Annotated in this window: 46 protein-coding genes (1 of these 46 running past the window's edge); 13 read left to right on the forward strand and 33 right to left on the reverse strand. The window is 66.4% G+C overall.

Annotated features, from left to right (window positions below):
* The first annotated feature begins 133 nt into the window (after window positions 1–133).
* Window positions 134–907 carry an OmpA family protein gene (locus GSQ95_RS07190; RefSeq protein WP_158889511.1) on the forward strand — a complete coding sequence of 258 codons (774 nt, stop codon included), beginning with the start codon at window positions 134–136 and terminating at the stop codon, window positions 905–907.
* 59 nt (window positions 908–966) lie between these two features.
* On the opposite strand, the gene GSQ95_RS07195 is transcribed toward GSQ95_RS07190, so the two are convergent.
* The 5 genes from GSQ95_RS07195 to msbA all read right to left on the reverse strand — a co-directional run bounded on the left by GSQ95_RS07195 (window position 967) and on the right by msbA (window position 8,155).
* Window positions 967–2,469 carry a helicase HerA-like domain-containing protein gene (locus tag GSQ95_RS07195; protein ID WP_256664494.1) on the reverse strand — a complete coding sequence of 501 codons (1,503 nt, stop codon included), beginning with the start codon at window positions 2,467–2,469 and terminating at the stop codon, window positions 967–969.
* A gap of 50 nt (window positions 2,470–2,519) precedes the next feature.
* Window positions 2,520–3,947 (reverse strand): bifunctional D-glycero-beta-D-manno-heptose-7-phosphate kinase/D-glycero-beta-D-manno-heptose 1-phosphate adenylyltransferase HldE, encoded by a 1,428-nt coding sequence (gene hldE, locus GSQ95_RS07200; RefSeq protein WP_158889509.1) that lies wholly within the window; start codon window positions 3,945–3,947, stop codon window positions 2,520–2,522.
* Between the two features lie 90 nt (window positions 3,948–4,037).
* Complete coding sequence (locus GSQ95_RS07205) at window positions 4,038–5,453, reverse strand: PIG-L deacetylase family protein (protein ID WP_158889507.1); 1,416 nt, start codon at window positions 5,451–5,453, stop codon at window positions 4,038–4,040.
* Window position 5,454: 1 nt separating this feature from the next.
* Window positions 5,455–6,351, reverse strand: a complete 897-nt coding sequence (locus tag GSQ95_RS07210) for a GNAT family N-acetyltransferase (protein WP_158889505.1) — start codon at window positions 6,349–6,351, stop codon at window positions 5,455–5,457.
* Window positions 6,341–8,155, reverse strand: coding sequence for a lipid A export permease/ATP-binding protein MsbA (gene msbA, locus GSQ95_RS07215; protein ID WP_158889504.1), 1,815 nt, complete (start codon window positions 8,153–8,155; stop codon window positions 6,341–6,343). The genes GSQ95_RS07210 and msbA overlap by 11 nt, the downstream gene beginning before the upstream one ends.
* A gap of 104 nt (window positions 8,156–8,259) precedes the next feature.
* Between msbA and GSQ95_RS07220 the strand changes: the two genes are divergently transcribed.
* Complete coding sequence (locus GSQ95_RS07220; RefSeq protein ID WP_158889502.1) at window positions 8,260–8,856, forward strand: serine acetyltransferase; 597 nt, start codon at window positions 8,260–8,262, stop codon at window positions 8,854–8,856.
* On the opposite strand, the gene GSQ95_RS07225 is transcribed toward GSQ95_RS07220, so the two are convergent.
* Complete coding sequence (locus GSQ95_RS07225) at window positions 8,831–9,670, reverse strand: glycosyl transferase (protein ID WP_158889500.1); 840 nt, start codon at window positions 9,668–9,670, stop codon at window positions 8,831–8,833. The two genes, GSQ95_RS07220 and GSQ95_RS07225, sit on opposite strands and share 26 nt — an antisense overlap.
* A 22-nt stretch (window positions 9,671–9,692) precedes the next feature.
* The gene (locus GSQ95_RS07230; protein WP_158889498.1) at window positions 9,693–10,742 is read right to left on the reverse strand and encodes a hypothetical protein; all 1,050 of its coding nucleotides are present in this window, start codon (window positions 10,740–10,742) and stop codon (window positions 9,693–9,695) included.
* A 117-nt stretch (window positions 10,743–10,859) separates the two neighbouring features.
* Here GSQ95_RS07230 and GSQ95_RS07235 point away from each other — a divergent pair, with 117 nt between their 5' ends.
* Window positions 10,860–11,501 (forward strand): lipopolysaccharide kinase InaA family protein, encoded by a 642-nt coding sequence (locus tag GSQ95_RS07235; protein WP_158889496.1) that lies wholly within the window; start codon window positions 10,860–10,862, stop codon window positions 11,499–11,501.
* 7 nt (window positions 11,502–11,508) lie between these two features.
* On the opposite strand, the gene GSQ95_RS07240 is transcribed toward GSQ95_RS07235, so the two are convergent.
* The 13 genes from GSQ95_RS07240 to glnE form a co-directional block, all read right to left on the reverse strand.
* Window positions 11,509–12,687: an O-antigen ligase gene (locus GSQ95_RS07240; RefSeq protein WP_178118348.1), complete on the reverse strand. Its 1,179-nt coding sequence runs from the start codon at window positions 12,685–12,687 to the stop codon at window positions 11,509–11,511.
* Window positions 12,681–13,412 (reverse strand): glycosyltransferase family 2 protein, encoded by a 732-nt coding sequence (locus GSQ95_RS07245; protein ID WP_178118350.1) that lies wholly within the window; start codon window positions 13,410–13,412, stop codon window positions 12,681–12,683. Before GSQ95_RS07245 ends, GSQ95_RS07240 begins: the two co-directional genes overlap by 7 nt.
* Before the next feature lie 80 nt (window positions 13,413–13,492).
* Complete coding sequence (locus tag GSQ95_RS07250; protein ID WP_158889492.1) at window positions 13,493–14,452, reverse strand: glycosyltransferase; 960 nt, start codon at window positions 14,450–14,452, stop codon at window positions 13,493–13,495.
* Window positions 14,449–15,582 carry a glycosyltransferase gene (locus tag GSQ95_RS07255; protein ID WP_133862982.1) on the reverse strand — a complete coding sequence of 378 codons (1,134 nt, stop codon included), beginning with the start codon at window positions 15,580–15,582 and terminating at the stop codon, window positions 14,449–14,451. Before GSQ95_RS07255 ends, GSQ95_RS07250 begins: the two co-directional genes overlap by 4 nt.
* Window positions 15,579–17,321, reverse strand: coding sequence for a carbamoyltransferase (locus tag GSQ95_RS07260; protein ID WP_158889490.1), 1,743 nt, complete (start codon window positions 17,319–17,321; stop codon window positions 15,579–15,581). The genes GSQ95_RS07255 and GSQ95_RS07260 overlap by 4 nt, the downstream gene beginning before the upstream one ends.
* A gap of 186 nt (window positions 17,322–17,507) precedes the next feature.
* Window positions 17,508–18,929, reverse strand: coding sequence for a lipopolysaccharide kinase InaA family protein (locus tag GSQ95_RS07265; RefSeq protein WP_158889488.1), 1,422 nt, complete (start codon window positions 18,927–18,929; stop codon window positions 17,508–17,510).
* A complete protein-coding gene (locus GSQ95_RS07270) occupies window positions 18,926–19,681 on the reverse strand; it encodes a lipopolysaccharide kinase InaA family protein (RefSeq protein ID WP_158889486.1) in 756 nt (251 codons plus the stop codon). Before GSQ95_RS07270 ends, GSQ95_RS07265 begins: the two co-directional genes overlap by 4 nt.
* The gene (locus GSQ95_RS07275) at window positions 19,678–20,409 is read right to left on the reverse strand and encodes a lipopolysaccharide kinase InaA family protein (protein ID WP_158889484.1); all 732 of its coding nucleotides are present in this window, start codon (window positions 20,407–20,409) and stop codon (window positions 19,678–19,680) included. The genes GSQ95_RS07270 and GSQ95_RS07275 overlap by 4 nt, the downstream gene beginning before the upstream one ends.
* Window positions 20,409–21,215 (reverse strand): lipopolysaccharide core heptose(I) kinase RfaP, encoded by an 807-nt coding sequence (gene rfaP / locus GSQ95_RS07280; protein WP_158889482.1) that lies wholly within the window; start codon window positions 21,213–21,215, stop codon window positions 20,409–20,411. Before rfaP ends, GSQ95_RS07275 begins: the two co-directional genes overlap by 1 nt.
* The gene (locus tag GSQ95_RS07285) at window positions 21,212–22,330 is read right to left on the reverse strand and encodes a glycosyltransferase family 4 protein (protein ID WP_158889480.1); all 1,119 of its coding nucleotides are present in this window, start codon (window positions 22,328–22,330) and stop codon (window positions 21,212–21,214) included. Before GSQ95_RS07285 ends, rfaP begins: the two co-directional genes overlap by 4 nt.
* Window positions 22,327–23,334, reverse strand: coding sequence for a lipopolysaccharide heptosyltransferase I (waaC, locus tag GSQ95_RS07290; RefSeq protein ID WP_158889478.1), 1,008 nt, complete (start codon window positions 23,332–23,334; stop codon window positions 22,327–22,329). The genes GSQ95_RS07285 and waaC overlap by 4 nt, the downstream gene beginning before the upstream one ends.
* On the reverse strand, window positions 23,335–24,369 hold the full coding sequence (waaF, locus tag GSQ95_RS07295; RefSeq protein WP_158889476.1) for a lipopolysaccharide heptosyltransferase II: 1,035 nt from the start codon (window positions 24,367–24,369) through the stop codon (window positions 23,335–23,337).
* Window positions 24,370–24,482: 113 nt separating this feature from the next.
* A complete protein-coding gene (gene glnE / locus GSQ95_RS07300) occupies window positions 24,483–27,443 on the reverse strand; it encodes a bifunctional [glutamate--ammonia ligase]-adenylyl-L-tyrosine phosphorylase/[glutamate--ammonia-ligase] adenylyltransferase (protein WP_158889474.1) in 2,961 nt (986 codons plus the stop codon).
* Window positions 27,444–27,772: 329 nt separating this feature from the next.
* Here glnE and aceE point away from each other — a divergent pair, with 329 nt between their 5' ends.
* From aceE to msrA, 4 genes are all read left to right on the forward strand, one after another.
* A complete protein-coding gene (gene aceE, locus GSQ95_RS07305; protein WP_158889472.1) occupies window positions 27,773–30,415 on the forward strand; it encodes a pyruvate dehydrogenase (acetyl-transferring), homodimeric type in 2,643 nt (880 codons plus the stop codon).
* Between the two features lie 28 nt (window positions 30,416–30,443).
* Window positions 30,444–32,432 (forward strand): dihydrolipoyllysine-residue acetyltransferase, encoded by a 1,989-nt coding sequence (gene aceF, locus GSQ95_RS07310; RefSeq protein ID WP_158889470.1) that lies wholly within the window; start codon window positions 30,444–30,446, stop codon window positions 32,430–32,432.
* A 281-nt stretch (window positions 32,433–32,713) separates the two neighbouring features.
* A complete protein-coding gene (locus tag GSQ95_RS07315) occupies window positions 32,714–35,320 on the forward strand; it encodes a bifunctional diguanylate cyclase/phosphodiesterase (RefSeq protein ID WP_158889468.1) in 2,607 nt (868 codons plus the stop codon).
* 81 nt (window positions 35,321–35,401) lie between these two features.
* Complete coding sequence (gene msrA / locus GSQ95_RS07320; protein ID WP_158889466.1) at window positions 35,402–36,061, forward strand: peptide-methionine (S)-S-oxide reductase MsrA; 660 nt, start codon at window positions 35,402–35,404, stop codon at window positions 36,059–36,061.
* A 124-nt stretch (window positions 36,062–36,185) separates the two neighbouring features.
* On the opposite strand, the gene GSQ95_RS07325 is transcribed toward msrA, so the two are convergent.
* Entirely contained in the window at window positions 36,186–37,022 is an 837-nt protein-coding gene (locus GSQ95_RS07325; RefSeq protein ID WP_158889464.1) for a 23S rRNA (adenine(2030)-N(6))-methyltransferase RlmJ, read from the reverse strand.
* Between the two features lie 129 nt (window positions 37,023–37,151).
* Here GSQ95_RS07325 and GSQ95_RS07330 point away from each other — a divergent pair, with 129 nt between their 5' ends.
* The 3 genes from GSQ95_RS07330 (at window position 37,152) to selO (ending at window position 43,825) form a co-directional block, all read left to right on the forward strand.
* The gene (locus GSQ95_RS07330) at window positions 37,152–38,891 is read left to right on the forward strand and encodes a potassium/proton antiporter (protein WP_158889462.1); all 1,740 of its coding nucleotides are present in this window, start codon (window positions 37,152–37,154) and stop codon (window positions 38,889–38,891) included.
* A 98-nt stretch (window positions 38,892–38,989) separates the two neighbouring features.
* Window positions 38,990–42,334: a mechanosensitive channel MscK gene (gene mscK, locus GSQ95_RS07335; protein ID WP_158889460.1), complete on the forward strand. Its 3,345-nt coding sequence runs from the start codon at window positions 38,990–38,992 to the stop codon at window positions 42,332–42,334.
* Between the two features lie 30 nt (window positions 42,335–42,364).
* The gene (gene selO / locus GSQ95_RS07340) at window positions 42,365–43,825 is read left to right on the forward strand and encodes a protein adenylyltransferase SelO (RefSeq protein ID WP_158889458.1); all 1,461 of its coding nucleotides are present in this window, start codon (window positions 42,365–42,367) and stop codon (window positions 43,823–43,825) included.
* 156 nt (window positions 43,826–43,981) lie between these two features.
* Here selO and pncB read toward each other — a convergent pair whose 3' ends face one another.
* The 10 genes from pncB to GSQ95_RS07390 all read right to left on the reverse strand — a co-directional run bounded on the left by pncB (window position 43,982) and on the right by GSQ95_RS07390 (window position 52,909).
* Window positions 43,982–45,184 carry a nicotinate phosphoribosyltransferase gene (gene pncB, locus GSQ95_RS07345; protein WP_158889456.1) on the reverse strand — a complete coding sequence of 401 codons (1,203 nt, stop codon included), beginning with the start codon at window positions 45,182–45,184 and terminating at the stop codon, window positions 43,982–43,984.
* A gap of 83 nt (window positions 45,185–45,267) precedes the next feature.
* Window positions 45,268–45,459, reverse strand: a complete 192-nt coding sequence (locus tag GSQ95_RS07350; RefSeq protein WP_178118347.1) for a hypothetical protein — start codon at window positions 45,457–45,459, stop codon at window positions 45,268–45,270.
* Between the two features lie 23 nt (window positions 45,460–45,482).
* Entirely contained in the window at window positions 45,483–46,181 is a 699-nt protein-coding gene (locus GSQ95_RS07355; protein WP_158889454.1) for a lipopolysaccharide kinase InaA family protein, read from the reverse strand.
* Window positions 46,182–46,208: 27 nt separating this feature from the next.
* Window positions 46,209–46,895: a class I SAM-dependent methyltransferase gene (locus GSQ95_RS07360; protein ID WP_158889452.1), complete on the reverse strand. Its 687-nt coding sequence runs from the start codon at window positions 46,893–46,895 to the stop codon at window positions 46,209–46,211.
* 91 nt (window positions 46,896–46,986) lie between these two features.
* A complete protein-coding gene (locus GSQ95_RS07365; RefSeq protein WP_158889450.1) occupies window positions 46,987–48,276 on the reverse strand; it encodes a HAMP domain-containing sensor histidine kinase in 1,290 nt (429 codons plus the stop codon).
* Between the two features lie 2 nt (window positions 48,277–48,278).
* Complete coding sequence (locus GSQ95_RS07370; RefSeq protein WP_158889448.1) at window positions 48,279–48,953, reverse strand: response regulator transcription factor; 675 nt, start codon at window positions 48,951–48,953, stop codon at window positions 48,279–48,281.
* A 175-nt stretch (window positions 48,954–49,128) separates the two neighbouring features.
* Window positions 49,129–50,769 carry a chaperonin GroEL gene (groL, locus tag GSQ95_RS07375; RefSeq protein ID WP_158889446.1) on the reverse strand — a complete coding sequence of 547 codons (1,641 nt, stop codon included), beginning with the start codon at window positions 50,767–50,769 and terminating at the stop codon, window positions 49,129–49,131.
* A 39-nt stretch (window positions 50,770–50,808) separates the two neighbouring features.
* Entirely contained in the window at window positions 50,809–51,102 is a 294-nt protein-coding gene (locus GSQ95_RS07380) for a co-chaperone GroES (RefSeq protein ID WP_007161933.1), read from the reverse strand.
* A 189-nt stretch (window positions 51,103–51,291) separates the two neighbouring features.
* The gene (locus GSQ95_RS07385; protein WP_158889444.1) at window positions 51,292–51,750 is read right to left on the reverse strand and encodes an FxsA family protein; all 459 of its coding nucleotides are present in this window, start codon (window positions 51,748–51,750) and stop codon (window positions 51,292–51,294) included.
* A gap of 151 nt (window positions 51,751–51,901) precedes the next feature.
* Window positions 51,902–52,909 carry a DUF481 domain-containing protein gene (locus GSQ95_RS07390; RefSeq protein ID WP_158889442.1) on the reverse strand — a complete coding sequence of 336 codons (1,008 nt, stop codon included), beginning with the start codon at window positions 52,907–52,909 and terminating at the stop codon, window positions 51,902–51,904.
* Window positions 52,910–53,149: 240 nt separating this feature from the next.
* On the opposite strand from GSQ95_RS07390, the gene GSQ95_RS07395 reads away from it, so the two are divergent.
* Both GSQ95_RS07395 and GSQ95_RS07400 read left to right on the forward strand, forming a co-directional pair.
* On the forward strand, window positions 53,150–53,488 hold the full coding sequence (locus GSQ95_RS07395) for an MGMT family protein (RefSeq protein ID WP_158889440.1): 339 nt from the start codon (window positions 53,150–53,152) through the stop codon (window positions 53,486–53,488).
* A 28-nt stretch (window positions 53,489–53,516) separates the two neighbouring features.
* Window positions 53,517–55,232, forward strand: a complete 1,716-nt coding sequence (locus GSQ95_RS07400; protein ID WP_158889438.1) for an AmpG family muropeptide MFS transporter — start codon at window positions 53,517–53,519, stop codon at window positions 55,230–55,232.
* Window positions 55,233–55,239: 7 nt separating this feature from the next.
* On the opposite strand, the gene GSQ95_RS07405 is transcribed toward GSQ95_RS07400, so the two are convergent.
* Both GSQ95_RS07405 and GSQ95_RS07410 read right to left on the reverse strand, forming a co-directional pair.
* Window positions 55,240–56,076, reverse strand: coding sequence for a mechanosensitive ion channel family protein (locus GSQ95_RS07405; protein WP_372240035.1), 837 nt, complete (start codon window positions 56,074–56,076; stop codon window positions 55,240–55,242).
* Between the two features lie 104 nt (window positions 56,077–56,180).
* Window positions 56,181–56,660 carry a YajQ family cyclic di-GMP-binding protein gene (locus GSQ95_RS07410; protein WP_133863011.1) on the reverse strand — a complete coding sequence of 160 codons (480 nt, stop codon included), beginning with the start codon at window positions 56,658–56,660 and terminating at the stop codon, window positions 56,181–56,183.
* Window positions 56,661–56,784: 124 nt separating this feature from the next.
* On the opposite strand from GSQ95_RS07410, the gene GSQ95_RS07415 reads away from it, so the two are divergent.
* A protein-coding gene (locus GSQ95_RS07415) for a putative 2-dehydropantoate 2-reductase (protein ID WP_158889434.1) crosses the window boundary here: on the forward strand, window positions 56,785–57,671 show its 5' portion. 28 nt of this gene lie beyond the right edge of the window; only the first 887 of its 915 coding nucleotides appear in the window; it begins with the start codon at window positions 56,785–56,787; its stop codon lies off the right edge, out of view.

Below are 57,671 nucleotides of genomic sequence, written 5' to 3' on the forward strand. Positions count from 1 at the left end.
TGCCCAGAACAGCATCCAGCAGATCCGTGAGGAAGGTCAGATCAACCTGCAGCTCCAGCAGAACCTGCAGAAGAAGGTCCAGCAGTAAGCGACCGCCCCTTTCCTCCCTTCACGAATTCAAAGGACGACCATCATGCGTAAACACATTCTGATTCCTGCCGTGTCGCTGCTCAGCCTGGCCCTGGCCGCCTGTTCCACGCCGCCCAACCCGAATCTGGAACAGGCCAAGTCCGACTACTCGGCGCTGGAATCCCAGCCCCAGGCCGCCCAACTGGCCGCCCTGGAAACCAAGGACGCCGGTGCCTGGCTGCAGAAGACCGAGAAGGCCTACAAGGACGGTGAAAACGAGAAGACCGTCGACCAGCTGGCCTACCTGACCAACCAGCGCATCCAGACGGCCATGCAGACCATCAAGCTGCGCATGACCGAAGCCCAGATGCAGAATGTCGACGGCGAGCGCACCCAGGCCCGCCTGGATGCCCGTACCGCCCAGCTCAAGCAGCTGCAGGACGCCCTGCAGGCCAAGCAGACCGAGCGCGGCACCGTGGTGACCTTCGGCAACGTGCTGTTCGACTTCAACAAGGCCGAACTCAAGCCCCAGGGCTACGCCAATGCTCAGAAGCTGGCCGATTACCTGAAGCAGAATCCCGAGCGCAAGGTGATCGTCGAGGGTTACACCGACAGCGTCGGCAGCGACTCCTACAACCAGCAGCTGTCCGAGCGTCGCGCCCAGGCCATCCAGACCGCCCTGGTCAGCGCCGGCGTCGAGCCGAGCCGCATCCAGACCCGTGGCTATGGCAAGGCCTTCCCGGTGGCCAGCAACAGCAACGCCTCCGACCGCGCCCTGAATCGTCGCGTGGAAGTGACCATCTCCAACGACGCCAACCCCGTCGCCCCGCGCATGTAATGCCTGCGTGAAGCTCAAGGACCCCGCCCAGGCGGGGTCTTTTTTTGCCTGGGGTCCGGCTAGCGGCGCTTGCCACCCAGCAGGGAGCCAAGCAGCCCCCGGACCAGCTGCCGTCCGAGCTGATTGGCCGCCTGGCGCGCCGCGCTCCTGAGCGCATTGCCCGCGAGTTCGCCCACCAGATCGCCGAGGGCACCGCCCTGCCCGGCCTTGGTCTGTGCCGCTGCCGGCGCCTCCGCCGGTACCCGCTCGGCCTGACGCTCGCGCAGGATCTCGTAGGCCGATTCGCGATCCACGGCCCGGTCATAGCGACCCGCCTGGGGCGACTGGTGGATCAGCGTCTGGCGCTCGGCTTCGCTCAGCGGGCCGACCCGGGATTGCGGCGGGGCGATGGCCACGCGCTGGACCATCGCCGGCGTGCCCTTGTCTTCCAGGCTGCCCACCAGGGCTTCACCGATGCCCAGCTCGGTCAGCACCTGCAGGCTGTCGAACGCCGGATTGGGCCGGAAGCCGTCGGCCACCGCGCGCAGGGCCTTCTGCTCCCGGGCGGTGAAGGCGCGCAGGCCGTGCTGGATACGCAATCCCAGCTGGGCGAGGATGGCGTCCGGCAGGTCGCTGGGCGACTGGGTGACGAAATAGACGCCGACGCCCTTGGAGCGGATCAGTCGCACCACCTGCTCCAGGCGATCGCGCAGGGCCTTGGGGGTCTCGCCAAACAGCAGATGGGCCTCGTCGAAGAACAGCGCCAGCACCGGCTTATCGGCATCGCCGCGCTCGGGCAGTTGCTCGAACAGCTCGGCCAGCAGCCAGATCAAGAAGGTGGCATAGACCTTGGGCGCCTCGTGCACCAGGCGACTGGCGTCGAGCAGATGGATGCGTCCGCGGCCGTCGGCCTCCGGGCGCAGCACGTCTTCCAGTTGCAGCGCCGGCTCGCCGAAGAAGGCCTCGGCGCCCTGCTGTTCCAGGGTCGCCAGCCGCCTTAGCAGCGCCTGGGCCGAGGCGCCGGCGAACAGCGCGCGGTCTTCACCCAGGGCCTCGGGCTGTTCGCGCAGGTGATTGAGGACCGCCTTGAGGTCCTTGAGATCGAGCAGCAGCAGTCCTTCGCGATCGGCCACCTTGAAGGCGGCGTGCAAGGCGGCCTGCTGGCTGTCGGTCAGTTCCAGCAGGTTGCCCAGCAACAGTGGGCCCATCTCGCTCAGGGTGGTACGCAGCGGATGGCCGCGCTTGCCGTCGACGTCCCAGAGGGTGACCGGATAGGCCCGGGGCTGGTGCGGCAGACCCTGGGCGGCGATGCGCTCGGCCAGCTTGCCCTGGGGCGCGCCAGCCGCGCCGAGGCCGCAGAGATCGCCCTTGATGTCGGCGGCGAAGACGGCGACGCCGGCGTCGCTGAAGGCTTCGGCGAGGCGCTGCAGGGTCACGGTCTTGCCGGTGCCGGTGGCGCCGGCGATCAGACCGTGCCGATTGGCCAGCTTGAGCGGGTGACCGAGCGGTTGGCCCGCGTGCGGGGCGGTGTTCGGGTCGGCAGAAACGGCAGTACCAAGGATCAGCAGGGGCGTCGAGGGCATGGCGCAGCTCCGTAGCGGTTCTGCGCCCAGCTTAACCCGGGAGTCCGCGCTCAGGTACGGTTGCGGATCCGCTCGACGATGGCGGTGGTGGAGCTGTTTTCCACCAAGCCGAGGATACGTACCTCGCCACCATAGGCCTGCACGATCTGGGCGCCGACCACCTCTTCGACGCTCTTGTAGTCACCACCCTTGACCAGCACATCCGGACGTACCTGCTCCAGCAGGCGCTCCGGGGTGTTCTCGCTGAAGGGGATGACCCAGTCCACCGCGCCTAGGCCGGCCAGCACCGCCATGCGCCGGTCGACGCTGTTGATCGGTCGGCCCGGCCCCTTGAGGCGGGTCACGGAGGCGTCGTCGTTGACCGCCACGATCAGGCGATCGCCCTGGGCCCGCGCCTGTTCCAGATAAGTCACGTGACCGGCGTGGAGGATGTCGAAGCAGCCGTTGGTGAAGACGATCTTCTCGCCATGGGCGCGGGCGTCCTCGATGGCCAGCTGCAGCTGCTCCAGGGTCAGGACGCCGCGCTCGGAGCCTTCCGAACGCTGCACCGCTCGCCGCAGCTCGGGGGCGCTGATGGCGGCGGTACCCAGCTTGCCGACGACGATGCCGGCGGCCAGGTTGGCCAGCCCCACGGCCTGGGGCAGGTCTTCACCGGCGGCCAGGGCAGCGGCCAGGGTGGAGATCACGGTGTCGCCCGCGCCGGTGACATCGAACACCTCGCGTGCGCGCGCAGGCAGGTGCAGGGCCGGTTGAGCGGGACGCAGCAGGGTCATGCCGTGCTCGCCGCGGGTCACCAGCAGCGCCCCCAGATCCAGGCGCGCCATCAACTCGCTGCCCTTGGCCACCAGCTCGGCGTCGTCGGCGCAGACGCCGACGATGGCTTCGAATTCGGAGAGATTCGGCGTGATCAGGCTGGCGCCGCGATAGATGGAAAAGTCCTTGCCCTTGGGATCGGCCAGCACCGGGATGTTGCGCGCCCGGGCCAGCTGGATGAGGGCCTGGTGATTCTTCAGGGCGCCCTTGCCGTAGTCGGACAGCACCAGTACCTTGACCCCGGCCAGCATGGCGGCGGTGTCCGAGGCCAGCGCCTGGGCATCGGTGTCGAAGGGCTCTTCGAAGTCGACCCGGATCAGTTGCTGATGGCGACTCATGATGCGCAACTTGACGATGGTCGGCTGCTGGGCGATGCGCTGGAAGCGCACCTGAACATGGGCCGCTCTCAGGCTGTCGGTGAGGGCATCGGCGGCTTCGTCCTGGCCGGTGACGCCGACCAGATAGGCCGGCGCGCCCAGGGCGGCGATGTTGAGGGCGACGTTGGCCGCGCCACCGGGACGATCCTCGTGCTGGTCGACGCGCACCACGGGTACCGGTGCCTCGGGCGAGATCCGCGAGGTGGTGCCGTGCCAGTAGCGGTCGAGCATCACGTCGCCGACCACCAGGACCGGCGCGAGATCGAAGCGAGGCATGGTCAGCTTCATAGGGACAGGCTCCAAAGCGCGAAAATGGCGGCGATCATAGCATAGGGGCTCAGGCGTCCCGGAAGCGCCTGCCAGCGGGAGACGCCGGGTTCAGAGCTCGTCGCGGCGGTCTATCCAGAACAGCTCGTGACGGCGTACGGCCTTGCGAAAGAACTCGTCTTCGCCGGTGCGCGGCCAGCGGCGACCAGCCAGCAGCCACTGGATGGCCCGACGCAGGCGTTTCTTCGCCGGCAGCGGCACCAGCAGGTCGTGTTGCATACCCAGGGCCATGGCCTTGTCCAGCCGCCGCTCGGGGGTCAGCAACGGACTCCAGGGCACCAGGGGCGCGGGCGTCTCGATGGCCGGCGGCAGGGCGATGCCGCCTTCGGCCGGGCCCATGGGCCAGCGGTCGTTGTCGTGCAGGTGGTTGGCGTAGAGCAGTTCGAGTTCGGGCTGCCACTGGCTCAAGGTCAGGGCTTCGCGCAGGGCCTGGGTACTGGCCACGTGATCGGCATGGGGATCGATCTGCGGATGCGGCAGCACCACCACCTCGGGACGGAAGTGCTCCAGCAGGGCCACTAGATCGGCCACCAGATTGCGCCAGGTGGGGGCGCCGTCGACATCGCCGGGCAGTTGCAGGGGATTGTGGCGCCGGGCGCTGCGCACATCGTCGTCGCCGGACTCGCGGGAGCCGAAGGCGTCTTGCGGCGCCTGGCGCATGGCCGGCAATTGCAGGCAGTAGTAGCCCAGCTGCACGCAGCGCTCCGGCGGTACCCCACCCCACAGCGGCGTGACCAGGCTGTCCCAGGTGCGCAGCCGGCCCTTGAGCCGGGCCGCGGCCTGGCGATCGAGGCCCAGGCGCTGGTAGTGCCCGGCCTCGATCTCACCCTGGGTCAGGGTGACGATGCTGGCTTCCCGCGCCTGGCTGTAGAGGCCGAACGCCGCCAGTTCGGCATCGTCGGCGTGGGGCGCGATGACCATGACGCTCTTGCTGCGAAAATCCGGCTGGGCGAAGACGTGCAGGCGCAACTCGCCCTGCAACCGGCAGAAGCGCGTCCAGAGGTGCAGTTCGCCACGCCGCAGGGCCTCGGCGTAGCCACTGAGATTGACATAGCGCCGCCCGGCCACGCCGCGCTCGAAGTCCTGGCGATCGCCTTCGTCACCGGCGCGCAGGTGCACCCGGGGATCCAGCAGGCGACCGAGCCAGCCCGCCCGCAGCCGACCTTCCAGGAACAGCGTCAGCTCGCCCGGCGGCAATTCCACCGCGGCCAGTCGACCGTGCTCCAGATGCAGGCCCAGCACCAGGGTGTCGGCAGGGAACTGGTAGCTGTAGTTGTCGCGCGGCGAATAGAAGAGATGATCGGCGAACCAGGCCTCGTGGCCGAGCCAGACCAGCAGCGCCAGCAGCGGCGCGCTCCACCAGGGCCCGAGCGCCAGGCAACCGAGCAGCACGACGGCGATGACCGCCAGGACCAGCCGCTTGTGGCGGCGGTGACGCTTGAGCAGGGTTTGTTTGCGGGCGGTCATCTCAGCTCTCGAAGACGGTGACGCGATGGCACCAGCGGTCCTTGTAGTCGCGATCGGCGCGGCCGAAGGAGTAGCGCAACGCCTTGCCGAGGGCGCGGGCATCCTGCCAGGCGGCCTGGGTGTTCAGATAGGTGAGGACGCTGCCGGGACTCAGGTCGCTGGCAGCGGGATCGACACCGCCGTTGACGTATTCGACGCTGATCCAGTCGGGCGCCTCCACCCGATAGAGCACCTGGATCGCCACCGGACGCTCGCCGAGCATGAGCAGCGAACCGGTCATGAATTCCCGCAGCAGACCGAACACCTCGGCCAGCCGGGCCTTGCCCGGCACCTCGAAGCCCCAGCGCGCCTCGAACAGCTCGGCATAGATCCGTGCCTGCTCGGCGCTATCCAGCTCGGCCATGGGGACCACGCGGCCACCGGCGTCCTCGAACAGGCGCTGCTCGCGACGCTGGTTGTAGCGGAATTTCTTCGACCAGGCTTCCGGCTCGCGGAGCATCGCCAGTTCTTCGCTCTGCCGGCGCAGACCGGCGAAACGCTCGTCGCACAGGGGCGACAGATAGCGGGCGCGCTGCCGCAGGGGCGCCGCGCTACCCGGGGCGGCGGGCAGGATGATCTCGGCGTTGCCCAGGTCGAACAGGGCACGCTGGCGGCGCTTCTTCAGCACCGTACGCGACAGCGCCAGCTCGCGCCCCCAGCAGGGCACCGCGGCCTGCAGGCCATCCGCGCCGGGCCAGCCCAGGTAGCGCACCGGAATGCCGGCCAGTTCGGCCAGGCGGGCGATGACCTCCGGGTGGCTGGCGACGCTGCCGCCATGGCGCTGCCAGGCGGCGGCGTAGTCGGCGGCGGAAATGGTCATCCAGCCGCGTTCGCGCCAGAATCGGAACCTATTCAGCATGGGAGGCGGGCGTCGCGGGAGCGACGTCCTCGAATTGCTTGGCGTGCAGGCGCGCATAGTAGCCGTTCAGCGCCAGCAGCTCGCCATGGCTGCCACGCTCGACGATGCGGCCATGGTCCATCACCAGGATCAGGTCGGCCTTCTCGATGGTGGAGAGGCGGTGGGCGATCACCAGGGTGGTCCGGCCCTGCATGACGCGGTCCAGCGCTGCCTGGATGTGCCGCTCGGATTCGGTGTCCAGCGCCGAGGTGGCCTCGTCGAGGATCAGCAGCGGCGCGTTCTTCAGCAATGCCCGGGCGATGGCCAGGCGCTGGCGCTGGCCGCCGGAGAGCAGCACGCCGTTCTCGCCGACCTGGGTGTCGTACTGCTGCGGCAGGCGCTGGATGAATTCGTCGGCATAGGCTGCCTCGGCCGCCGCCATCACCTGCTCCATCGGCGCCCCGGCCAGATCGCCATAGGCGATGTTGTTGGTGACGCTGTCGTTGAACAGGGTGACGTGCTGGGTCACCAGGGCGATGTGCCGGCGCAGATTGTTCAGCCGATAGTCCTGGATCTCCAGGCCGTCGAGGAGGATCTCGCCCTGCTCGTGCTGGTAGAAACGAGGGATGAGGTTGGCCAGGGTCGACTTGCCGCTGCCGGACCGGCCCACCAGGGCCACCATCTGGCCGGGCTCGGCGACGAAATCGATGCCTTCCAGCACCGGCTTGTCGGTGCCCGGGTAGCGGAAGGTCAGGTTGCGCACCTCCAGCCGACCCTGGACGCGCTCGCGTTCTTCACGGCCGTCGTCGCGTTCGGCGGGCTCGTCGAGCTGCTCGAAGATGCTTTCCGCACCGGCCACGCCGCGCTGGATGGTGGAGCTGACCTCGGAGAGCTGGCGGATCGGCTTGGGCAGCAGGCCGGCCATGGTGATGTAGGCCACCAGGTCACCGGCGGAGGCTTCGCCGCGCAGCCAGAGCACCAGGAACATCAGCACCGCCATGGCCGAGTAGATGACCAGCTGCAGCATGGGCGTATAGACCGCGCCGGTCTTGGTCATGGTCAGCTGCTTGTCGGTGTTGGCCAGACTGGAATCGAGGAAGCGCCGTTGCTCGTAGGTCTCGCCGCCAAAGCTGCGCACCACCCGATAGCCCTGGATGGCCTCGGAGGTGATGTGGGTGACGTCGCCCATGGCCGACTGGATCTTGCTGCTCTGCTTGCGGAACTTGCGACTGGCGCTGGTCACCATCAGGGCGATCAGCGGCAGGATGGCCACCATCACCAGGGTCAGCTTCCAGTTCATCCACAGCAGCGAGGCGAACAGGAAAACCACGGTCATGCCTTCGCGGATCACCACCTTGATCGCCTCGGTGGCGGCACCGGTCACCATGGTGACGTTGAAGGTGATGCGCGAGATCAGGTGACCCGAGTTGTTGGCGTCGAAGTAGCGATTGGGCAGGCGCAGCATGTGATTGAACAGCGCCACCCGCAGGTCGTGCACCAGGCCGAGGGAAACCCGCGCCAGGAAGTAGTTGCCGAGGAAGGAACCGACCCCCTGCCAGGCGGCGATCAGGATGATCATCAGCGGCACCGCCTGCACCAGGTGCAGGCCACCGACGATGGGCCAGCCCGGAAACATAGAGGCGTTGGGGTTGTTCAGGCCATCGACGAAATACTTGAGGATGCCCGCCAGCATCGGCTGGGTGGAGGCGAAGATCAGAAAGCCGACGATACTCAGGGCGAACATGCCGATGTAGGGCCGCACGTAGCCGAGCAGGCGGAAGTAGATCTTCAGACTGGAAGTCTGCGCAGGGGAGTCTTGGCTCATGGTCTCGTCGTGACGCAAAAGCGCCATGTTAACACGCACCCGCCGCTGACCCAGCGGCGGGATTTTCCGCTAGGCTTGCCCTCCCCTGCTCCGGAACGCCCGTCATGCCGCCGCTCATCGCCACCTATGCCGAACTCAAGGACTACTGGCGTGTGGAGGTGCTGGATGCACCCGGCAAACCCTTGCGCCTCAAGCGCCTGTTCCGGCGCGTGACGGCGGGAGAGAGCCCGAGCTTTCTGTTCTGGTATCGCCTGGCGCAATTCCTCTATTGCCGGCCGCGTGGCCTGCTCAACTACCGCAAGCTGGCCGAGCGCATCAATCGTCGGCTGATTCGCCAGCACAACATCGAGATCCTGCTGGGTGCGCGCATCGGCCCTGGGTTGCGGCTGCCCCATCGCATGGGCATCTGCGTATCGAATCTGGCGGTGATCGGACGCAACGTGATGATCCGCCAGCACACCACCATCGGTATCAAGAGCGACGACCCGGCGCAACTCGTGGGCATCTTCATCGGTGACAACGTCAGCCTCGGCGCCCACGTCTGCATCGTCGGCGACCACCTGACCATCGGGCACAACGTGGTGGTCGGCGCCGGCGCCCTGGTGATGCGCGACATCCCCGCCGACAGCCTCTACTACAGTCGCCACGAGGCGGTGATCCGGTCGCTGCCGGGCGCTACGCCCGGGGATGGCGCCCCCTGAGGATGGTCCGCAGCATCTGCGGCAGCACGCCGTACAGATACAGTCGATTGCCCAGCAACTGCCGCCCCAGGTAGCGCAGCACCTTGCCGCGCGAGGCGCCCTTGTAGTGCAGGCGCAGCAGCAGGGCGACATAGAATTTCTCGATGTCGCGAAAGCGCCGCTGGGCCGGAGTTTCCGCTTCCAGCTCGGACAGCGAATGGTCGAGGATGCCCGCGCAGCGCAGCGCCACCGGCTCGTCCCGCGCCAGCGCCTGCACCCGCAGGAAAAAGGACACATCGACGCCATAGAGGGCGAAGCGCTCGTCGAAGACATCGCCGTGGCGGGCGGCGATACGCGCGGCCAGGCCCTGCGTCAGGCACAGGCCCGAACTGATGGTCACGGTGGCCTGGGGATCCAGGGGTCCCTCTGCGGTCACCACCGCCTTGTACTGATGGGGATAGCGGATGGCGCCCGCCCCCAGCACCAGGGGCACCAGCAACTCGGCGTCCTGGCCAAGCGCCTGTAGAAAGCGCCCGTCCACCACGGTGTCCTGGTCGAAGATCACCAGGCGCTCGGCGCCCAGCCGCAGTGCCTGGTTGTAGACCCGACTCAAGGGCGGATTGCCGAGATCTTCCTCGATCAGGACCTCCGTCCAACCCGGGGCCGCCAGCAGCGACTGGCGCTCCGCGGCCGTCAGCGTGCGGGGGCCATTGTTCCAGACCAGCAGGGCACTGTCGGCCGGCAGGCTGGCCGGGGGCTGAGCCAGCAGGCTGTCGAGGGTGGCCGACTCCCCGGGACGTAAGCCATAGAGGACGACGAGAAAGAGCGTTCGCATGGAATTTCCTGGGGATGGCGGCCTAGCCGCGCACCCGCTTGCGCAGGTAGTCGAGGGCCGCGCCGGCTTCGTCGGCCAGGTGCGGACGCGGCAGGTCGTTGGGCCAGATGCCTTCGGCGAAGGCCTGGCGATCGCCGCCGCCGAGACGCTCGCTCAGCGCCCGCTCCCACCAGACGTGACGACAGGCACGGGCGTAGCTGTCCTGGGGCGCCAGGCAGCCATAGAGCAGCTTGCGCCCCAGGCTCGCGCGCTGCTTGTCCAGCCCGGCCAGCTGCCACTTCACCCGCAACCGGGTCCAGACATCGGGCAGCGGCTTGGTCAGGGGCACCTCCTGCCAGTGCTGCTGCAGCGCCGGCGAATAGTCTTCGCCATAGCGCTCGAAGAAGTGCGCCAGCATGAAGTGCAGAAAGCGCTTTTCCGCGTAGTAGTGGCGCACCGGACCGCGCGCCTCGCCGATGGCCAGATCCGCCAGGCTGAACGACAGGGCGATCTGCTCCAGGGTATGGACCTCCTCGTCGTGGCCATGCCAGTCGTCGATCAGGGCGATGGCCCGCTCGACCCGCGGCAGATGACTGCATGCCAGACCGCAGACGCCGCTGTTGTAGAGCCGGGTCTCTTCCGCCGGCTCCTGGCCACGCGCAGCCAGGGCGGCGGCGAAACGGGCGAATTCCGGGCGGGTACGGGCCTTGCGCCAGGACCACTCCTCGATGTCCAGCAGCCCACGCTGCTCATCGATGCCATCGAACAGCGCGGCCAGCGGCGTCTGGACCACGGTATCGCTGTCGAGGAACAGGGTCTTGTCGGCGGCGGGCAGCGCCCAGGCGATGGCGCAGGCCTTGCTGCGATGCAGATAGCCGTGCTGCCCCTGCCAGGCCTTGAGCGTCGCTCCCTCGATGGCCACTACTTCCACCGGCCAGCCGCGATAGTCCTGCGGCCGATCGGTCAGGATACGGAGGGCGATGTCCTGGCCCTGGCGCCAGTGCAGGGCGCTGAGCAGGCTGAACTTCAGCTCCTGCCGATAAGCCTGGGCACCGCCGTAGACGAAATATAGGAGTTGGCGTGTGGGGCGCATGTAAAGCTGCCGGCAAAAATCTGATTCTAGCAACAAGCGGCCGGATAGGTCGCAGGGGTCACTTCACAGCCTGCCACCTTCGGGTAACATGCACGCCCTGACGTTGACGGGTCCTGCATGAAGCCTCTCGAACATTCGCGCTATCTCGAATTGCGCGACGCCGCCCAGGTAGTGGAAGCCGATCACCATGGCGACAAGGTCCTGCGCCTCACCGATGGCAGCTATCTCAAGCTCTTTCGCCGCAAGCGGCTGTTGACCTCGGCGGCGCTGTTTCCCTATGCCCAGCGCTTTGCCGACAACGCCCGCCAACTGGCCGAGCGCGGCATTCCCTGTCCGCAGGTGCTGGAGGTCTATCGCGCCGCCTCGCTGCAGCGCGATCTGGTGCACTACAGCCCGCTGCCGGGCGCCACCCTGCGCCAGCTACGGACCTCGAGCGAGGCCGCGGCGCTGCGCCCCGCCCTGGGTCGCTTCATCGCCGAATTGCACGACAGCGGCGTCTACTTCCGCTCGCTGCACCTGGGCAACGTGGTGCTGACGCCGGAAGGCGAACTGGGCCTGATCGACATCGCCGATCTGCGCTGTCATGCGCGGCGTCTGCCGCTGCGCCTGCGGGTGCGCAACTTCCATCACCTGCTGCGCTACGGCGAAGACCGCGACTGGCTGTTCGAGCCCGGTCGCGAACCCTTCCTCAGGGCCTATGCCGAGGCGTGCCGCCAGCCCCTGGACTGGCGCGAACTCGACCGTCAGCTGCAGGACTAGCTCAGGACTAGACCGGCACCGCCCGTCCCAGCGCCAGCTTGCGCCGGCGCTGCACCTCGGCGCCAACGATCAGCGCCGCGGGCAACAGCACCAGCGGCCACAACTCGTCCGGATTGCCGATCAGCTTGGCGCCGTCGAAATTGAGCATCAGCAGGGCCACCACCAGATAGAGTCCCCAGGGATCGCGCTGGCGCAGGGCCGCGCCCAGGCTGGCCAGCATCAGCACGCCGAAGATCAGCAGCGACACCAGGCCGGTGTAGATGCCGAAGGAGACGAAGATGTTGTGCGGATGCTGGATGGCTTCGGTGCCATGCAGCAGGTCGTGACTCTGGTAACCCAGGCCGCAGCCCAGCCACCAGCCGCAGGACTCCCAGTCCTTGATCATGAAGTGGAACAGCTCGATGCGTCCGGAATCCGCCCGGCCCCAGAAGGCGACGAACCAGGCTTCGGTATGCACCACCTGGACCACCCCGGCGATCAGGGCACTGACCAGCACGACCAGCGCCAGGGTGCGCAGCGGAAAGCGCGGAAAGGCGAACAGTACGCCGAGGGCGGCCAGGAAGCCGATGCCCACCAGGCCGGTACGGGTCTGCAGGGCGAAGGAGATGCCGACGATGCTGACCACCACCGCCGCCAACAACTCGATCCAGCGCCGCTCACGGATCCAGGTGGGGGCGGCCAGGCCGCCCAGGCAGACCATCCAGATGCTTACATAGATGGGATTGGAGATGCGTCCCGGCAGGTGGATCACCCGCTGGCCGACGGCATAGTGACCGGTCAGCCAAAACACCAGGCTGGAGCCCACGGCATAGGCGCAGACCACCCAGAAGGCCAGGCGCACGAAACCAGGGCGACGAAAGAAGTCGCCGTCCACCAGGCAGGCCACGGTCAGTACGAACAGCAGCACATAGAGGATGTGCTTGAAGAACTGCCCCTCCTCGGCCCGTGCCCCCGGCACGATGAACCAGGCGAGAAACACCAGCCAGAGCAGCAGCAGCGGCGAACGCCAGTCGATCAGCCGCGGCCGCAGGACGAAAAGGATCAGCGCCGGCAGGGCGATCGCCGCATAGAAGTAGCTGTTGATCCACTTGGCCGTGGGGATGCACAGGTAGGCGGCCATGAACACCAGCACCGCCAGGGTGAAATAACGGCTGTGCTGCAGGCGATCGAGCAGGGGTGTCACCACAACAGGGCTCCCAGGAGTGCGCCGACCAGGAAGGCCAGTGCCAGTTTGATGCGTTCCATGCGCCGGCGCTTCTGCCTGTCGTTGCGATCCTTGTCGCTGACCACGTGCTGGCCGAAGCCGATGTGCAGCACGGCATCGTTTTCCAGGATCAGCGCGTGGCGCTGGGCGTCGGCATAGCGGCGGGACAGTTCCTTCTCGCCGCTCAGGTCGCCATAGGGGGCGTGCAGCAGGTAGTCGGCACGCCGGCGCAGACCGGGATTGAAGGAAAAGCCCTGCCATTCGGGCTTGTGCGAGCCGACTTCATGGAAGGCGATGCCGGCATGCACCTGCCGCGGCTTGAGATAGACGTAGGGGCTGTGGATCGCCAGGTCATGGGCATGGCTGCGCAGCCAGACCTGCAGCGCCTGGGGATCGGCCTCCAGCAGCGCCTGGGAATCCTCGATGAAGCCGGGGCGATAGAAGGCCCAGTCGTCTTCACAGTGGAAGATCCAGCTGGTCTCGACCCGGGCATAGGCGGCGTCGACGCTGCGCATCTGGCCAAGCTTGGGATTGTTGACGATGAACTCGGTATGTTCGCGCCAATGGGCGGGGATGCAATCCCGTACCGCCTCGTCGCCGGAGTCCTCGGTGATGAAGACGCGGCGGATGGGCGCGGTGTTGAATTCGTCGAAGGTCGCCAGCGTCTGCCGCAGCAGATCGAAGCGCCCGCAACTGGTGACGACCATGGAGATGTCGCTGTCGGCGGAAAACTGCACGTTCTACCCTTTCTGCCAGTTGAGTCGAAAGCCGGACCTCGGGCAGCGCATCAGCGTCCCAGCCTGCCGAGCAGGCGGTGCAGGAACCCCGGAGCGACTGCCGGTCGCAGCGCTGGGGTTATAGCCGAAACGATGCGCTCACCCAAGTGGCCGAAAGCGAAAGAGTGACGCGCCAGGGCCTCTCCAGCCCTGGCGATGGCCGCGGCGTGCGCCGGATCGCCACGCAGCCGGGCGAGTTTCTCGCGCAACTCGTCCAGCGAGCGATAGAGCACCACGTTGACGCCATCCGCGAAACCCAGGGCGCGGTTCTCCTCTTCACCCTGATCGAAGGTGAAGAGCACGCAGCCGCAGGCCATGGCCTCGAAGTTCTTGATCATGTATTCGCCCATGCCGACATCGGCGCCAACGAAGTAGCGGATGCGGTTGAGGGTCTGCAGGTATTCGTCGCCCGAGCGGGTCTTGGTGATCAATAGCGGCTCGACCCTAGCCAGGTCTTCCAGCAATTGCTTGCGCCCGCTGTAGGCCACGCTGCCGAGGCTGCCGACGAAGCCCAGTTCGATGTCGCGTTCGAGCCCCAGGTCGCGCAGGCGGCTGTCGTCGTAGCCCTTGGGCACGAAGTGGGCGTCCACCCCCTCCTCCTGCAGCCGCCGCGCCACCCCGGCGCCGGAGACCAGCACCCGGACATGGGGCATGGCCCGGTAGTAGCGGCTGAATTTGCCGGTGTACTTGCAGGGGATGAAATTCTGGTAGGCGTCGTGCTCCAGTTCCACCAGATTGGGCAGGCTGCGGATGAAGGCGACCTGCCTGAGCTGCTTCTTGAATCTGAGAAACAGCAGGATGCGATCGTATTGCTCGGGCTGGGGCACCGCGCGGCGGAAATAGCCGCGCAGATCGGCCTGTTCCTCGTCACTCAGCCAGCGCAGGTCACAGTCGCAGTGGGCGGCGATGCTGGCATAGAAGTGGTCCAGCAGGATGCGTTGCTCCTTCTGGACCAGGAACAGGACTTTCACGGCGCCGGGGCCTTGAAGGCGGCGACCATCGGCAGCCGCCAGAAGTCGCGGCGCACCGCTTCGTCGGAGAAGCGTTCGGCCAGGCGCTCGCGCATGTGCTGCACGCAGGCGCGTCTCTGGCTCGGCGCCAGACGGCCGAGGTGCTGCAGGCCCTGGCCGAGGGCTTCGGCGTCGCCCAGGGGAAAGAGGAAGCCGACCCCCTCGACGATCTCCCGGGCGCCGCCGCAGGAGGTGGCGATCAGCGGGACGCCGGCGGCCATGGCCTCCAGCAGGACCATGCCGAAGGGCTCGTGGTCGGAACTCAGGGCGAAGACGTCGAAAGCCTTGAAATAGCGCCGGGCGCCGTCCACCTGACCAAGGAATAGCACCCGGTCGGCGATGGCCAGTTCGCGGGCCAGGTCCTTGAGGTCTTCCTCCAGGCGGCCCTTGCCGAGGATCGCCAGCAGGGCATTGGCCGGCAGATTCGGCAGGGCGGCGGCGAAGCCGCGCAGCAGGGTGGCCTGGTCCTTGTCCGGGTGCAGGCGACCGACGTTGCCGACGATCCAGGCGTCCTGGGGCAGCTTGAGCCCGGCGCGGGCCTCGTCGGCCGGCAGCAGTTCGCGTTCCACCGCCTCGACGTCCAGACGGTTGTAGAGGGTCTCGATGCGCTCGGCCGGCCAGTCCTTGAGGCGCTGGCGCAACTCGTCGCGCACCGCGTCGGAGACGCCCAGCAGGGTCAGGCGCTTGCTCATCAGCTTGGCGAACAGCCGCCGGCCGAGCCGGTCGTAGTCGCCAAAGGCATGGTGGACGCCGATCACCGGGAGGTTGGTGGCCAGACAGGCGATCCAGATCGGCTTGAATCTATGGGCGATGACGAAGCGGATACCGCGCGAGCGGACGATCTCGCGCAGCGCCTGGATGGCGCCGAGCTTGAGTCCGCGCACGTCCTTGGAGGAGTACTCGAGGAACAGCACCTCGTCGCTGCCGCAACCGGCGGCCACCTCGGCATCGGCCGTGCCGGTGAGAAAGACCGTGGTGACACGATAGCCGCTGCCCGCGAAGAGGCTGGCGGTCTGGCGGGCGCAGTCGAGGAAGGGACCGTCGTAGCCATGACAGAACTGCAGCACCCGCGGTTCGGCGGAACGCGTCATAGCCCGGCCCCCTCCTTGATCACCAGGACGTCTTCCATGATCAAGTACTGCAGGTCCGAGCCGAAGAACATGTTCAGGGCGTCGGTGGGCGAGCAGACCATGGGTTCGCCGCGGCGGTTGAGCGAGGTATTGAGGGAAACGCCGTTGCCGGTGAGCTTTTCCAGCTCGACCATGAGGTCGTACCAGCGCGGATTGTGCCGGCGCTCCAGCACCTGGGCGCGGGAGGTGCCGTCTTCGTGGACCACCTCGGGCACCCGGTTCTTCCACTCGTCATTGACCTCGAAGGTAAAGGTCATGAAGGGCGAGGGATGGTCGACCTTGAGCATCTGCGGCGCCACGGTATCGAGCATGGACGGGCAGAAGGGCCGCCAGCGCTCGCGGAACTTGATCTGGGCGTTGATGCGATCGGCCACGCCCGGCACGCTGGGGCAGCCGATGATGGAGCGACCGCCCAGGGCGCGCGGACCGAACTCCAGCCGGCCCTGGAACCAGGCCACCGGATTGCCGGCCACCATGATCTCGGCGATGCGCCGGGGCATGTTGTCGATCCGCTCCCACTTGGGTGCGTTGGGATGGCGGGCGCAGGCGGCGATGACGTCTTCGTTGCTGTAGCCGGGGCCGAGATAGACGTGCTCCATCTTCTCCACCGGCACGCCACGGGCGTGGGAGACATAGGCGGCAGCGCCGACGGCGGTCCCGGCGTCGCCCGAGGCGGGCTGGACGAACAGCTCCTTGACCTCGGGACGGGCGATGATCTTCTGGTTGAGCTTGACGTTGAGCGCGCAGCCGCCGGCAAAGGCGATCTTCCCGGTCTGGCGGATGATGTCGCCCAGGTAGTAGTCCATCATCTCCAGCGCCAGGCGTTCGAACAGTGCCTGCATGCTGGCGGCATAGTGGATGTAGGGATCGTCGGCGATGTCGCCTTCACGCTTGGGCCCCAGCCACTCGATCAGCTTGGGCGAGAAGTAGTAGCCTTTGCCCTTTTCCTTGTAGCGGCGGAAGCCGATGACGTTGGCGTAGTCGGTGTTGATGATCAGCTCGCCGTTCTCGAATTTCGCCAGGCGCGAGAAATCGTACTTGCTGGCATCGCCATAGGGCGCCATGCCCATGACCTTGAATTCGCCGTCGAGCATCTCGAAGCCGAGGAATTCGGTGAGGGCGCCATAGAGGCCACCCAGGGAGTCCGGGTCGTAGAACTCCTTGATCTTGTGGATCTTGCCGTTTTCGCCGTAGCCGAAGAAGGTGGTGGCGTACTCGCCCTTGCCGTCGATGCCGAGGATCGCGGTCTTTTCGCTGAAACCCGAGCAGTGATAGGCACTGGAGGCATGGGCCAGGTGGTGCTCGACGGCTTCCAGCTTGACCTTCTTCAGGTCGAAGCCGAGCTGCATCAGGCACCACTCGATGCGCTTCTGATAGCGGTGGTAGCGACGATTGCCGAACAGGATGGCATCCAGGGCGCGATCCGGGGCGTAGGCGTAACGCTTGGCGTAGTGCCAGCGGGCTTCGCCGAAGAGACTGATAGGCGCATAGGGAATGGCCACCACGTCGACATCGGCGGGGCTGATCCCGGCCTGTTCCAGGCAGAACTTGGCCGACTCGTAGGGCATGCGATTCTTGGCATGCTTGTCGCGCACGAAGCGTTCTTCTTCCACCGCGGCGATCAGCTTGCCGTCGATATAGAGCGCGGCGGAGGGATCGTGGCTGAGGGCGCCGGACAGGCCAAGGACGGTCAGGGACACAGGTAAAGCCTCTGTACAGGGCGAAGCCAGAGGAGTTCGCCGGGGTTTCGCGAGGCCGCTGCAGGCCCGCCTCGCCTCAAAAACGGCGAATTATAGCCGTTCAGGCAGGCCACGGGTAATGGCCGCACGCCGGAGCGGGGCCTAGCGCACGGCGATTCAGCCCCGGTACAGATGGCGGGTCGGCGCTCAGGCTGGCGGCAGGCGCTCGTCGAGCAGGCGATGCAGGGCGCTGTCGGCCGGCCAGTTGCGCAGCAGCCGGGCGCGGTCGCGGGCATAGGCGGCGGCGTAGGCACGGTCGCTGGCGTGGGCCTGGAGGGCGTCGAGGTCGATCACCAGCCAGCGACCTTCATGCCAGATCAGGTTGGTGCCTTTGAAATCACCATGGCCGAGGCGCTCGCGACGCAGGGCCTCGACCAGCGCCAGCAGGGCGTCCAGCTCGACCGCGGGTGGCGCCGACTGCACATAGGGCGCGAAGCGCTCCAGCAGATTGGGTCCGTCGACGAAGGGCGTGACCAGATAGGCGCGTCCGCGCAGGCCAAGAAAGCGGCGCTCGCGCACGGCCAGCGGCTCGGGAGTGGGAATGCCGAGGAATCGCAGCCGGTGCCCTTCGCGCCAGCTGTGCCAGGCTCGGCTCGGTCGCCAGAAGCGCGTCAGCCAATGGCCGAAGCCCTTGATGTTATATCTCTTGAGCACCAGGTCCTGGTCCTGCCACTGCACGCGGGCCACGGTGGCGGCGCCGCCGTCCTTGAAGGTCGGCAGACCGGCCAGGGCGGCGTCGGGATCGGCCAGCAGGCCTTCCAGGCGACTCAGCCAGGTGCGCCGCACGGCGATCAGGCCAAAGGCGCTGCGGGTGACGGCGAACAGGGTGCATTCCCGGCCGCTCTTCTTCAGGTAGTCGGCCAGGCGCCAGCGGCGGATCTCGGCGATACGCGCCAGCAGGGCTTCCAGGCGCAGGGCGTGTTCGGCATTGACCAGCAGGTAGTGGATCAGCAGCTCTTCCAGCTGGGCATCCAGGGCGGCCGGCAACTGGGCGAAGAACACCGCCAGATTCTCCTGCACCCGCGCCTGGGACAGCGGCTGGCCGACGGTCTCGGCCTGGATGTCCGCCGCGTCTATGACCAGGGCGGCGCCGTCCTTGACCAGCAGGTTGTCCAGGTGCAGGTCGGCTTGCCAGAGCCCCTGGGCATGCAGCCGCGCCAGGGTGGCGAGGGCCGCGCCGAGCAACGCGTCCTGTGCCGGCGACAGGGGCGGTTCGGTGGCGAGCGGCTGCCAGAGCTGCTCGACGCTGGGCGCCGCCGCGATGAAGTCGAACAGCAGCCAGGCGCCCTGCCCGCTCACCTCGCCGCTCTCCAGCAGCGCGGGGGTCGGCGCCGCGGCGGCCGCCAGCAGGCGACAACCCTCGCGCTCGCGGGCGAATTGCCGACTCGCGCGCTCGCCGACCAGCAGCTTGGCCAGCACCCGTCGGCCCTGCCAGCGGGCCTCGCCGACATAGCGCTGACCGGGCAGCACCCTGAGCAGCGACAGCAGTTCCAGCTCGCCGCTGGGCAGTTCGATGCGCAGTGGCAGGGTCGGCGCACGACCGGCCTTGGCCAATTGCTCCAGGGTCATGCCTTGCGCTCCTTGTGGCGGCGACGCCCGGCCAGACGCCGACTCCAGTCGCGTACGGCGGCGCTGTCCAGCGGCTGGTCCAGATAACTCGCCAGCAAGCGGGCGACGTCCGGTTCACTCCATTGCGGCGCGCGGCGCAGCAGGGGTTCGAGATCGCGCAGGCGATCGCGCCGGCCGAACAGCAGCGGCCGGGTCTTTTCCAGATCGATCAGCCGCGCGGCCAGGCCTTCGCCCTGACGCTGCAGGAACAGATGCTTGGGATAGAAGCAGCCGTGCACCTGGCCGGCGCCGTGCAGCTGGCGAGCCAGTTCGCCGACGGCGACCAGCACCGCCTGGCGCTCCTCGGGGGCCAGGTGCGCCCAGACGCGCAGCCAGCTGTCGAGATCGCGCCAGTCATCCAGCGCCCGGGTCAGCAGGATGGCGCGCCAGCCCTGGTCATCGCGGCGCTCGCCGTAATAGGCCAGCGCCAGCGCCGGGATGCCGCGCTCGGCGTAGCGGCGGATGTTGCGACTCTCGCGGGCGAAGGTCGGCTCGCCCAGCGGGCGGGCCAGGGTGCGGGTCAGGTAGTCGCGCTGGCGCTTGAGGTAGTAGCCATGGCCGCCAACGTCCAGGCGAAACACCTGGCTGAAGCCGCCGCGTCCCTGGTTGGGTTCGTCCACCGCGGTCAGCTCCAGCGCCCACAGCGCCGCGAAGCTGTCCAGGCCCTGGCCGGCCAGCACGGCGCGATCCTCGGCCGCCCACACCTCGTTCATTCCCGCCCCTTGAAATAGTCCAGTACCTCGCGGACGCGCCCCTTGTCGTTGTCACTGAGGCGCGCGCGACCGCGGTATTGCAGATAGAACCTGAGGCGCTGGGTGCGCGACAGCTGGTACTTGGCCACCTTGTCCAGGCAGGCCAGGTCCTTGACGATGCGCCAGCGCAGCCAGTGGCCGACCCAGAAGGCGCCGGCCGGGCAATCGATGAGATAGAGCACGCCCTGGCCATCCACCAGCAGGTTGCGCCACTTGAGATCGTTATGGACGAAATGGTGGTCGTGCAGGGTACGGGTCGCCGCGGCCAGCTGGCGGCTGACGCTGTCCACCCAGACCCGGTCGCGCAGGCGGGGATCCTCGCGGCGGGCCAGCTCGGCAAGATCCAGGGTGTCGGGAATCTCGCGGGTGATCATGGCGCCGCGGGCGAAGCCCCGGGGCGAACGCTCCATCCCCCAGGCCACCACCGGCGCGGTGGCGATGCCCCACTTGGCGAAACGCTTGAGATTCTGCCACTCGGCCTTGACCCGCGGCCGCCCGACATAGCGCCGCAACCCCTTGCCGGCGCCGTGGTAGCGCTTGACGTAGTAGCGGATGCCGTCGCGCTCGATGCGCACCACTTCCGACAGCGGATCGCTGGTCAGGCGTTCGCCGCCGAGGGCGAACACCGCTTCCAGGGTGGCGAATTCGGGCAGGTGGGCGACGCTGGAATCGATGCGCCAGTCAGCCATCAGAGCCGATCCCCGTAGCGTTCCTTGCGTTCCAGCAAGGCGGCGGCCTTGCGTTCCAGACGCGCCAGCAGCGGCGCCTCGTCGCGCAGGATCTCGCGCAGCGGCCGCTGGAAGTAGCCCTGCAGGAAGCGCAGGAAGTCGCGCCGCGTCAGGCCGATGCCCAGGGCGGAGAAATACAGCCCGGCCAGGTCCTTGTCGCGCCAGCGCCGGGGCACCTGGGTGCGGCACTGGGCGCGGTGCAGGTCGATCAGCCAGAGTCGCAGAGTGGCCACGGTGACCGGCTGGGCGGTGTCGAGCAGGAAATGGCAGATGTAGCAATCGCGATGGTTGACGCCCGCCCGGTGCATGGCGCCGGTCATGCGCGCCACCTCGGCGATCAGCGCCCGCTTGAGCAGGGGCTCGGGCGGCTGGCGGAGCCAGTCGAGGCTGAAGTCTTCGAGACTGACGGTGGGGGCCAGCTCCTCGGTGATGATGAAGGAGTGCTGGGTCGCCGGATTCGCGCCCCGCTCGCCAAAGGCCACCGCGGTCATGGTCGGCACGCCGACCTGGTGCAGTCGCTCGATGGCCTGCCATTCCTGGCGCGCACCCAGCACCGGCTGCTTGGCCTGCAGCAGATTCTTGGCGATCTCGCCCCAGCCGATGCCGCGGTGGATCTTGACGAAGTAGCCACGGCCGGCCACCTCGGTGCGCAGGGTGCGGCGTCCGTCCAGCTCGCGATAGACCTGGCCCTGCAGGGCCTCCACGGCGACGAAGGGATCCTGGCCGGCCCAGCGGCTGGCGAAGGGCTCACGCAATTCCAGGGTCATGCCACCCCCAGGATGACATCGGCGGCACGTTCGGGCAGCGAATAGAGATCGGCGCTGGCGGCGAAGGCCAGGCCATTGCGGCCCTGCACCGCGCGGCGCGCGGGATCGGCCAGCAGCTCGGCGAGCATCCGGTCCAGCGTCTCCTGGGCGAAGGGTGACGGTACCACCGCGCCGGCGCGGGCCTCGTCGATATAGTGGGCATAGCCGCAGACGTCGGTGACCAGCACCGGCAGCCCGGCGACCAGCGCCTCCAGCAGCACGGTGCCGGTGTTCTCGTTGTAGGCCGGATGGATCAGCAGATCGGCGCCGAGCAGGAAGCGCGGGATGTCGCTGCGCCCCTTGAGGATCTCGACCCGGTCACTGACGCCCAGGGCCTTGGCCTGCAGCAGGAAGGGCTTGGGATCGTCCTGGCCGATGGCGAACAGCCGGGTGCGCTTGCGCAATTCCTTGGGCAAAGAGGCCAGGGCGCGCAGGCTGCGATCCAGCCCCTTGGTCTTGAAGCCGGAGCCGATCTGCACCAGCAGCAGCTCGCCCTCCTCCAGCCCGAATTCGCGCCGGAAGTCGGCGCGGATCTCGGCGGCGTTGGCCGGCGCGCGGCGATCGGCGGCGATGCCCGGCGGCAGGAGGTGGAAGCGCGGCGTCGGCGTGGCGTAGTGCTTGACGAACAGCGGCTGCTGCACCTCGGAGATCATCAGGATCTCGGTCGACGACTCGGGGGCGAACACCGCGCGCTCGTATTCGGCGAAGTGGCGATAGCGACCCCACTGGCGATACAGCGGATTGCGCAGGGTCTGGGCCTTGTCCTCGAAGCAGGGATCGGCGGCATAATAGACGTCCAGCCCCGGCATCTTGTTGAAGCCGATCACCCGGTCCACCGGATCGCGGGCGAGGTCGGCCTGCAGCCAGGCGTGGAATTTCTCGTTGCGCCGGTGATTGAACAGGGCGCTGACCCTGGCCACCCGCACGTCGAAGCCCTCCGGCACCGGGCCTTCCCAGATCAGGGTGTAGACGCGGATGGCATGGCCCCGGCGCTGGCACTCCTGGGCGATGCGCAGGAAGTCCCGCTGCAGGCCGCCAAAGGGAAAGTACTTGTAGAGCACGAAAGCCAGGGTCATGCGGGGAGGTCTTCCAACAGCAGGGTTTCCAGTTCCAGTTCGACCCGCTCCGGGGTCAGGGCGGCGAGACTGGCCGCGGGCTGGTCGCGCGGCTCGTCGGTGCCGTCCAGCCCCACGGCGCTCAGGTGCACCTGGGAGCGGCCATAGGCGCCGACCTTCTTCGGACTGGTCGGGCCATAGAGCGACACGGTGGGCACGTCCAAGGCCGCGGCCAGATGACCGAGGCCGGTATCCACCGCCACGCAGGCGCGGGCGCCGGCCAGCACCTTGGCCACCCCGGCGAGATTCAGTCGCGGCAGCACCTGGACGCCATCCAGGCCGTCGGCGATGCGTTCGGCACGGGCATGTTCCGCCTCGCTGCCCCACAGCAGTCGCACCGGCCAGTCCAGCCGGCTCATGCGCTCGGCCAGTTCACGCCAGTGGGCCTCGGGCCAGTGCTTGCTGACCCAGGTGGTGCCGTGCAGGAAGACCACATAGGGCGTCTCGTTGGGGCCGGCCAGGCGTTGCCGATCCAGGCCGTAGTCACCCACGCCCGCCGGCAGCGGATAGTCCAGGGCCTGGGCGAACAGCTGGCGGATCCGCTCCAGGGCGTGCTGCCCCTTGGCGACATGATAGCGCTCGTCATAGAAGCGGCTGGCCAGGGGCTCGCGGGCGGAGTTGCGGTCAAGACCGGCCACCGGCGCCTCGGCGTAGCGGGTCAGCCAGGCGCTCTTGAGCAGGCCCTGGGCATCGATCACCCGGTCATAGCGCTGCTCGCGCACGCGCGCCTTGAATTCGCCCCACTCGCCACTGGCCCAGGCGGAAAAGGGCTGCTTGCGCCAGCGGCGCAGGGCCACCGGGATCACCTGGCTCACGGCCGGGTGCCAGGCGGGAATCTCGGCGAAGCCCTCCTCCACCACCCAGTCGAAGCAGATGCCGGGGATGGCCCGGGCCGCATCGGTCAGGGCCGGCAGGGTATGGATGACATCGCCGAGAGAGGAGGTCTTGATCAGCAGCACGCGCATCTAGCCCACCTCGACCGGATCGGCGACCAGGCGGCCGAGCGCCTCCTGCACCAGGCTCGGCTGCAGCAGGCGCAGGCAATCGTAATGGCCGAAACGGCAGGTACGGTCGAAGCAGGGACTGCACTCCAGCCCCAGGCGCACCACCTCGACCTGGCTGGCCAGCGGCGGCGTGAAGCCCGGCGAGGTGGAGCCATAGACCGCCACCAGCGGGCGATCCAGGGCGGCGGCCACGTGCATCAGACCGGAATCGTTGCTGATGACCGCACCGGCACAGGAAAGCAGGTCGATGGCCTCGGCCAGGGAAGTACGCCCGGCGAGGTTATAGACATCCTCCTCGAAACCGGGGGTGACCCACTCGCGGATCTCTTCGCCACCGGGGGCGTCCTTCTGCGAGCCGAACAGCCAGACCTGCCAGCCCTGACGCAGCCGGGCGTCGGCCACGGCGGCGTAGTGCTCGGCCGGCCAGCGCTTGGCCTCGCCGAATTCGGCGCCCGGGCAGAGCGCCAGCACCGGCCGGTCCAGGCTCAGGCCGAAGCGCTCCAGGGCGGCGTCACGGCTGGCCGGGTCGATGGCCAGCCGTGGCTTGGGATAGGGTTTGGGCAACTCCGTACCGGGCGCATAAGCCAGCGCCATGAAGCGCTCGATCATCAGCGGATAGCGCGCCTTGTCGAGGGTGCGGATGTCGTTGAGCAGGCCGAATCTCATCTCGCCGCGCCAACCGGTACGCGTGGGGATGCCGGCGAAATAGGGCACCAGCGCCGACTTCAGCGAGTTGGGCAACAGGATCGCCTGGTCATAGCGACCGCGCAGCTGCTGGCCGATACGCCGGCGGGTGGCCAGTTCGAAGGCGCCGTGGCCGAGGGGAAAGCTCAGGGCTTCGCGCACCTCGGGCATGCGCTCGAGCAGCGGGCGACTCCACTCGGGGGCGAGGACGTCGATCTGGCAGTCGGGGTGCTGGCGCTTGAGACAGACGAAGAGGGTCTGCGCCATCACCATGTCGCCGACCCAACTGGGTCCGATGATCAGAATATTCATGCTGGAAGGCGATCGGCACCTAGCGGGTGGCCGACTCCCACTCCCTCAGGCCCGGCCTGATCGAAAGCTCGCGCACGGACATCGACATCTTGCCTCTCCTTACTGATGACGGCCTAAAAGGTGGCCGGATTGCCGGACGGCGTGTCCAGCCCCAGGCCGTGCCAGATACGGCGCACTTCGTCGCGCTCGGCGAGAAAGCCGTCGGCCGGCACGTTGCCCGGCTGCTTCTGCAGCACCAGGCGGTGCAGCGCGGCGCGGTAGACCTTGTAGGCTTCGCGCAGGGCAATGGCGTCCGTGGCCGGTACCAGACCAGCCGCTTCGAGGGATTCCAGGATGCGGATGTTGTCGGGAAAACGCAGCAATTCGGGATGCTGCCACGACCAGGCCAGAACGGCATATTGGACCATAAATTCGATATCGACGATACCGCCGGCATCCTGCTTGAGGTCGAAGCGCTGCTCCGGCCGGCGCGCGTTCGGCCCCAGTCCGCCGGCGGTCACCGCGGTGCCGAGGTTGTCGAGCATCTTGTCGCGCATGCCGGCCACGTCGGCCTGCAGGGTCGCCAGCTCCCGCTGCCGACCGAGGATGCGCGCCCGCACCGCGTCGAAGCGCTCGCCAAGCCGCGGGCAACCCGCCACCACCCGCGCGCGCACCAGGGCCTGGTGTTCCCAGGTCCAGGCCTCGCTCTGCTGGTAGCGCTCGAAGGCCTCCAGCGAGCTCACCAGCAGCCCCGCCGCGCCGGACGGCCGCAGGCGCATGTCCACCTCGTAGAGGGTGCCCACCGGGGTGGTGGTGGTGAGCAGATGGATGATGCGCTGGCCGAGGCGATTGAAGAACTGGGCGCCATCCATGGGCTTGGCGCCATCGGTCTCGGCCAGGGGATCGGCGTCGTGGATGAACACCAGGTCGAGGTCCGAGCCATGGCCGAGTTCGATGCCGCCGACCTTGCCGTAGCCGACGATGACGAAGTCCGGCTGGCAGGGCGAGCCGTCGCGCCGCTGCGGCGTGCCATGGCGCTGCACCAGCTGGCGCCAGGCCAGGCCGAAGACCTCTTCGAGGATCACCTCGGCGAGCCAGGTGAGATAGTCGCTGACCTTCATCAGCGGCAGGCTGCCGGCGATCTCCGCCGCCGCCACCCGCAGGCTGTGGGCGCGCTTGAAGTGACGCAGCACGTCCATCTGCTGCTCCAGGTCCTCTTCGGGCAGGCGCATCAGGCGCTCGCGCAATTCGGCGGCCAGTTCCGGCTTCTGCGGCGGATGATAGAGCCGGCCCTCGTTGAGCAGTTCGTCGAGCAGCGCCGGATAGCGGGTGATCTGCTCGGCCACCCAGGCACTGGCGCCGCAGAGCTCCAGCAGCCGCGCCAGGGCCGGCGGATTCTCGCTGAGCAGGACCAGGTAGGCGGAGCGTCGCGCCACGGCTTCCACCAGCGGCAGCACCCGCTCCAGCGCCCGATCGGGTTGCTCGTCGGCGCTGACCGCATCCAGCAGCCGCGGCATGAAGGCATCCAGGCGCTCGCGACCGGCGCGCTGCATGGCCCGCACCTGGCCGCTGGCCCGCAGACTGGCCAGCAATTCCAGCGCCTGCTCCGGCGCCTGGAAGCCCGCCGCGCGCAGTCGCGCCAGAGACTCCTCGGGGTCGAGCAGGTCGTCCCACAGCGGCAGCCAGCTGTCTTCCAGCTCGGCGCTCTGGGTCTCCTCCTCGGGATCGGCGATGGTCTGCTGGAAGTGCCAGTCGATGCGGCTGCGCCAGCCGTCGAGCGCCGCGCTGAAGTCATCCCAGTCGGCATGCCCCATGAGGAAGGCCACCCGCGCCCGGCCCTGGGGGTCCACCGGCAGGGTCTGGGTCTGCTGGTCGGCGATGGCCTGCAGCCCGTGCTCCACATAACGCAGGAAGCAATAGCCCTCGCGGAGCTCGGCTTCCGCCGCGGCCGGCAGATAGTCGCGCTCGCGCAGACTGGTCAGCACCCTGAGCAGCGGGCGCTGCTGCAGCGCCGGATCGCGCCCGCCATGGATCAGCTGGTAGGCCTGGGCGATGAATTCCACTTCGCGGATGCCGCCCGCGCCCAGCTTGACGTTGTCGGTCATGCCGCGCCGGCGCACCTCCTGGCGGATCAACTGCTTCATGCTGCGCAGGGCTTCGATGGCGGAGAAATCCAGATAGCGCCGATAGACGAAGGGCCGCAGCAGGGTCAGCAACTCGGCGCCGCTGGCCTGATCGCCGCCGACCACCCGGGCCTTGATCATGGCGTAGCGTTCCCAGTCGCGGCCCTGGTCCTGGTAATAGAGCTCCATGGCGGCAAAGCTCAGCACCAGGGCGCCGGCGCTGCCATAGGGTCGCAGGCGCATGTCGACGCGAAAGACGAAGCCCTCCACCGTGGTGGCGTCCAGCGCCTTGATCAGTCGCTGCCCGAGGCGGGTGAAGAATTCCTGGTTGTCCTGCTCGCGCCGCGCGCCGCGCGTCTCCCCGCCCTCGCCATAGGCGAAGATCAGGTCGATATCGGACGACAGATTCAGCTCTCCCGCACCGAGCTTGCCCATGCCCAGCACCACCAGCTGCTGGGGCTGACCGCTGTGGCGCCCGGTCGGCACGCCGAACTGGCTGCACTGCTCGGCATAGAGCCAGGCGCAGGCCTGGTCGATACAGGCGTCGGCCAGGTCGCTGAGGTCGCGACAGGTCTCCACCAGATCGGCGCGCCGGGTCAGGTCGCGCCAGACGATGCGCACCTGCTGCAGCATGCGGAAGCGCCGCAGCCGGCGTCCCAGCTCGGCTTCGTCCGGGCAGTCGGCCAGGGCCTCGCGCAGGCGCTGCGCCATCGCCCCCGGCGCCAGCGACAGCTCCAGATCGCCGCTGTCGACCAGCGCCAGGCAAGGCTCGGGCAGGCGGCAGAACTGCTCGACGACGAAATCACTGAGGGCGGCCACCCGCCGCCACTCGGCGCGCAGCGGCGCGGACCAGTTCGCCTCGCGGGCCGCCGCCGCGGGTAGCGGGGCCAGGGCGTCGGCCAGGCGCCGGTCGGCGAGTTCGGCACAGGCGACAAGAGTCGGAGGCAGTTCGGGACGAAGGAGGGGTATCATGGGCAGTCCTGCGCAGGGACGGTCGAACCCCACCACCCTGCCGCGAACCCCCTACCAGGGACATTCCGACGGACCACCTGGTCCGAGCGGGAACCGTTTTCACGCCCGTGGTTCGGAGTTCGCGAGCCCTCGAGCAGCGCGTTCGACAAACGTCGAATTGTTTTTTATCGCATTACAGCTCGGAGCTGAAACGGATTTGAATTTGTAGTAAAACTACACGCTGATCGGAACCGTCCGGTCATAAATCCAAGAATTTTCGCTGCCCCCAAGAGGCCGGCGGCGACCCTGAGGCGACCGATTTTGGAAGCCTTTCCGCCCTGGAGCAAGCCATGCAAGATCTCGATCCCGTCGAAACCCAGGAATGGCTGGACGCCCTGGAGTCCGTCCTCGACCACGAAGGCGAGGAGCGCGTTCATTATCTGATGACCCGCATGGGCGAACTGGCTACCCGCAGTGGTACCCAGCTGCCCTACTCCATCAATACCCCCTATCGCAACACCATTCCGGTGACCAAGGAAGCCCATATGCCGGGCGACCTGTTCATGGAGCGACGCATCCGCTCGCTGGTTCGCTGGAACGCCCTGGCGATGGTCATGCGCGCCAACCTCAAGGATCCGGATCTGGGTGGTCACATCTCCACCTTCGCCTCCAGCGCCACCCTCTATGACATCGGCTTCAACTATTTCTGGAAGGCGCCCAACGAAGAGCACGGCGGCGACCTGATCTACTACCAGGGCCACGCGTCCCCCGGCGTCTATGCCCGTGCCTTCCTGGAAGGCCGCCTCTCCGAAGACCAGATGAACAACTTCCGTCAGGAAGTGGACGGCAAGGGCCTGTCGAGCTACCCGCACCCGCACCTGATGCCCGACTTCTGGCAGTTCCCGACCGTGTCCATGGGTCTGGGTCCGATCACCGCCATCTACCAGGCGCGCTTCATGAAGTACCTGGAGAACCGCGGCTACATCCCCGCCGGCAAGCAGAAGGTCTGGTGCTTCATCGGCGACGGCGAGTGCGACGAGCCGGAAACCCTGGGCGCCATCTCCCTGGCCGGCCGCGAGAACCTCGACAACCTGATCTTCGTCATCAACTGCAACCTGCAGCGCCTCGACGGCCCGGTCCGTGGCAACGGCAAGATCGTCCAGGAACTGGAAGGCATCTTCCGTGGCGCCGAGTGGAACGTCACCAAGGTCCTCTGGGGCCGCATGTGGGATCCGCTGTTCGCCCGCGACACCGAAGGCCGCATGCAGCAGCGCATGGACGCCGTGGTCGATGGTGAATACCAGAACTACAAGGCCAAGGACGGTGCCTATGTGCGCAAGCACTTCTTCGGCGCCAACCCCGAGCTGCTGAAGATGGTCGAGGACCTGTCCGACGACGAGATCTGGAAGCTCAACCGTGGCGGTCACGACCCCTACAAGGTTTATGCGGCCTACCACCAGGCGGTCAATCACAAGGGCCAGCCCACCGTCATCCTGGCCAAGACCATCAAGGGCTACGGCACCGGTGCGGGCGAAGCCAAGAACACCGCGCACAACACCAAGAAGGTGGATGTGGAGTCGCTGAAGAAATTCCGTGATCGCTTCGACATCCCGCTGAACGATTCCCAGCTCAGCGAACTGCCCTTCTATCGTCCGGCCGACGACAGCGCCGAGATGAAGTACCTGATGAGTCGTCGCGAGTCCCTGGGCGGTCACCTGCCCCAGCGTCGCGCGCGCAGTCTGAGCATCCCCACCCCGCCCCTGGAAACCCTGAAGGCGGTGCTGGACGGCTCCGGCGATCGCGAGATCTCCACCACCATGGCCTTCGGCCGCATCCTGTCGCAACTGGTCAAGGACAAGGACCTGGGCAAGCGCATCGTGCCCATCCTCGCCGACGAGGCCCGTACCTTCGGCATGGAAGGCATGTTCCGCCAGCTGGGCATCTACTCGCCCCACGGTCAGCTCTATGAGCCGGTCGATCGCGACCAGGTGATGTACTACCGCGAAGAGAAGGACGGCCAGATCCTCCAGGAAGGCCTCAACGAGGCCGGCGCCATGTCTTCCTTCATCGCCGCCGGTACCGCCTACAGCAACTACAACCAGCCCATGCTGCCGGTCTACATCTTCTATTCGATGTTCGGCTTCCAGCGTATCGGCGACCTGGCCTGGGCGGCGGGCGATGCCCAGACCCGCGGTTTCCTGCTGGGCGGCACCTCCGGCCGTACCACCCTGAACGGCGAAGGCCTGCAGCACGAGGACGGTCACAGCCACATCCTGGCTGGCACCATCCCCAACTGCCGCAGCTACGATCCCACCTATGCCTACGAGCTGGCGGTGATCATGCGCGAAGGCATCCATCAGATGATGGAACTGCAGCAGAGCGTCTTCTACTACATCACCGTGATGAACGAGAACTACCAGCAGCCGGCCATGCCCCAGGGTGTCGAGGAAGGCATCATCAAGGGCATGTACCTGCTGGAAGAAGAGAAAGGCGACTTCAAGCACCGCGTCCAGCTGCTGGGCTCGGGCACCATCCTCAACGAGGTCCGCGCGGCTGCGAGCCTGCTGCGCGAGATGGGTGTCGGCGCCGACATCTGGAGCGTCACCAGCTTCAACGAACTGCGCCGCGAAGGCCTGGCCGTCGACCGCTGGAACCGCCTGCACCCGCTGGAAGAGCGCCGCCTGACCTACGTCGAGCAGTGCCTGGGCGAGCGCCAGGGTCCGGTCATCGCCTCCACCGACTACATGAAGCTGTTCGCCGACCAGATCCGCCAGTGGGTCCCCACCGAATTCCAGGTGCTGGGTACCGACGGCTTCGGTCGCAGCGACAGCCGCAAGAAGCTGCGTGATCATTTCGAGGTCGACCGTCGCTGGGTCGCCATCGCCGCTCTGCAGGCGCTGGCCAACCAAGGCAAGCTGGAACGCAAGGTCGTGGCCGACGCCATCACCAAGTTCGGCATCGACACCGAGAAGCGCAATCCCCTGGATTGCTGATGCGGCACACGGATAAGAGGAAACAACTGTGAGCGAGACCATCCGCGTACCCGACATCGGCAGTGGCGACGGCGAAGTCATCGAGCTGCTGGTGAAGGTCGGCGATACCGTCGAGGCCGAACAGAGCCTGGTGGTGCTGGAATCCGACAAGGCCAGCATGGAGATTCCGGCCCCCAAGGCCGGCAAGATCGCCGCCCTGCACATCAAGGTCGGCGACACCCTCAAGACCGGTGATCTGCTGATCGACCTGGAAGGCGAGGACGCCGCCAGCGGCAGCGAAGTCGCCGCCGAGCCCAAGGCCGAGTCCAAGCAGACCCAGGTCGAGGAAAGCGAAACCCCGACGCCGGCCGGCGACGAGGACGCTTCGGCGTCCGCCGGCGAAGGCGAGTCCCAGGAAATTCACGTTCCGGACATCGGTTCCAGCGGCAAGGCCAGCATCATCGAGGTGGCGGTCAAGCCCGGCGACACCATCGCCGCCGAGCAGACGCTGATCACCCTGGAATCCGACAAGGCCAGCATGGAAATCCCCTCCCCCGCCGCCGGCGTAGTGGAGAGCGTTTCCGTCAAGGTCGGCGACGAAGTGGGTACCGGCGATCTGATCCTGGTCCTCAAGGGCGCCGCCAATGCCAAGCCGAGCAAGAGCGTCGAATCCAAGGCCGGCGACAAGCCCGCCAAGGAAGCTGCCGAGCCCGAGCTGCACGAGGAAGCCGCCGCCGAGCCGGCCGGTGAATCGGTCGAGGAGATCAAGGTCCCCGATATCGGCTCCACCGGCAGTGCCAACGTCATCGAGGTGCTGGTCAAGGCCGGTGACCAGGTCAAGGCCGAGCAGTCGCTGATCGTGCTGGAGTCCGACAAGGCCAGCATGGAAATCCCGGCGCCCAAGGCGGGCGTGGTGGAAAGCGTCGCCATCAAGGTCAATGACCAGGCCAAGACCGGCGATCTGATCCTGACCCTGAAGGTGGCCGGTGCCGCGCCCAAGCAGGCGGCCAAGCCGGCTGCCGGCAACGCCGCCGCCAGCGCGCCGGCACCCGAGAAGAAAGCCGAGGCTCCGGCCAAGGCCGCCGCTCCCGCCAGCGCCCCTGCCGCCGGCAAGGGCAAGAAGGTCCATGCCGGCCCGGCGGTGCGCATGGTCGCCCGCGAGTTCGGTGTCGATCTGGGCGAGGTCACCCCGACCGGTCCCAAGGGTCGCATCCTCAAGGAAGACGTCCAGACCTACGTCAAGGATCAGCTGCAGAAGAGCAAGGCGGCTCCGGCCGCGGCCGCGGGCGTCACCGGTGGCGCCGGCATCCCGCCGATCCCCACCGTGGACTTCAGCAGGTTCGGCGAGATCGAAGAGGTGCCGATGACGCGCCTCATGCAGGTCGGTGCCAACAACCTGCATCGCAGCTGGCTGAACGTGCCCCACGTCACCCAGTTCGACCAGTCCGACGTGACCGATCTGGAAGCCTTCCGGGTCGGCCAGAAAGCCGTGGCGGAAAAGGCCGGCGTCAAGCTGACCATCCTGCCGTTCCTGCTCAAGGCCTGCGCCCATGTGCTCAGGGAACTGCCGGACTTCAACGCCTCCCTGGCCCCCAGCGGCAAGGCGGTGATCCGCAAGAAGTACGTGCACATCGGCTTCGCCGTGGACACTCCGGACGGCCTGCTGGTCCCGGTCATCCGCAACGTCGACCAGAAGAGCCTCCTGCAACTCGCCGCCGAAGCCGCCCAGCTGGCGGAAAAGGCGCGGACCAAGAAGCTCAGCGGCGACGACATGCAGGGCGCCTGCTTCACCATCTCCAGCCTGGGTCACATCGGCGGTACCGGCTTCACGCCGATCGTCAATGCTCCGGAAGTGGCGATCCTCGGGGTGTCCAAGGCCAGCATGCAGCCGGTCTGGGACGGCAAGGCCTTCCAGCCGCGCCTGATGCTGCCGCTGTCGCTGTCCTACGATCACCGCGTGATCAACGGGGCGGCCGCCGCGCGCTTCACCAAGCGCCTGGGCGATCTGCTGGCGGAAATCCGCGGCCTGCTGCTGTAAGCGCCACAGGACGGTAACGGCTGCCCGCTACCGTCTTTTGGTGTAGCGCAAAAACCCCGCTCAGGCGGGGTTTTTGCTGCCAGATCAACCGAAAGATCCAGGAAAAAGGTAGGATGGACGCCCCGAGCGCCGCCCCTTGCATGGGCCGACCTCTATCGGGCAACCTTGACAGCCATCCCAGCGTGCTGGCGAGGCGGAGAGGAAAAAGGATTAATGATTTGTCTGTCCTTTCCGATAAACCTAGGACATCTTTCCGTCTTCACAAGGACGCGGACCCTCGCATGAGTATTCACTCCGATGCTGCCGATGCCGCGGTAGCCGATCAGGCGGGCGCGCTCAGCGCTCCTGCCCGATTGGGCTTGCTGCGTTTCGAGCGTCTGAATGAAGCCTCCTGGGCGATGCTCTATCTCGATTCCCGCTGTGAAGCCAGCCTTGGCCTGCCTGCCCAGGCGCTGTGCTCGCTCATCGATGCCCCCTATGCCAGCCTGATGGAGCCCAGTGTCCGTCATCGCCTGCACGAAGACATCCAGCTGCAACTCGCCGAGCACGGCAGCTATCAGGTGCGCTACCTGTTCCACTCCCCTACGGCCCCGTACCAGGTGGTCGAGGTGGGCGAAAGCCTGCAGCGCCATGGTCGCCCGCTGCTGCGCGGCTATCTGCTGCGAGTGATGAACGACGACGCCCTGGCCGGCGAATGGGAAGCCCACAACCTGGCCCTGCGCTCCACCCTGGCGCTCCTGCAGGACAGCCAGGACCACAGCCAGCAACGGCTGGGGATGGCCCAGGCGCGACAGACCCTGCTGCTCGAACTGGCCCGGCTGGCCCTGCGCCAGGCGCCGGTCGACGACGAACTGGTGCAATTGCTGCGCGCCGAGGGCCCGGCCGCCTTTGCCGCGGACGAACTCAGCCTGTGGCGTTACGAGGGCAATGGCCTCGTCACCCTGTGCAAGGAAGAGCGCCTGCCGACGCTGTGCAGCGACCACCGGCGCCGGTTGCGCGAACAGGGCGTGATCGAAGACGCCAGTCAGGTGCTGCACCCGCCCCATACCGGAGGCGGAACGGCGTTGGACGTAGCGCTGCTGCATGACAATCAGCTGATCGGCCTGCTCTGCCTGCGCCGGGACCGCGCGGCCACTTGGGAAGCCGAGGACGTCACCTTCGCCCGCAGCCTGGCGGAATGCCTGGCCGCCCTCCTCCTGCAGCCGGAGCCTCTGCCCAAGGTCGCCCACCCCCTGACCCGGGTGATGGAGGCCAGCAACGATGCCTTCCTGCTGCTGGATGCCAGCGGTTGCCTGGAGCACGCCACCGACAGCTTCGCGCGGATCACCGGATACCCCATCGGCAAGCTGCAGGGCCTGCACGTCGAATCCCTGCCAGCCCTGGAAAACTGGGGCGAGCTGCTCTACGAAGCCTGGCAGCGGTTGGCGCACCAGGACAGCTGGCAAGGCGAACTGCGCTGCTATCGTCGCGACGGCGAGACCTACTGGGGCCAGCTGTCGCTGTCCAAGATCCAGCAGCCCAATGGCGACCTGCAGGGCTATCTGGGCATCTTCCAGGACACCAGCAAGACCCGCTTCGCCCAGCAGCACAATGACGAACTGGTGTTTCGCGACAGCCTCACCGGGCTGGCCAACCGCAGCCACTTCATCGCCCGCCTGGAAGCGCGCCTGGAGCAGTCCAGTCCGAGTCGCGAACACTCGCTGCTGCTGGTGGACGTCGACAATTTCAAGAGGGTCAACGACAGCCTCGGTCATCGCATCGGCGACCAGTTGCTGGTGGGTCTGGCCCGGCGCCTGCGCAGCGCCTTGGGCAAGGGCGCACTGATCGCCCGCATCGCCAGCAACGAATTCGCCGTGCTGCTCGAAGGCATGGATGCGGTCGCCGCTGACAGCCTGGCCCGCGACACCCTCGTGGCCCTGGATCCGCCCCTCTATGTGGAGGGCCACCCGACCCTGATCAGCTGCTCGATCGGCCTGACCACCGCGCGGCCGCACGAGACCGATCCGCAGACCCTGATCAAGCACGCCGGCCTCGCGCTGCACAGGGCCAAGGCCACCGGCGGCCATCAGGTCCAGGTGTTCACCGAGGCGCTGATCGCCGAAGCCAGCAACAAGCTGTTCGTGCAGAACAATCTGCGCCGAGCCCTGGAACAGAACGAACTGCTGGTGCACTACCAGCCCAAGGTCTGCCTGAAACGCGCCAAGCTGCTCGGCCTGGAAGCCCTGATCCGCTGGCAGCACCCGGAAAAGGGCATGATCCGCCCGGACCAGTTCATCAGCATCGCCGAGGAAACCGGGCTCATCGTGCCCATCGGCAAATGGATCATCCGCGAGGTCTGCCGCCAGCTGCATCGCCTCGACGCCGCCGGCTTCGACGATCTGCAGATCGCCATCAACCTGTCGCCCAAGCAGTTCACCGATCCCGACCTGGTGCAGTCCTTCGTCACCATCCTCGACGAGGAGGGCATCACGCCCAAGCGTCTGGAGCTGGAACTGACCGAAAGCCTCCTGCTGGATGCCACCGACGCCACCCGCAACACCCTCGAAGCCCTCAAGCGCCTGGGCATGAGCCTGGCGATGGATGACTTCGGCACCGGTTATTCGTCGCTCAGCTACTTGAAAAAATTCCCCATCGACGTCATCAAGATCGACAGGAGTTTCATCAAGGACATCCCGGACAACCAGGACGACATGGAAATCACCTCCGCGGTGATCGCCATGGCCCACAACCTGCGGCTGCAGGTGGTTGCCGAGGGCATCGAGACGACCGAACAGCTGGCGTTCCTGCGTCACCATCGGTGCGATATCGGCCAGGGCTATCTATTCGACAAGCCCATCCCGGCCGACCAGCTCGACGCCGCCCTGGCGCGTTACCTGCCGACGCGCTGACCCGCCGCGCGGACTAGACCCCGCTGCTGCGATTTTGCGTACACTGAGCTTTTCGCCTGGCCCTTTCCCACGAGGTATCCCATGGTCCTGCGTTCCGAAATCCTGACCAAGAAGACTCATCTGCCCGCCGCCGAGCAGGCCCTGCCCGGCCGCGAGACGGCCATGGCCGTGCCCGCGGCCCACTATGTCAACGGCAATCCGTTGCAAGGTCCCTTCCCTACCGGTCTGCAGAGTCTGGTGGTGGGCATGGGCTGCTTCTGGGGCGTCGAGCGGCGCTTCTGGCAACAGCCAGGGGTCTGGACCACCGCGGCGGGCTACGCCGGCGGCCATACCCCCAATCCGACCTACGAAGAGGTGTGCTCCGGCCTGACCGGTCATACCGAGGTGGTGCTGGTGGTGTTCGATCCGGCTCAGACCTCGCTGGAAGCGTTGCTGAAGATCTTCTGGGAAGCCCACGATCCGACCCAGGGCATGCGCCAGGGCAACGACGTCGGCACCCAGTATCGCTCGGCGCTGTATTACACCGACGACAGTCAGCGGGAAGCCTTCGAAGCCAGCCAGGCTGCCTTCCAGGCGCAACTGGCCGAGGCCGGTTATGGCGAGATCACCACTGAGATCGCCCCGCTGCCGCCCTTCTACTACGCCGAGGCCTATCACCAGCAGTATCTGGCGAAGAATCCCAACGGCTATTGCGGCCTGGCCGGCACCGGCGTCTGTCTGCCGCCCAGCCTGGCGGTCTGATCCCGAGCCGCTGCGGCGGCTCTCTTTGTCGGGCTTCGGCGCTAGAGCCGTCGCAACCCAACCTGCGCCAACCTTTCCCGTAGGTTGGGTTGAGCGCAGCGAAGCCCAACAGCGCCGGGCCTCGCTATTCCGCGATCAGCCAGTCCAGCCGCCAGCTGCCTTCGCCCTGGGCCAGATGTTCGGCCAGCCAGGGCAGCAAGTCGCGCAACTCTTCTTCCAGTCCCCACGGCGGATTGACGATGGCCAACCCCGAGCCATTGAGCCGGGTAGCATCGTCCGCCGCACGGATGAGCAATTCGACGTTGAGCAGCTTGGGCGCGCCGCTGGCCTGCAGACCGGTATGAAAGCGTCTGAGCTGGCGGCGATCCTTGATCGGATACCAGAGCATGATCACCGTCTGGCGCATCCGGCCGATGGCCTCCGCGACCGCCTTGACGCAACGCTCCAGCTCGTCGGCCTTTTCGAAGGGCGGATCGATCAGCAGCAAGGCCCGGCGTTCGGGGACCGGCAGCAGCGCCCGTGGCAGCAGCCAGCCATCCTTCTGGTGCACCGCGACCCGCCGATCACGGGCCATGTTTTCCTTGAGCAGGCGACCATCCTCCGGATGCAGCTCGTTGAGCAGCAGGCGATCCTGGGGACGCAGGGCCTGACGCATCAGCTCGGGCGAGCCGGGGTAGTAGCGCAGCGCGCCGTCGGGATTGAGCGCCGCCACCGCCTCGCGATAGCCGACAAAGGCCGCTGGCGCGGACTCCAGGGCCCACAGCCGTCCGATGCCTTCGCGCCATTCGTCGGTACGACTGGCCTGATCGCCGGCCAGGTCATAGCGACCGACGCCGGAATGGCTGTCCAGATAGGCGAAGGGCGTCTCCTTGCGCGCCAGCAGCGCGGCCAGGCGCAACAGGGTGGCGTGCTTGAAGACATCGGCGTGATTGCCGGCGTGGAAGGCGTGTCGGTAATTCATGGGATACTCCAGCGTCAGCCCTACAGTGTACCGTCTTCCTCGGGCGCCAGCGGCGTCGCGCTTTGACACCCCGGCCACCCAGCGGGTTAAATCCCCAGGGTCTTCAATTCTTTACCCCAGGAGTCACGCTTGGACGCTGTCACCATCAACAGCTTGTTCTTGATCGGTGCGGTGCTGATCGGCCTGTCGATTCTGGTCAGCTCGATTTCCTCGCGGGTCGGCATCCCGATTCTGGTGATCTTCCTGGTGGTCGGCATGTTCGCCGGCATCGACGGTCCCGGTCACATCGCCTTCGACAACTATCCGATGGCCTACCTGGTGGGCAACCTGGCGCTGGCGGTGATCCTGCTCGACGGCGGCATGCGCACCCGGGTGTCGAGTTTCCGGGTGGCGCTCTGGCCGGCGCTGTCGCTCGCTACCGTGGGGGTGATGATCACCACCGGCCTGACCGGGGTCGCCGCCGCCTGGCTGTTCGACCTCAGCCTGCTGCAGGGCCTGCTGATCGGCGCCATCGTCGGTTCCACCGATGCCGCGGCGGTGTTTTCCCTGCTCGGCGGCCGCGGCCTCAATGAGCGGGTCACGGCCAGTCTGGAAATCGAATCGGGCAGCAACGATCCCATGGCGGTGTTTCTCACCGTTACCCTGATCGAGATGCTCGCCAGTGGCGAAAGTGGCTTCAGCTGGAGTCTGCTCGGTCACTTCGTCAGCGAATTCGCCATCGGCGGGGTGATCGGCCTGGGCGGCGGCTGGCTGCTGCTGCAGTTGATCAACCGCATCCATCTCGCCGACGGCCTCTATCCGCTGCTGGCGATCAGCGGTGGCCTGCTGATCTTCGCCCTGACCAACACCGCCCACGGCAGTGGCATCCTCGCGGTCTACCTGGCCGGTCTGCTGATGGGCAATCTGCCGATCCGCAGCCGCCACGGCATGCTGCACATGCTCGACGGCATGGCCTGGCTGGCGCAGATCGGCATGTTCCTGGTGCTGGGCCTGCTGGTGGAGCCGCACAACCTGCTACCCATCGCCCTGCCCGCCCTGGGCCTTGCGCTGTGGATGATCCTGGTCGCCCGCCCGCTGTCGGTGGCCATCGGCCTGCTGCCCTTCCGCGCCTTCCACGATCGCGAAAAGGCCTTTATCGCCTGGGTCGGGCTGCGCGGCGCGGTCCCCATCATCCTGGCGGTGTTCCCGATGATGGCCGGACTGCCCCAGGCCCAGCTGTTCTTCAACGTGGCCTTCTTCATCGTGCTGGTGTCGCTGCTGGTGCAGGGCTCCAGCCTGCCGCTGGCCGCCAAGCTGCTCAAGGTGACGGTGCCACCGGAGCCGGCGCCCTTCTCCCGCGCCGGGCTGCAGGTCCACCCGACCAGCGAATGGGAGCTGTTCATCTATCGCCTGGGCGCTGAAAAATGGTGCATCGGCGCCGCCCTGCGCGAGTTGAAGATGCCCGAGGGTACCCGTATCGCCGCGCTGTTCCGCGGCGAGACCCTGCTGCACCCCTCCGGCAGTACCACCCTGGAAGCCGGCGACATCCTCTGCGTGGTCGGCCATGAGCACGACCTGCCGGCCCTGGGCCGGCTGTTCAGCCAGGCGCCACAGCAGACCCAGAGATTCTTCGGCGACTTCGTCCTGGAAGCCGACGCCGAACTCAGCGCCGTGGCCGCGCTGTACGGCCTGCAACTGGGCGAGGTGGACGGCAACCAGCGCCTTGGCAGCTTCATCACCCACGAGATCGGCGGCGAACCCATCGTCGGCGACCTGGTGGAATGGAACGGCCTGGTCTGGATCGTCGCGGCCATCGAGAACAAGCGCGTGCGCAAGGTCGGCGTGAAGTTTCCCGAAGGCCGCAGCAGCGGACCCGCGCTCTTTCTTTAACCGTGGATGAACAGGGTTCGCGCCTTGAAAGGCGCTGTCTTGCGCCCTCGGCAGCGCCGCTTTAACCTCGCGCCTTTCCACTGCCCGACGTCCGCCGCATGCAACGCCTGTCCGCTCTGCTTCGCGCCGCCGCTCTCTGCGGTTGTCTGCTCACCCTTCCCGCCGTGGCTCAGGATTCCGGGCCGCCCGATGCCCAGCAGGTGCAGCAGAATCTGAACGGGCTGGCCGATCGCAAGCTGCCCGCCCCCGAGCAGAGCGCCGCCCAGGACAGTCTGCAGCAGACCCTCAAGCTGCTCGACCAGCGCGACCAGTACGTCAAGCAGCTGGCCGATCTGCGCCAGCAACTGGCCCAGGCGCCGCAGCAGATCAAGGATGCCCAGCGGCAACTGGCGCGACTGCGCGCCGAGCCGATCAAACCGGCCGAACAGCGCTATGCCGGCGCCACGCCCCAGGCCCTGGAGCAGCGTCTGAGCGAGACCAGTCTGGCGCTCAACAGCGTGCAGGACGATCTCAATGCGGCCAACAGTCTGGTGATCAATGCCCAGACCCGCCCCGAACGCGCCCAGGTGGACATCGCCAATCTGCAGACGCGCCTGCAGCAGATCGCCGATCTGCTCAAGAACGGGCGCGAGAACGCCAAGCCGCTCACCGCCGAGCGACGCGGTCAGTTGCTGGCGGAACAGGCGGCCGCCAATGCGCAGATCCAACTGCTGCGCCAGGAACTGGGCGGCAACAGCGTGCTGCAGGACCTGGGGGCCATCCGCCGCGAACTCTTCACCGAGCAGGTCAAGCGCTACGAGCAGGAGACCCTGGACCTGCAGACGCTGATCAGCGGCAAGCGCCGCCAGCAATCGGAAAAGACCCTGGCCGAAGCCTCCCGCGAATCGGAAAAGACCGCCGGGGACGATGTGCTGTCCCAGGAGACCGGACTCAATCTGCAGCTGTCGGACTACCTGCTGCGCGCCACCGATCGCCTCAACGACCTCAATCGCCGCAATCTCGAGTCGCGTCAGCAGCTGGACCAGCTCAAGCAGACCACCGAGAACATGGAACAGCAGATCGGCGTGCTCAAGGGCAGCGTGCTGCTGTCCAAGCTGCTCTATCAGCAGCGGGCGGCACTGCCCTCGGTCAAGGTCAACAAGGACCTCACCGACGACATCGCCGATCTGCGCCTCTATCAGTTCGAACTCAATCAGCAGCGCGCCCAGATCGCCAGTCCGGAAGGCTACGTCGACAATCTGCTGGCCCAGCAGCCGCCGGAAAAGGCCACCCCGCAGCTGCGTCAGCAACTGCTCGAGTTGCTCAAGACCCGCAGCGAACTGCAGGAACGCCTCAACACCGAACTCAATGCCCTGCTCAGCGAATCCATCGACCTGCAGCTCAACCAGAACCAGCTGCGCAGCACCATCACCAGCCTGCGCGGCACCCTCGACGAGCAGATGTTCTGGATTCCCAGCAACAAGCCGCTGGACTGGAACTGGGTCAAGACCGCGCCGCGCAAGCTGCTGCAGCAGCTGCGCGACGTGCCCTGGGGCTCCAGCCTGCATGAACTCTATGTCGGCCTGGCCGAGCGACCGTTGCTGCTGCTGCCGCTGGTGCTGGCCTTCGCCACCCTGATCTGGCAGCGTCCGCGCCTCTATGGGCGGGTCCACAAGCTCAACCAGGACATCGGCCACTATCAGCGCGACAGCCAGCTGCACACGCCCCAGGCGATCCTGCTCACCATCCTGCTGGGCCTGCCGGCGAGTCTGGTGCTCTGGCTGGGCGGGGTGGCCCTGGAGGGTGACGAACGCGGGGTCAACGCCGCCATCGGCGCGGCCCTGCTGGAAATCGCCGCCGGCTGGCTGGTGTTCTACACGGTGTATCGCCTGCTGGCCTCCGGCGGCGTGGCCGAGACCCATTTCCGCTGGGCCCGGCCCCAGGCGCAGTCGCTGCGCCGGCTGGTCAGACGGGTGGGACTGCTGGCCCTGGCGCTGATGGCGGTGGTGGCCATCGCCGAGCGCCAGCTGGCTGGCCTCGCCGACGACGTCCTCGGCATCCTCATCGTGCTGGTCGCCTATGCCAGCCTGGCCTGGATGCTCGGTCGCTCCCTGCTCAACGCCACCGCCCGCGAGCGCCTGCCGTTCTTCCGCCTGCTGCTCGGCCTGATGATCACCGCCATTCCGGCCGTGCTGTTCTTCGCCGTGCTCTTTGGCTACTACTACACCGCGCTCAAGCTCACCGATCGCCTGGTGGACACCCTCTATGTGCTGATGGCCTGGATCATCCTCGAAGCCACCCTGGCCCGCGGCCTGAGCGTGGCCGCGCGGCGCCTGGCCTACCAGCGCGCCATCCAGAAGCGCCAGGCGCAGCAGGAAGACGCCGAGGGCGTCGAGGTGGTGCAGGAGCCGACCCTGGACATGGAGCAGGTCAACCAGCAGTCCTCGCGGCTGTTGCGCCTGACCCTGCTGCTGGCCTTCCTCGGCGTGCTCTACCTGGTCTGGGCCGACGTGGTGGCGGTGTTCTCCTACCTGGACAACGTCACCCTCTACCAGTACACCAGCGGCACCGGCGCCGCCGCCACCCAGGTCCCCCTGACGCTGCGGGTGTTCATCATCGCCCTGGTGATCGCCGGCCTCACCGTCGCCCTGGCGCGCAACCTGCCCGGCCTGCTGGAGGTACTGGTGCTGTCACGCCTGAATCTGGCCCAGGGCAGCGCCTACGCCACCACCACCCTGCTGTCCTATGTCATCGTCGGCTTCGGCACCGTGACCACCCTGGCGACGCTGGGGGTGAGCTGGGACAAGCTGCAATGGCTGGCCACCGCCCTTTCGGTCGGTCTGGGTTTCGGTCTGCAGGAGATCTTCGGTAACTTCATCTCCGGTCTGATCATCCTCTTCGAGCGCCCGGTGCGCGTCGGCGACCTCATCACAATCGGCAACGTGACCGGCACGGTGAACAAGATTCGCATCCGCGCCACCCATATCACCGATGCCGACCGCAAGTCGGTGGTGGTGCCGAACAAGACCTTCGTCACCAGCCAGCTGATCAACTGGACGCTGACCGACACCGTTACCCGCATCGTGCTGACCTTCGGCGTCAATCGCGGCAGCGACCTGGCCCAGGCGCAACAGCTGATCATGCAGGCGGTGAAGGAGAATGCGCGCGTCCTGCACGACCCCGAACCCTCGCTGTTCGTCACCCACTATGGCGCCACCACCCTGGATCACGAATTGCGCATCTATGTCCGAGAACTGGGCGATCGCAGCGCCGCCACCGACGAGCTGATTCGCCGGGTCGACCAGCTGCTGCGCGACGCCGGCATCAATCTGCTGTCGACGCCGCAGATGGAGATCACCCTGAAGAATCGTCACGGTGCGGAGAAACAACTGGGCAAAACGACTCTCCTACCTGAAGGGGATGCCCAGCAGGAGGCCGAGGATCCCAAGCCACCCAAGGCCTGACGGCCCCTGCGCAGACGATCCGGAATACCCATGAAACAGCTGCTCGACCTGACCTTCGACAACAGATTCGCCCGCCTGGGCGATGACTTCTCCACCCACATCGATCCTCGACCGCTGGACGATCCGCGGCTGGTGGTGGCCTCGCCAGCGGCCCTGGCCCTGCTGGATCTGGACCCGGCGGTGGCCGACACGCCCGAATTCACCCAGGTGTTTGCCGGCGCACAGCTCTGGGACAGCGCCGAACCCCGGGCCATGGTCTATTCCGGTCATCAGTTCGGCTCCTACAACCCCCGCCTCGGCGATGGCCGCGGCTTGCTGCTGGGCGAGGCGGTCAACGACCGCGGCGAGCACTGGGACCTGCACCTCAAGGGCGCCGGTCTCACACCCTTCTCGCGCATGGGCGACGGCCGCGCCGTGCTGCGTTCTTCCATCCGCGAATTCCTCGCTTCCGAAGCCCTGCACGCCCTGGGCATTCCGACCACCCGCGCCCTGTGCGTGATCGGCTCCGCCACCCAGGTGGTGCGCGAGCGGCTGGAAACCGGCGCCACCCTGCTGCGCATGGCCCCCAGCCACGTGCGCTTCGGCCATTTCGAATACTTCTACTACACCCGCCAGCATCAGCTGCTGGAGCAGCTGGGCGAGCATGTGCTGGCCGCGCACTTTCCCGAGTTGCTGACGACGCCTGAGCCCTGGGCCGCGCTGTTTCGCGAGGTGGTGGAGCGCAACGCCCGGCTGATCGCGTATTGGCAGGCCTATGGCTTCTGCCACGGGGTGATGAACACCGACAACTTCTCGATTCTGGGGCTCACCTTCGATTTCGGCCCCTTCGCCTTTCTCGACGACTTCGACGCCCAGTTCATCTGCAACCATTCCGATCACACCGGGCGCTACTCCTACAGCAACCAGGTGCCCATCGCCCACTGGAACCTGGCGGCCCTGGCCCAGGCGCTGACGCCCAAGATGGCGGTGGAGACGCTGCAGGAGAGCATCGCCCTCTTCCTGCCGCTGTACCAGGCGCACTATCTCGACCTGATGCGCCGTCGGCTGGGTCTGCAGGACGCGCGGGACGAAGACCAGGAACTGGTCGAGCGCCTGCTGGCCCTGATGCAGCAGGGCGGCGTGGACTATCACCTGTTCTTTCGTCAGCTGGGCGAAGACGAACCTGCCGCGGCGCTGGCCCGGGTGCGCGAGGATTTCATCGACCTGCGCGGTTTCGACGACTGGGGCCAGGCCTATCGCGCCCGCCTGGAGGCCGAAGGCGGTACCGCAGCCGACCGCACCACGCGCATGAATGCGGTCAATCCGCTGTATGTGCTGCGCAATTACCTGGCCCAGCAGGCCATCGAGCAGGCTGAAGTGGGCGACTACCGCGAGGTGCGCCTGCTGCACGAGGTGCTGTCACGCCCCTTCGAGGCCCAGCCGGGACGCGAGCGCTTCGCCCAGCGGCCGCCGGACTGGGGCAAGCACCTGGAGATCAGCTGCTCGTCCTGAGAGCCCATTTATAACCTGCTGCGCGTCGGCCAAACTGCGTTGAAAAGGCTTTCGGAATGCTCATTTACCACTCGTAAACTCCGCTTCCTCAAGCCTTTTCGCCTTGTTTGTCTCTAGCTCACGAGATTATAAAAAGGCTCTGAGAGCTGACCGTATCTAGGCGCTGTTGACCTGGAAGACGTGCCGCAGATAGTGCAGGAAGTCCGGCTCGCCGCCCTGGGCCTTGCCCGGGGCGTCGGAGATCTTGGCCACTGGCTGGCCGTTGCAGCGACTCATCTTGAGCACCATATTCATCGGCTGCACCCCGGGGATATCGCAGGTGAAGTGGGTGCCGATGCCGAAGCTCACGTTGATCCGCTCGCGCAGGGCGCGAAACAGCGCCAGGGCCTTTTCCAGGTTGAGCGAATCGGAGAACACCAGGGTCTTGGTCAAGGGATCTATGCCCAGCTGCTGGTAGTGGGCGATGGCCTTTTCCGCCCACTGCAGGGGATCGCCGCTGTCATGCCGCAGGCCGTCGAACAGCTTGGCGAAGTAGAGATCGAAATCGCGCAGGAAGGCATCCATGGTGATGGTGTCGGTCAGGGCGATACCGAGCTGACCGCGATACTCGCGCACCCAGCAGTCGAGGGCGGAGATCTGGCTGTCGATCAGTCGCGGCCCCAGTTGCTGGTGCGCCATCAGCCACTCGTGAGCCATGGTGCCCAGGGGTGCGACGTCCAGCTTCCAGGCCAGGTGCACGTTGCTGGTGCCGACGAAGCGACCGGGGAAGTCGTCCCTCAGGCTGCGCACCACCATCTCCTGCACCCCATAGGAGAAGCGCCGCCGGGTGCCGAAATCGGCCATCTTGAACTCGGCCAGTTCATCGGCACCCGCTTCTCGTGCCAGCCAGTCGAACTTGCGATAGAGCTGATCCCGCGCCACCTGCAGCGGCAGATCGGCATGGCGCTGGCGATTGCGCACCTCGCTGATCAACGCCAGGATCGGCACCTCGAACAGGATCAGGTGCAGCCAGGGACCTTTCAGGGTCAGGGTGAAGCGCCCTTCTTCCTCGCCCAGGAACACATAGGACGGATTGAAGCGAAACAGCCGCAGGAAGCGGATGAAGTCCGGGGTGATGAAGGGGATGCGCTCGAGAAAGGCCAGCTGACTGTCGCTGATGGCGACATCGGCGAGGGCATCGATCTCGGCCTGGATGGCCGCGTGATAGGGCCGCAGGTCTTCGTCGTTGCGGCAGCGAAAGGCCCACTCGACTTCCGCATTGGGATAGTTGTGCAGGACGGCCTGCATCATGGTGAGCTTGTAGAAGTCGGTGTCCAGCAGGCTTTGCACGGCCTGCTCGGAAAAACTATCGGCCATCATCGGCGGGGGCTCGGCAGCTAGAAGTCAGACGACAGGATGCCCAACTTGCCGAGGAAGCGAAAGGCGCTTGACCGCCCGAGGGCCTAGCGGTTGTGGGTCTGGGTCATGCCGAAGAGAAACAGCAGCAGGTCCTGGCTACCGGTGCTGGAGGTGGTCAGGCTGCGCGCCACTGGCGTCTGGCAATACTCGAGGCTTTCACTGCCGACCACCACCGCGGCCGGCCGCAGCCAGCTCGCATAGGCCAACGTGGTGACCCCGCAGAAAGCCGCGATCAACAAACCTCGAGTAATTTGTGAAATCATGGCTCTAACCCTCTGATCTTCCGTCCCAACGCCTGTTGGTAAACGTAGAGGAGAGTTCGCCATTGCGCAGCATTCCACGACGAATGGCGGCGTAATTGCAGCATATCCCGACGGGCGGCCGTGTCTATGCCGATGCGCTGGCGACATTTCTCCAGATCGAGCAGGGCGACGGAGAATTCCTTGCCGTGAGGGCCAACCCGCTCGGCGACGAAGATGTGCTTGGGATAGAGGCAACCGTGTTGCCAGCGGTGCCGATGCATGCGCGCCAGCACCTCGCCCAGGGTGGTCAGGAAGCGCTCGTGCTCGGCTTCGCTGAGAGACTGGCCGCCACCTTCGGCGTACCACTGATCGAGGTCCTGATAGCCTTCCAGGGCGGCGCTCACCAGTAGCGCGCGCCAGCCGCCCTGGGCATGCCGGGCATCGCAGAACAGTAGTTCGGGAACCTGAATGCCCAGGTCGCGAAAGGCGATCAGCGCATCGCGCTCGCGTAGGGCGGTGGGACGCCCGAGGGGATGACGCGGACTGCGATAGAGATGGCCGACCTGGCGCTTGACGTAGGCCAGGGTACCGTCGGGCAGCTGCAGGCGCTGAACACCGCTTTCGCCACCGCGGCGGACGTTGGGGGCTTCCACCCAGTCACCCGCGGTGTTCCACCAGCGATCGAAACGCTCTTCGCCTTGCGGTACGGCTCCCATCAGCTGCCTCTCTTATTCTAGATAGCTTCAATTGGCCTTGCGCAGGACATAGACCCGCCACATGGCATAGCCCGGCAGGAAATCCAGGGCGCGGTCGACGACGAAGCCGGCCTGGGCGACCTCCGCCTCGAATTGGCTGCGCTCGACGATGAATCTGTTCTGATAACCGCCACGGTCGCGGCCCTGGGCCTTGCGACGGCGCTCCAGCGCCTGACGCCGCCAGGCCTTGAAGTTGCCATCCACCCACAACGACAGGATGACGCTGTCGCGGGTCACCCGGTGGAACTCCTGCAGCAGTGCCAGTCGGTCCGCCGATTCGCCCACATGGTGAAACAAGCGCATACAGTAGATGCAATCTACAGAATTGTCGGACAGGTCGATAGCGAAAGCCGACGTCTGTAGGGTCTTCACCCGGGCCACGACGTCCGCGGGCTGCTGTGCACGAGCGGTGGCCAGCATGTTTTCCGAGTAATCGGCACCGATGATCAGGCGATTGCGCTTTTCCGCCAGCAGCGGCCAGAAGCGCCCTGCGCCACTGGGCAGATCCAACACCAGATTGGGCTGGCCGGCGATGCTCAGGGCCTGCCGCGCCAGTTGCTGGTCGCGCCAGTTGGACAGACGCCGGGCCAGACCGTCCTGATGCTTCAGGTAATACTGGCGGGCGTGGTCGGCGTCGTACTTTTGCGAAAAGGGCAGGTCGATGGGCGCTTTCACAGGGGCGGCTCCTGAGGGAGTGGAGAAGTGCCGCCACCCTACCCGGGCCACTGTCAAACCCCGGTCAAGCCTTTGTGAAATTTCTGTAACCTCAGTCCGCTAGTCTGTCGGTGCCGAGTGCTATCTCGAAGCGGCAACCGCCCGCCGCGCTGTCACCCAGGGTCACGTGCCAGCCCTGCAACTGGCAGATCCTGCGCACCAGCGACAGGCCCAGTCCGAGGCCCTCGCCGCGCCCTTCAGCGCCCCGCACGAAGGGCTGGAACATCGCCTCGCGCTGCTCCTCGGGGATGCCGACGCCGCTGTCTTCCACCGCGAAGCCTGCCGTACCCACGTGCAGGCCGATGTAACCGCGCTCGGTGTAATGCAGCGCATTGCGCAGCAGATTGCTCATCACCGAGCGCAGAAAGGGCTCATGCCAGAGCGCCCGATCAGCCCCCGGCGCCACGCTCAGCCGCCACTGCAGGCCCTTGGCTTCCACCGCCGCCTGCCACTCCTGGGTCTGCCGCCGTGCCACGTCGGCCAGACTGGCCCGCGGGGCCTGGGTGTCGTTGTCGCCCTGGTTGCGCGCCAGGGCCAGAAAGGTCTGCACCAGTTCCTGCATCTCCCGCGCCGCACGGGTCATCCGTTCCAGCGGACCCTTCGCCCGCGCTGGCAGATCCGGCGTGGCCTCAAGCAGTTCGCAGGAGGAATTGATCACCATCAATGGAGTACGCAATTCGTGGCTGACGTCACTGGTGAACAGCCGTTCCCGGATCAGGGCAGCACGCAGGCGCTCCAGGGCATCGTCGAAGGCCCCGGCCAGCTCGCCGACCTCGTCCTTGGCATAGTCCGGCGCCAGGGGCGGGGTTACATCGAGCAACTGGTCACGCCGGCGCACCTGACGCGCCAGCCGTACCACCGGGGCGATCACCCGCCGCGCCAGGGCCCAGCCCAGCAGCCAGGCCAGGGCCACGCTGATCAGGAAGCCGACCAGCACCACCTTGTAGAGCAGGCGTTCGCGCGCCTCGAAATCGCTCTGGTTCTGCAGCAGGACGAAGTGGTTGCCCTCCAACTCGGCCACATAGGCATAGAAGTACTGCTGGTCCTCTTCCACTTCACTGAAGCCGGCCGGCAGCTCGCGCAGGTGCGCCGGCAGCTGTGCCACCTCGGCGAGGGGCACGAAATACAGGCGCATGTCCGGGTCCAGCACCGGCTGGCCGCCGCGCTTCATGTCGCGCTGCACCATGCGCTCCAGTTCATTGTGCAGATCGGTGGAGATCAGGCGTTCCTCGACCGTATGCACCGCGGCGACGATCCCCAGGGCAAAGACGCCACCCACCAGAAAGGTCATCAGCACGAAGGCGATGACGATCCGCCGCGACAGGCTCAGGTGATATTCCATGGCTAGTCCTGCTCGACCAGTTTGTAGCCCACCCCGTGAATGGTGCGCAGCAGCGGCTGCTCGAAGGGCTTGTCGATCACCTGGCGCAACTGGTGGACGTGGCTGCGCAGGCTGTCGCTATCAGGGTAGTCCTCGCCCCATACCGCTTCCTCCAGCACCTCGCGCCGCACCACGTGGGGCGACTTCTGCATCAGCAGGGCGAGAATCTTGAGGCCGATGGGATTGAGCTTGAGCGCCTTGCCGGCGCGACTGACCTCCAGGGTATCGAGGTCATAGCTGAGATCCGCGACCTGCAGCTGCCGCCGCCCGCCACCCTTGGTCCGACGCATCACCGCCTCGACGCGAGCGGCCAGTTCGGACAGGGCGAAGGGCTTGACCAGATAGTCATCGGCGCCGGAGCGAAAGCCTTCCAGGCGATCGTCGAGTTGATCGCGGGCGGTGAGCATGATCACCGGGGTGTCGCGGCGGGCATCCTGGCGCAACCGCTGGCAGAGGGTATAGCCATCGATGCCGGGCAGCATGATGTCGAGGATCAGCAGGTCATAGTGCTCGGTTGCGGCCAGATGCAGCCCTGACAGACCATCCTGGGCGCAATCCACGCTGTAGCCCTTGAGGCTGAGGTAGTCCAGCAGATTGCTGAGGATGTCGCGGTTGTCTTCCACCACCAAAATACGCATGTCGCTGACCTCTTGCCCGAGCCCGCCGCGGGCCTCGTTGTCGTCTGTTCGGCACAGAGCCTAACCGGCCCCGGCGGCCTCGACCAGCGCGGGCGGGCCGGCGACCGGCCATAAAAAACCCCGGTGTCCGCGAGGAGCACCGGGGTTGGGCTCGGCCCGGGGGCCGGAGCGGGTATTACATCATGCCGCCCATGCCACCCATGCCGCCCATGTCGGGCATGGCCGGGGCGGAGTCGTCTTTCGGCAGCTCGGCCACGATGGCTTCGGTGGTGATCAGCAGACCGGCGATGGAGGAAGCGGCCTGCAGCGCGCTGCGGGTCACCTTGGCCGGGTCGATGATGCCGAATTCCAGCATGTCGCCGTATTCGCCGGTGGCGGCGTTGTAGCCGTAGTTGCCGCTGCCCTGCTTGACCTTGTCCAGCACGACGGAGGCTTCGTCACCGGCGTTGGCCACGATTTGGCGCAGCGGGGCTTCGACGGCGCGACGCAGGATGTTGATACCGGCGTTCTGCTCTTCGTTGATGCCTTTCAGGTCCTTCAGCGCGTCCAGGGCACGCACCAGGGCGACACCGCCGCCAGGCACCACGCCTTCTTCCACGGCAGCGCGGGTAGCGTGCAGGGCGTCTTCAACGCGGGCTTTCTTCTCTTTCATCTCGACTTCGGTGGCAGCGCCAACCTTGATCACGGCAACACCGCCGGCCAGCTTGGCCAGACGCTCTTGCAGCTTCTCTTTGTCGTAGTCGGAAGAGGTTTCTTCGACCTGGGCACGGATCTGCTTGATGCGGGCCTGGATGTCGACTTCCACGCCAGCGCCGTCGATGACGGTGGTGTTTTCCTTGTTCAGGACCACACGCTTGGCTTGACCCAGGTGCTCCAGGGTGGTGTTTTCCAGGCTCAGACCGACTTCTTCGGAGATGACGGTACCGCCGGTCAGGATGGCGATGTCCTGCAGCATGGCCTTGCGACGATCACCGAAGCCCGGCGCCTTGACGGCAGCGACCTTGACGATACCGCGCATGTTATTGACCACCAGGGTGGCCAGGGCTTCGCCTTCGACGTCTTCGGCGACGATCAGCAGCGGGCGACCGGCCTTGGCGACAGATTCCAGCACCGGCAGCAGTTCGCGGATGTTGGAGATCTTCTTGTCGACCAGCAGCAGCAGCGGGCTGTCCAGCTCGGCCGACATGGTGTCGGGCTTGTTGATGAAGTAGGGCGACAGGTAGCCACGGTCGAACTGCATGCCTTCGACGACGGACAGTTCGTTTTCCAGGCCCGAGCCTTCTTCAACGGTGATGACGCCTTCCTTGCCAACCTTCTCCATGGCTTCGGCAATGATGTTGCCGATGCTTTCGTCGGAGTTGGCGGAGATGGTGCCTACCTGGGCGATGGCCTTGCTGTCGGCGCAGGGCTTGGACAGGTTCTTCAGCTCGGCGACGACGGCAGCGGTGGCCTTGTCGATGCCGCGCTTCAGATCCATCGGGTTCAGGCCGGCGGCCACGGACTTCAGGCCTTCGGTGACGATGGCCTGGGCCAGCACGGTGGCGGTGGTGGTGCCGTCGCCGGCAGCGTCGTTGGCCTTGGAGGCCACGTCTTTCACCAGCTGGGCGCCGATGTTCTCGATGCGATCCTTGAGCTCGATCTCCTTGGCGACGGACACGCCGTCCTTGGTGATCAGGGGAGCACCGAAGCTACGCTCCAGAACCACGTTACGGCCTTTCGGGCCCAGGGTGGCCTTGACCGCGTCGGCCAGGGTGTTGACACCGGTCAGCAGCTTCTTGCGCGCGGAATCACCGAATTTGACGTCTTTTGCAGCCATGTTCTGTTTCCTCTAAGAAATTCGAAAAGTGAGCGGGAATCAGCCTTCGATAACGGCCAGGATTTCGGACTCAGCCATCACCAGCAGTTCTTCGCCATCGACCTTGATGGCGTTGCTGCCGGAATAGGGACCGAAAACCACCTTGTCACCCACTTTCACCGCCGGAGCACGGACGTCGCCGTTGTCCAGCACGCGTCCAGTGCCTACGGCAACCACTTCACCGCGGTTCGGCTTTTCGGCAGCCGAGCCCGGCAGCACGATGCCGCCAGCGGATTTGGTCTCTTCTTCGCTGCGACGAATCACAACGCGATCATGCAGAGGACGAAGCGCCATTGTCGTATCTCCCAAAGTTCTAAGTGTTTCCAGCGCCGATGACTGCATCGGCAGTTTGTTTTTACCGGCTGCGCCGGGTGCGCCCCGTGCATGACAGGACGCGAAACCTGCTCGCCTTGCGGCGACAACCTTGCGGTGTCCGCTACATGAGGTTGTCGCCAAGCATTTCAAGGGCGGAGGGCAAAATTTTTAGCGTTTTTGCTCGTCGCGGTGCACCACTTCACCCTCGATCACCTCGGGGCGATGAGGCGCGCCCTGACCGGCGCCCGGCTGATAGCCCTGGGCACCGGGATTGCGCCGGGTCACCCGGCCGATCACCGCGCCCAACAGGGCCTTGCGGGTCACCGGCAAGAGGCAGACGAGCGCCAGAACGTCGCTGATGAAGCCCGGAAAGATCAGCAGAGCGCCGGCGATCGCCAGGGTCAGGCCCTGGATGACTTCCTGCTCCGGCATCTGCCCCTGGGCCAGGCGCATGCGGATGCGCCAGAGGGTGGTGAAGCCGGCGACACGCAGCAGGGCGACGCCGACCAGAAAGCTCAGCAGCAGCAGGGCGAAGGTGGCGAGCACGCCGATTTCGCCGCCGATCTTGATGAGTACGGCCAGTTCCACAAAGGGGAACAGCAAGAAGAGTAAGGCGGTCACGCGCATCTCAGGTCCTTCACGGTGGAAGCCGGTTGAAAGACAGGAGATGGAGGCGGCCGAGCCGATTTCAAGGTCGCCGCCAGGCGCCCGGCACAAACGACAAGGCCGCGAAAGTCGCGGCCTTGAGGGGGTTGCCCAGGGTCAGGGAAATATCGGGTTACCAGGACACGCCGACGCCGGCGGTGTACTCGGTCTGGTTGACGTTGCCCTCGGCACCGCTGGTCAATTCCTTGGACGCCTTGAGGTTCAGCGACGCCCAGTTGGTCACCTTGTATCTCAGGCCGACATCGCCATCGAAGGTGAAGTTGGCGGTGTTGTCCAGCGGCCGACCCAGTTCACCTGTGGTGAAGAACTGGATGGTCTGACCGTACAGATAGCGGTTGTAGTCCCACTTCACGCTCGCCGAGAGGAACTGGTCGGAGCCGCCGTCCGCATACTGGTAGCGATTGTCGTTGAGCAGCCCGGTGAGCGAGAAGGCGCCCAGTTCGTTGTCCCAGAACTGGTAACCGGGACCGGTACCCAGGGTCCGCTGCTTGGCCAGCGCCTGGATCCAGTCGCGCTTGTATTCGGCGCGGCCCTGCCAGAAGAATTTCTCGTCGAAGAAGCGATCCAGGGCGTATTGCAGATCGTACTTGTTGGTCGAGACGGTGTCGTTGGCCTTGTAGCGGTCGTAGCTGCCGTTGGCGTTGTGCCGCCACATGCCGTGCCGCGCCTGGGTCTTGAAGTCGATGTCGTACTTCTGGCTGTCCTCGGACGAGCTGATGTAGTCCAGGCCGGCGTCGATGTTGCCTTTCCAGGCAAAGTCGCGCAGGAAGGGCCGCGGCGGCACGATCTGGGTGATGCTGGCCAGGGGGACGGTCTGCTGGCCATCGGTGGTGGTGACCACCACCTGGCCGTCGTCGGCCGGCTTGAGGCTTTCCACCGGGAAATCGGGTTCGTACTTGCCGCGCTGGACGATGACGGGCTGGTCACGCTGCAGCGTCTTGATCTTGTCCCAGGACAGGGGAATGTTGCCGCCGTATTCGGTCTGCAGGAGCAGCTTCTTGCTGTCCAGCAGCTTGATGGTTCCGGTCAGACGATCGCCATTCTTGAGCCAGACGGTGTCGGCATGGGCGAAGGAGGCGAGTGACAACAGCGCGAGCGAGGAGAGCAATCGAAAACGCATGGGCACCAGGACACCTTTGGGTGGACTTGGGTGGAAAGGTAACGAAACGAGAGGGGCGCGATTATCCGGGTGCCAGAGGCTCGCGCAACCACTCCCGGGTAAAAGTTAGGCAAGTTTCCGGAAATACTGCCCAAAGGTCGGCCGTCTTGGGAGAATGCGGCAGCTCGACACGTTTCAGCACCACCGTAACCAAACTTTTCGGCACACTGGCACTCTTCTCCCCCGGAGCAGCAGGGCGTCATGCGTGCACCCCCTCCCCTCGAATCCCGTCGCCAGGCCGTCTTCCTGGCCCTGGCCGCCATTCCCGTGGGGCGGGTGGTCAGCTACGGCCAGTTGGCGGAACTCGCCGGGCTCGGTCGCGGAGCCCGCTGGGTGGGCTGGGTGCTGGGGCGCTTGCCGGAGGGCAGTACCCTGCCCTGGCATCGGGTGATCGCGGCGGACGGCCGGCCGAGCCTGACCCAGGACAGCCCCTCTGGCCGGGAGCAACGCGAGCGGTTGCGGGCCGAGGGTGTGCTGCTGCACGAGGACCGGGTGGACATGCGTCGGTACCGGTGGAATCCAGCTGAGAGTGTCGAGTAGAGTGCGCGTTTTTTCCGAGCCCAAGGGCATGTTTGCACGTTTCTGGCGAGAAGCCGTCACCACCTATAAATCCAAGGCCTGCCTGGCCCTGCTGCTGCTGGGTTTCGCCGCGGGCCTGCCGGCCATGCTGGTGTTTTCCACCCTGTCAGTCTGGCTGCGCGAAGCGGGCGTGAGTCGCGAGACCATCGGCTATGCCAGCTGGATCGGCCTGGCCTATGCCTTCAAGTGGGTCTGGTCGCCCATGCTCGACCTGTGGAAGCTGCCGCTGATCGGCAAGCTCGGACGGCGACGCTCCTGGCTGGTGCTGTCGCAGATCCTGGTGGGCCTGGGGCTGATCGGCATGGCGCTGTGCAATCCGCAGCAGCACCTGGAGCAACTCATCGCCCTGGCCGTGCTGGTGGCCTTTGCCTCGGCCACCCAGGACATCGCCGTGGACGCCTATCGCCTGGAGATCGCCGACGACGATCGCCAGGCCGCCCTGGCCGCCTGCTACATGACCGGCTATCGCATCGCCGCCCTGCTGGCCAGCGCCGGCGCGCTGTTTCTTGCCGAGGAGCTGGGCTCGTCCCGCCTGGGCTACAGCCAGAGCGCCTGGGCCACCACCTACATGCTGTTCGCCCTGCTGGTGCTGCCGGGCCTGGTGACCAGCGTGCTGATCCGCGAACCCGAGCCGGTGGCACCCATGGCCATGGCGGAATCGCGCTTCGGCTTCAATCACCAGCTGGTGGCGGTCGCCCTGCTGCTGGTGATGCTGATCTCCATCCCCGCCGCCATCAATGCCGCCATCGCCCAGGCCTGGCCGCGCGCCCTGCTCTACAGCCTGTTCATCGTCGGCTGCCTGTCGCCCTGGGGCCGCTACTGCTCCAAGCCCCTGAGCGATCTCATGCGCCGCATGCGCGAGCCCCTGCGGCTGCGCGATGCGGCCAATGCCGAAGAACTGCCGCGCTTCGACTTCGTCCACCAGATGGTCTCGGTGATCCTGCTGATCGTGCTGATCGTGGCCGCCACCGGCGGCCTGTCGGCCCTGGCCGGCGGCTACTGGCCGCGCGGTCTGATGTACGGCCTGATCGTCTGGCTGTGCCTCACCGCGCCGGGGCGCCGGCTGATGGCACCGGTACTGACGCCCATCACCGAATTCATCCAGCGCTACCAGTGGCAGGCGCTGCTGCTGCTCGGCCTGATCTCCACCTATCGGCTGTCCGACACGGTCATGGGGGTGATGGCTAGCGTCTTCTATATCGACGTGGGCTACAGCAAGGAAACCATCGCCGGGGTCAGCAAGATCTTCGGGGTATTCATGACCCTGTTCGGCGCGGGCCTGGGCGGCGTGCTGATCACCCGGGTAGGCATCCTGCCGATCCTTTTCCTCGGTGGCGCCGCTTCGGCGCTGACCAACCTGCTGTTCGTGGTGATCGCTTCCACCGGCGCCAACGTGCCGCTGCTGATCGCCACCATCTGCGCCGACAACGTCAGCGGCGGCATGGCCACCTCGGCCTTTGTCGCCTATCTGTCGAGTCTGACCAACCTCAGATTCTCGGCCACCCAGTACGCCATGCTCAGCTCGCTGATGCTGCTGTTGCCGCGCCTGCTGGGCGGCTACTCGGGGGCCATGGTCGAGCACGTCGGCTACAGCTCGTTCTTCTCCCTGACCGCGCTGATGGGGGTGCCGACGCTGCTGCTGATCGCGGTGCTCTGGCTGCGTCAGCGGCGCGATCCCGCCGTCGTCAAGACCGGCGGGAGCTGAGCGGGACCTAGGCGGCGGGGCTGGACTCGCCCTGCGCCTCGGCGACCGGTGCAGTGTTGGCGAAGTGCACCACTCGCTGCGGGAAGGGAATGCCGATACCCACCGCGCCCAGGCGGTCGCGGACCTGCTCGTTGAGCATGAACATCAGCGGCCAGTAGTCGCCGCTGTCGGTCCAGAAGCGTAGCGACAGGGTGATGGCACTGTCGCCCAGGGCCGATACCACCACTTCGGCGGCCGGATCCCGATGCACCCGCGAGTCTTCCGCCAGCGCCAGCAGCACCTCGCGGCCCTTCTGCAGATCGGCTTCGTAATCCACGCCGACATCGAAGATCACCTTGCGCTTGGGCTGGCGCGAGTAGTTGGTGATGATGCCGTTGGACAGATTGCCGTTGGGGATGGTGACGGTCTTGTTGTCCCCGGTCAGCAGGATGGTGTGGAAGATCTGGATCGAATTCACCGTCCCCATTACGCCCTGGGCTTCGATGAATTCACCGACGCGAAAGGGGCGGAAGGTCAGGATCAGCACACCGCCGGCGAAATTCGACAGGCTGCCCTGCAGTGCCAGACCCACGGCCAGACCGGCCGCGCCGATGATGGCGACAAAGGAGGTCGTGGCGATGCCAATCATGGACGCCGCGCTGACCGCCAGCAGGATCTTGAGGATGATGCTGATCAGGCTGCCGAGGAAACTCAGCAGCGCCGGGTCGGCGCCATGGTGGGCCGCCAGGCCGCTGGCCTTGGCCGAGACCTTGTTGATCAACCACCAGCCGATGGCCAGGGTCAGCAGCGCCAGCAGCACCCGGCCGGAGTACTGCAGGACAATGGGTAGCCAGCCCGCGGTCATCGCCAGCAGGTGGTTGTATTGGTTTTCGATATCCAAACGGCGTCTCCTGTTACCTCTTCAGTCAGATGCCGCCGCGCTCGGCGGCGACCCTAAAGGGAGTCAGCTCAATCGCGGAAGTTCTGGTATTGCAGCGGCATGTCCAGGGACTGGCCGCGCAGCAGGGCGATGACCTCCTGCAATTCGTCGCGCTTCTTGCCGGTGATGCGTACCTGCTCGCCCTGGATGGCGGCCTGGACCTTGATCTTGCTGTCCTTGATCAGGGCGACGATCTTCTTCGCCAGCTCCTTGTCGATCCCCTCGCGCAGGACGGTCTCCTGCTTGACGGACTTGCCGGACGCATAGGCATCCTTGACCTCCAGGCACTGGACGTCGATCTTCCGCTTGGCCAGGTTGACCTTGAGGATCTCCAGCATCTGTTCGAGCTGGAAGTCGGCATCGGCGGTGAGGGTCACCGTCAGGTCCTTGGCTTCGAAGCTGCCCTTGCCGCGCAGGTCGTAGCGGCGATCAAGGTCCTTGATGGCGTTGTCGACGGCATTGGTGACTTCGTGCTTGTCCAGCTCCGATACCACGTCGAAGGAAGGCATGGATTTTCTCCTCGGTTGCGATGGGGCAGCCTTGACGCTGCGGCATGACCGACCATTATAACGACTGACCCTAGCCTTGCAGGAATCCAACCATGCCCCGCGAATCCACCCTGGAGTCACAGTTGTGAGCTGGCACGTACTGGGTGCCGGCAGTCTCGGCGGGCTCTGGGCCGCGCGGCTGTTTCGCGGTGGCGAACCGGTCCGGCTGATCCTGCGTGACCGTACGCGCCTGGCGCAGTATCGCGCCGGCGGCGGACTGCACCTCAGCGAAGGCGACACCACCAGTCTCTATCCGCTGCCGGCCGAGACGCCCGAGGCCGGCAATCCGATCCGCCGGCTGATCCTCGCCTGCAAGAGCTATGACGCCGAGGAAGCCATCGCCAGCGTCGCCGCGCGGCTGGAACCGGAGGCCGAGATCCTGCTGCTGCAGAACGGCCTGGGCAGCCAGGATGCCGTGGCCGCCCGGGTGCCGCGGGCGCGCTGCCTGAGAGCCAGCACCACCGAGGGGGCCTATCGCGAGACCGACTTCCATGTGGTGGCGGCCGGCGCCGGGCAGATCTGGATCGGTGACCAGCTCGGCAGCCATACCCCGCCGCCCTGGCTGGACACCCTTACCCAGCTGGGTTTCCCGGTGCGCTGGACCGACGACATCGACGCCCGGCTGTGGCGCAAGCTGGCGATCAACTGCGCCATCAATCCGCTGACCGTGCTGCATCGCTGCCGCAACGGCGAGTTGCGCCAGCACGCAGCGGAAGTGGCAGCGCTCTGCGACGAACTCGCGGCCCTGCTGGAAGCCATGGGCCTCGCTCCGACGGCCCAGGGGCTGCAGCAGGAGGTCGAGGCGGTGATCGCCGCCACGGCCAACAACAGATCCTCGATGCTGCAGGATGTGGAGCGCGGCCAGCGTACCGAGGTGAGCCATCTGCTCGGTCATGCCCTGCCGATCGCCGGACGGCTGCGCCTGCCGGTGCCGCACCTGACGGACCTCCAGCAGCGGTTGCGGACCCGGCT

The organism is Pseudomonas sp. BAV 4579 (assembly GCF_009765395.1).
In the GTDB taxonomy this organism is placed as follows: Bacteria; Pseudomonadota; Gammaproteobacteria; order Pseudomonadales; family Pseudomonadaceae; genus Chryseomonas; species Chryseomonas aestiva.

Excerpts from the sequence above, each read along its gene's own strand:
- GSQ95_RS07225 (WP_158889500.1), bottom strand. The coding sequence starts at position 9,670 with ATGCGAACGCTCTTTCTCGTCGTCCTCTATGGCTTACGTCCCGGGGAG.
- aceE (WP_158889472.1), top strand. The coding sequence starts at position 27,773 with ATGCAAGATCTCGATCCCGTCGAAACCCAGGAATGGCTGGACGCCCTG.
- GSQ95_RS07190 (WP_158889511.1), top strand. The coding sequence starts at position 134 with ATGCGTAAACACATTCTGATTCCTGCCGTGTCGCTGCTCAGCCTGGCC.
- GSQ95_RS07380 (WP_007161933.1), bottom strand. The coding sequence starts at position 51,102 with ATGGCGCTTCGTCCTCTGCATGATCGCGTTGTGATTCGTCGCAGCGAA.
- GSQ95_RS07370 (WP_158889448.1), bottom strand. The coding sequence starts at position 48,953 with ATGCGTATTTTGGTGGTGGAAGACAACCGCGACATCCTCAGCAATCTG.
- GSQ95_RS07235 (WP_158889496.1), top strand. The coding sequence starts at position 10,860 with ATGAAGCCTCTCGAACATTCGCGCTATCTCGAATTGCGCGACGCCGCC.
- pncB (WP_158889456.1), bottom strand. The coding sequence starts at position 45,184 with ATGATGGCCGATAGTTTTTCCGAGCAGGCCGTGCAAAGCCTGCTGGAC.
- GSQ95_RS07275 (WP_158889484.1), bottom strand. The coding sequence starts at position 20,409 with ATGGCTGACTGGCGCATCGATTCCAGCGTCGCCCACCTGCCCGAATTC.
- msrA (WP_158889466.1), top strand. The coding sequence starts at position 35,402 with ATGGTCCTGCGTTCCGAAATCCTGACCAAGAAGACTCATCTGCCCGCC.
- GSQ95_RS07400 (WP_158889438.1), top strand. The coding sequence starts at position 53,517 with ATGTTTGCACGTTTCTGGCGAGAAGCCGTCACCACCTATAAATCCAAG.
- GSQ95_RS07410 (WP_133863011.1), bottom strand. The coding sequence starts at position 56,660 with ATGCCTTCCTTCGACGTGGTATCGGAGCTGGACAAGCACGAAGTCACC.
- rfaP (WP_158889482.1), bottom strand. The coding sequence starts at position 21,215 with ATGACCCTGGAATTGCGTGAGCCCTTCGCCAGCCGCTGGGCCGGCCAG.
- GSQ95_RS07325 (WP_158889464.1), bottom strand. The coding sequence starts at position 37,022 with ATGAATTACCGACACGCCTTCCACGCCGGCAATCACGCCGATGTCTTC.
- GSQ95_RS07220 (WP_158889502.1), top strand. The coding sequence starts at position 8,260 with ATGCCGCCGCTCATCGCCACCTATGCCGAACTCAAGGACTACTGGCGT.
- GSQ95_RS07405 (WP_372240035.1), bottom strand. The coding sequence starts at position 56,076 with ATGACCGCGGGCTGGCTACCCATTGTCCTGCAGTACTCCGGCCGGGTG.
- GSQ95_RS07195 (WP_256664494.1), bottom strand. The coding sequence starts at position 2,469 with ATGCCCTCGACGCCCCTGCTGATCCTTGGTACTGCCGTTTCTGCCGAC.
- GSQ95_RS07265 (WP_158889488.1), bottom strand. The coding sequence starts at position 18,929 with ATGACCCTGGAGCAATTGGCCAAGGCCGGTCGTGCGCCGACCCTGCCA.
- GSQ95_RS07285 (WP_158889480.1), bottom strand. The coding sequence starts at position 22,330 with ATGACCCTGGCTTTCGTGCTCTACAAGTACTTTCCCTTTGGCGGCCTG.
- GSQ95_RS07230 (WP_158889498.1), bottom strand. The coding sequence starts at position 10,742 with ATGCGCCCCACACGCCAACTCCTATATTTCGTCTACGGCGGTGCCCAG.
- GSQ95_RS07245 (WP_178118350.1), bottom strand. The coding sequence starts at position 13,412 with ATGGTCGTCACCAGTTGCGGGCGCTTCGATCTGCTGCGGCAGACGCTG.
- GSQ95_RS07395 (WP_158889440.1), top strand. The coding sequence starts at position 53,150 with ATGCGTGCACCCCCTCCCCTCGAATCCCGTCGCCAGGCCGTCTTCCTG.
- GSQ95_RS07255 (WP_133862982.1), bottom strand. The coding sequence starts at position 15,582 with ATGACGCGTTCCGCCGAACCGCGGGTGCTGCAGTTCTGTCATGGCTAC.
- GSQ95_RS07205 (WP_158889507.1), bottom strand. The coding sequence starts at position 5,453 with ATGACCGCCCGCAAACAAACCCTGCTCAAGCGTCACCGCCGCCACAAG.
- hldE (WP_158889509.1), bottom strand. The coding sequence starts at position 3,947 with ATGAAGCTGACCATGCCTCGCTTCGATCTCGCGCCGGTCCTGGTGGTC.
- msbA (WP_158889504.1), bottom strand. The coding sequence starts at position 8,155 with ATGAGCCAAGACTCCCCTGCGCAGACTTCCAGTCTGAAGATCTACTTC.
- GSQ95_RS07365 (WP_158889450.1), bottom strand. The coding sequence starts at position 48,276 with ATGGAATATCACCTGAGCCTGTCGCGGCGGATCGTCATCGCCTTCGTG.
- selO (WP_158889458.1), top strand. The coding sequence starts at position 42,365 with ATGAAACAGCTGCTCGACCTGACCTTCGACAACAGATTCGCCCGCCTG.
- waaF (WP_158889476.1), bottom strand. The coding sequence starts at position 24,369 with ATGAATATTCTGATCATCGGACCCAGTTGGGTCGGCGACATGGTGATG.
- groL (WP_158889446.1), bottom strand. The coding sequence starts at position 50,769 with ATGGCTGCAAAAGACGTCAAATTCGGTGATTCCGCGCGCAAGAAGCTG.
- GSQ95_RS07210 (WP_158889505.1), bottom strand. The coding sequence starts at position 6,351 with ATGCTGAATAGGTTCCGATTCTGGCGCGAACGCGGCTGGATGACCATT.
- mscK (WP_158889460.1), top strand. The coding sequence starts at position 38,990 with ATGCAACGCCTGTCCGCTCTGCTTCGCGCCGCCGCTCTCTGCGGTTGT.
- GSQ95_RS07390 (WP_158889442.1), bottom strand. The coding sequence starts at position 52,909 with ATGCGTTTTCGATTGCTCTCCTCGCTCGCGCTGTTGTCACTCGCCTCC.
- glnE (WP_158889474.1), bottom strand. The coding sequence starts at position 27,443 with ATGATACCCCTCCTTCGTCCCGAACTGCCTCCGACTCTTGTCGCCTGT.
- GSQ95_RS07270 (WP_158889486.1), bottom strand. The coding sequence starts at position 19,681 with ATGAACGAGGTGTGGGCGGCCGAGGATCGCGCCGTGCTGGCCGGCCAG.
- GSQ95_RS07315 (WP_158889468.1), top strand. The coding sequence starts at position 32,714 with ATGAGTATTCACTCCGATGCTGCCGATGCCGCGGTAGCCGATCAGGCG.
- GSQ95_RS07385 (WP_158889444.1), bottom strand. The coding sequence starts at position 51,750 with ATGCGCGTGACCGCCTTACTCTTCTTGCTGTTCCCCTTTGTGGAACTG.
- GSQ95_RS07355 (WP_158889454.1), bottom strand. The coding sequence starts at position 46,181 with ATGGGAGCCGTACCGCAAGGCGAAGAGCGTTTCGATCGCTGGTGGAAC.
- waaC (WP_158889478.1), bottom strand. The coding sequence starts at position 23,334 with ATGCGCGTGCTGCTGATCAAGACCTCCTCTCTCGGCGATGTCATCCAT.